This window comes from Streptomyces sp. PKA51, assembly GCF_057552455.1.
Genome location: NZ_BAAJPZ010000004.1, coordinates 170,243 through 226,960, shown reverse-complemented (window position 1 = coordinate 226,960; position 56,718 = coordinate 170,243). Strand labels below are relative to the sequence as shown.

Sequence of the window (56,718 nt, the reverse complement as noted above, 5' to 3'; positions counted from 1 at the left end):
GGGCGTACGGGGGCCCGGTTCGGGTGCGGTGGCGGGCCGTCGGTGAAGGGCGTGGCGCCCGAAGTGTCGTGGGACTGCGCCCACGGTAGCGCGCGGTTGACAGCCCGAAGCGCTGAGTGCCTCTGTGAGCCTCTCGGAGCCCGGGGTCCCATATAGGGAGTCGGCTGATGCCGGTTCAGGGCGGCACATGGGGACTCAGGCACCGCCAAACCCCCATTCATGTCAGCGCCCCCGGTACACTGGTAAGTAATCCCGCCGGATCGCGGGGGGTCGCCGACACACACCGACAACACCGAACGACGCAGCCTCTCCTGTCTGCCCCGGAAGTGCCCATGCAGCAGGGATGGCCTGTGCTGTGCCAGAAAGGGCGCTTCGTGGCCGATTCCGGCAACTCCAACGAGAACACCACCCCCTCCGAGGCAGTGGGCGCCACCGGCGCCGCCGGCGGTGAGAAGTCGTACGACGCCAGTGCGATCACCGTCCTGGAGGGCCTGGACGCGGTCCGCAAGCGGCCCGGCATGTACATCGGCTCGACCGGTGAGCGCGGCCTGCACCACCTGGTGTACGAGGTCGTCGACAACTCCGTCGACGAGGCCCTGGCCGGTCACGCGGACACCATCGACGTGACGATCCTGTCCGACGGCGGCGTCCGCGTCGTCGACAACGGCCGTGGCATCCCGGTCGGCATCGTGCCCTCCGAGGGCAAGCCCGCCGTCGAGGTCGTCCTGACCGTCCTGCACGCGGGCGGCAAGTTCGGCGGCGGCGGCTACGCCGTCTCCGGCGGTCTGCACGGCGTCGGCGTCTCCGTCGTCAACGCCCTGTCCACGCGCGTCGCGGTCGAGGTCAAGACCGACGGCTTCCGCTGGACCCAGGACTACAAGCTCGGCGTCCCGACCGCCCCGCTGCAGAAGAACGAGCCGACCGACGAGACCGGCACCTCCGTCACCTTCTGGGCCGACGGCGACATCTTCGAGACCACCGAGTACTCCTTCGAGACGCTCTCGCGGCGCTTCCAGGAGATGGCCTTCCTCAACAAGGGCCTGACCATCTCGCTGACCGACGAGCGCCCGGCCCACGTGGACGAGGAGGGCAAGCCGCTTGCCGTCCGCTACCACTACGAGGGCGGCATCTCCGACTTCGTGCGCTACCTCAACTCGCGCAAGGGCGAGGTCGTCCACCCGACGGTGATCGCCTTCGAGGCCGAGGACAAGGAGCGGATGCTCTCCCTCGAGGTCTCGATGCAGTGGAACACCCAGTACACCGAGGGTGTCTACAGCTTCGCGAACACCATCCACACCCACGAGGGCGGCACCCATGAGGAGGGCTTCCGCGCGGCGCTGACCGGTCTGATCAACCGCTACGCGCGCGACAAGAAGCTGCTGCGGGAGAAGGACGACAACCTCACGGGTGACGACATCCGCGAGGGCCTGACGGCGATCATCTCCGTCAAGCTGGGCGAGCCGCAGTTCGAGGGCCAGACCAAGACCAAGCTGGGCAACACCGAGGCCAAGACCTTTGTGCAGAAGGTCGTCCACGAGGAGCTCACGGACTGGCTGGACCGCAACCCCAACGAGGCCGCGGACATCATCCGCAAGTCCATCCAGGCCGCCACGGCCCGGGTCGCGGCCCGCAAGGCGCGCGACCTGACCCGCCGCAAGGGCCTGCTGGAGACGGCCTCGCTGCCCGGCAAGCTGTCGGACTGCCAGTCGAACGACCCGGCCAAGTGCGAGATCTTCATCGTCGAGGGCGACTCCGCCGGCGGCTCGGCCAAGTCCGGCCGCAACCCCGAGTACCAGGCGATCCTCCCGATCCGAGGCAAGATCCTCAACGTCGAGAAGGCCCGGATCGACAAGATCCTGCAGAACCAGGAGATCCAGGCGCTGATCTCGGCCTTCGGCACGGGTGTGCATGAGGACTTCGACATCGAGAAGCTCCGCTATCACAAGATCATCCTGATGGCGGACGCCGACGTCGACGGCCAGCACATCAACACCCTGCTGCTGACCTTCCTCTTCCGCTTCATGCGGCCGCTGGTCGAGGCCGGGCACGTCTACCTCTCGCGTCCCCCGCTCTACAAGATCAAGTGGGGCAAGGACGACGTCGAGTACGCCTACTCCGACCGCGAGCGCGACGCCCTGATCCAGCTCGGCCGGGAGAACGGCAAGCGGATCAAGGACGACTCCGTCCAGCGCTTCAAGGGTCTCGGTGAGATGAACGCCGAGGAGCTGCGCGTCACCACCATGGACGTCGACCACCGCGTGCTCGGCCAGGTCACCCTGGACGACGCCGCGCAGGCGGACGACCTGTTCTCGGTGCTCATGGGCGAGGACGTCGAGGCACGGCGCTCCTTCATCCAGCGCAACGCCAAGGACGTCCGCTTCCTCGACATCTGAGCCTGTCGGCCCACGACTAACTGCCGCAGCGCGAAAGGACTTTGAACAACCATGGCCGACGAGACTCCCGAGACCCCGACCGCCGCTCCCGTCCCCGAGGTCACTCCGGAGGGCGCGCCCGCGCCCCTGGAGGGCGTGGGGATGCGCGTCGAGCCCGTCGGGCTCGAGACGGAGATGCAGCGCTCGTACCTCGACTACGCGATGAGCGTCATCGTCTCGCGCGCGCTGCCCGACGTGCGGGACGGCCTCAAGCCGGTGCACCGCCGCGTGCTCTACGCGATGTACGACGGCGGCTACCGCCCCGAGAAGGGCTTCTACAAGTGCGCCCGCGTCGTCGGTGACGTGATGGGTACCTACCACCCGCACGGCGACGCCTCCATCTACGACGCCCTCGTCCGCCTCGCTCAGCCGTGGGCGATGCGGATGCCGCTGGTGGACTCCAACGGCAACTTCGGCTCGCCCGGCAACGACCCGGCCGCCGCCATGCGCTACACCGAGTGCAAGATGGCGCCGCTGTCGATGGAGATGGTCCGGGACATCGACGAGGACACCGTCGACTTCCAGGACAACTACGACGGCCGCAACCAGGAGCCGACGGTCCTGCCGTCGCGCATCCCCAACCTCCTGGTGAACGGTTCCGCCGGTATCGCGGTCGGCATGGCCACCAACATCCCGCCGCACAACCTGCGCGAGGTCGCCGAGGGTGCCCAGTGGTTCCTCGCCAACCCCGAGGCCTCCTCCGAGGAGCTGCTGGACGCGCTCATCGAGCGGATCAAGGGCCCCGACTTCCCGACCGGCGCCCTGGTGGTCGGCCGCAAGGGCATCGAGGAGGCCTACCGCACCGGCCGCGGCTCGATCACCATGCGCGCGGTCGTCGCGGTCGAGGAGATCCACAACCGCCAGTGCCTGGTGGTCACCGAGCTGCCCTACCAGGTCAACCCGGACAACCTCGCGCAGAAGATCGCCGACCTGGTGAAGGACGGCCGGATCGGCGGCATCGCCGACGTCCGCGACGAGACCTCCTCGCGCACCGGCCAGCGCCTGGTGATCGTCCTCAAGCGGGACGCGGTCGCCAAGGTCGTCCTCAACAACCTCTACAAGCACACCGACCTGCAGACCAACTTCGGCGCCAACATGCTGGCCCTGGTCGACGGCGTGCCGCGGACCCTGTCGCTGGACGCGTTCATCCGCAACTGGGTCACCCACCAGATCGAGGTCATCGTCCGGCGCACCCGCTTCCGGCTGCGCAAGGCCGAGGAGCGCGCCCACATCCTGCGCGGCCTGCTCAAGGCCCTGGACGCCATCGACGAGGTCATCGCGCTCATCCGGCGCAGCGACACCGTCGACGTCGCCCGCACGGGCCTGATGGACCTGCTGCGGATCGACGAGATCCAGGCCAACGCCATCCTCGAGATGCAGCTGCGCCGCCTGGCCGCCCTGGAGCGCCAGAAGATCACCGCCGAGCACGACGAGCTCCAGGCGAAGATCAACGAGTACAACGAGATCCTGGCCTCCCCCGAGCGCCAGCGCGGCATCATCAGCGACGAACTGACGGCCATCGTCGAGAAGTTCGGCGACGACCGGCGCAGCAAGCTCGTGCCCTTCGAAGGCGACATGTCCATCGAGGACCTGATCGCCGAGGAGGACATCGTCGTCACCATCACCCGCGGCGGCTACGTCAAGCGGACGAAGACCGACGACTACCGCTCGCAGAAGCGCGGCGGCAAGGGCGTGCGCGGCACGAAGCTGAAGGAAGACGACATCGTCGACCACTTCTTCGTCTCCACCACGCACCACTGGCTGCTGTTCTTCACCAACAAGGGCCGCGTCTACCGCGCCAAGGCCTACGAGCTGCCGGACGCCGGCCGGGACGCCCGCGGCCAGCACGTGGCGAACCTGCTGGCCTTCCAGCCGGACGAGCGCATCGCCCAGATCCTGGCCATCCGCGACTACGACGCCGCGCCGTACCTGGTGCTCGCCACGAAGTCCGGCCTGGTGAAGAAGACCTCGCTCAAGGACTACGACTCGCCCCGTTCCGGCGGTGTCATCGCCATCAACCTGCGCGAGACGGACAGCGGTGCGGAGGACGAGCTGATCGGCGCCGAGCTGGTCTCCTCGGACGACGACCTGCTGCTGATCAGCAAGAAGGCGCAGTCCATCCGGTTCACCGCTTCGGATGACGCCCTGCGGCCCATGGGCCGCGCCACCTCCGGCGTCAAGGGCATGAGCTTCCGCGAGGGCGACGAGCTGCTCTCGATGAGCGTGGTGCGCCCGGGCACGTTCGTCTTCACCGCGACCGACGGCGGTTACGCCAAGCGCTCCAGCGTCGACGAGTACCGCGTGCAGGGTCGCGGCGGCCTCGGCATCAAGGCCGCCAAGATCGTCGAGGACCGTGGTTCGCTGGTCGGAGCCCTGGTCGTCGAGGAGAACGACGAGATCCTCGCCATCACCCTCGGGGGCGGCGTGATCAGGACGCGGGTCAGCGAAGTCCGTGAAACCGGCCGTGACACCATGGGCGTCCAACTGATCAACCTGGGCAAGCGCGATGCCGTCGTGGGCATCGCCCGGAACGCCGAGGCCGGTCGTGAGGCTGAAGTGGTCGACGATGCGGCCGGAGCGGCCGAGATCGACGAGGCCGAGGTGGCCGAGGGCGCCGCGCCCCCGGTCGAGGACACCGAGGAGTAAGTCGTGAGTCGAGCCACGGGCGCCGCCACCAGCGGCGCGGGTACCGAGCGGCGGAGTTCCGCCCGGTCCGTCCCCGAGCAGGCGGAAGCCCGTGGCCCGGCCGACGACGGCGCCACCGCGCAGGGCGGTGACAACGAGGCCGCCGGGGCGGCGGGATCCGCGGCGGACGCCGCGAAGAAGGCCGGTTCCGCGGACGCCGGTGCGGATGCGGCCGGCGCGGCGGGGAAGGCTGCCGGCACGAAGGTGCCCGGCAAGGGCGCCGCCGGGGCGTCCGAGGGGGCCGACGAGGCCGACGAGGCCGCGGAGGCGACCCGGGCGACCAAGCTCACCAAGTCCTCCGGGGCGGCGAAGGCCGCCGCGTCCGGCGAGGGCTCCCGGGAGGACGACGCCAGGCCCGCAGGCAGGGGGAGGACCATGACGGACACCCGGGGCCCACAGCCCTACCACCCGCCGAAGGCGTACGAGCCTCCGGCCGAGGCGGCCGGGGCGGCTGCGGCCGACGGGCCCGGCGAGGGCGCCAAGGGCCGCAAGCCCGGCAAGGCGGCGAAGAACGAGAAGGCGCAGGAGGCCCGCAAGGCCCTGAACGCCGTCAAGAAGGCCGTGCAGGCTGCCGAGGCGGCCGAGGAGGGCGCCACCGCGGGCGCCATCCCCCGGCAGCAGTCCGCGGCCACGGCGGCCCGCCCGGCTCCGCGCACCCGCAAGGCGCGGCTGCGGGTGGCCAGGGTCGACCCCTGGTCGGTGATGAAGGTCAGCTTCCTGCTCTCGGTCGCGGTCGGCGTGTGCACGATCGTGGCGGCGGCGGTGCTGTGGGGCGTCATGGACGGCATGGGCGTCTTCTCGGCCGTCGGCGGCACGGTCAGCGACGCCACGGCCTCCGGCTCGGGCGAGGGCGGCGGCTTCGATCTGGAGTCGTTCCTGTCGCTGCCGCACGTGCTGCTCTTCACCACCGTCATCGCGATCATCGACGTCGTCCTGGCGACGGCGCTGGCCACGCTGGGCGCCTTCGTCTACAACCTCGCCGCGGGTTTCGTGGGCGGTGTGGAGCTGACGCTGGCCGAGGACGAATAGGCACTGCACACGACGGGGCCCGGGCGATTTTGGGACTGGGCCCCAAGTGCGCTAATCTTTCGGTGTCGCAAGGCGCGGGGCTATAGCTCAGACGGTTAGAGCGCTTCCCTGATAAGGAAGAGGCCACAGGTTCAAGTCCTGTTAGCCCCACAGGATCGATCGGCCCGGACGGAATTTCCGTCCGGGCCGATCGTCTTTGGGAGTTCGGCCGCGGTCGCCACCCTCGGGGGAGGGGACGCAGGTCACCGATCGGTATCGGCCGGTGTGTATCATCGGCCCCCAGAGGTCCCCTTACGTCGACGAAAGACGAGGTCGCGCGGTGAAGAAGCTGCTCCTGGTCGCACTGGCCGCCATCGGCGGGCTCCTCGTGTACCGGCAGATCCAGGCGGATCGTGCCGAGCAGGACCTGTGGACGGAGGCCACCGACTCCGTGCCCGCCGGCTCGAATGTGTGATCCACGACACGTGTGGAACCGGGCCCTGGCCGCAGCAGCGGTCGGGGCCCGGTTTTTTGCATCCGCAAATAAAATGATTGCGATGGTGAAGGCGCTCCCGGGCGGTCCGCGGACCGCCCCCGCCCTCAGCTGAGGTAGAGCGCCCACACGCCCGCGGCAAGGCACAACAGCGCCAGGACCAGCAGGGGTACGGCCACCTTCGCCGGCGGCCCCGTACGGCCCCGCGACGGCCCGTCACCGGCTGCCGCAGGTGCGGGCGGCGGCAGCGGGAGGGTGACCGGCGCCGGGGGCGTCCAGGCGCCGGTGGGCGGGTAGTTCGGCCGGGGCGGTACGGGCCCGGGGCGCTGCTCCGGTGCGGCCTCGGGCCCGCTCGGGCCGAAGCCCGGCGGCAGCGGCCCCAGCTGGTCGAAGATCTCGATGGGCTCCTCGTCCGCCGGCGGATCCCCCAGCAGCTCCACGGCCGCCGCCAGCGCTTTGCGCGCCCCCGTGGCCGTACGGAAGCGGGCGTACGGATCCGGGTGCAGCAGCCCCGCGACGACGTCCCACAGCGGCTCGGGGACCTCCCGCGGTGCGCCGGGGACGCCCTGCTCCGAGAAGCGCTCCACGAGCGCCTCGGCATCGGGTTTGCGGCCCGTGAGGAGATACAGGGCCACCAGGCCGACCGCGAAGAGGTCGGCGGGGAAGTCCGGTTCCTCGCCGAGCATTTGCTCCGGCGCGAAGTAACCCGGTGTTCCCATGACGAAGTTGGTCTCCGTCAGTCGCGGCTCGCCCTTGCGCATGGCGATGCCGAAATCCGAGAGCCGTAAATGCGGCCGGCCCGTTCCCGTCACCTCCAAAAGGAGATTGGCGGGCTTGATGTCGCGGTGCACCACGCCCTCGGTGTGCACGGCGGTCAGACCGGACAGCAGCTGGTCCAGCAGCACGCAGACGTAATGCGGCGGCAAGGGCCCGTAGTCGCCGATGAGATGGGCGAGCGAACCGCCGCCCACCAGCTCCATGGTGAACAGCACCTTGTCGTCGTCGGCGGCCCAGCTCATCGGTGCCAGCACATGGGGATGGTCGATGCGCAGCGCCTGCTCCCGGACGAACCTCAGCAGGGTGTGCGCATCGCTGTGCTGCAGCACCTTCGCGGCCACGTAGCGCCGTCGCCGGCGGTCCCAGGCCCGCCACACGGCTCCCGCGCCGCCCCGTCCGATGGGGTCCACCAGCACGTACCGACCAGCGAAGACCTCACCCATGTCGTTCGCGTCGCCCCCCGTCCGGCGCGGTCAGCTCTGGTGCGCCTCGTAGTGCGCGACCGCCTCGGCGGTCCGCCCGGCGCCGTAGACGCGCAGGAACTCGGCCAGTTCCGGATGGGTGGGGGCGAGGGCCTCGGCGGCGTCGATGATGTCCCCCGCACCCGCCACCGAGCGCAGCAGCGACTGGATCTCCCGCACGACCCGGCGCACGGTCGGCGCACCGCTGCTGGCCGTCGTCTGCGTGGAGTTGAGGACCGAGCCGCCCGAGCTGCGCTTGACCTCCTCCATCCGCTCGGCGGCCTCCGCGGCGCTCACGGTGCCGTCCGCGACCTGGCCGGAGAGCTCCTGCAGCGCCTGTACCCGCTGCACCACGGCCGGGTTGCCGATCTTCGCCCGCTGACCGCTCATCAGCTGGGAGAGCATGGGCGCCGAAAGCCCCAGAACGGACGCGAGACGTGCCTGGTTGAGCCCCAGATCGTCGATGAGCCGGCGAAAGAGCGCCCCCAACGGCTCCCCGTACCAGCTCCTCTGCAGCTCTCGTGCGCGGGCGGTGGCTTCCTGCTGTGCTGCGTCCATCTCGCTCTCCCCTTCGCTTCGCTGCAGCGAATCTTGCGGTGCATCCTACGGAGAGCGGTGGGTCGCGGCGATACCCGGTCGGGAAACACTGCCGGCACCGGGTAGTCTGTCCCCGACGGGGCCTTAGCTCAGTTGGTAGAGCGCTGTCTTTGCATGGCAGATGTCAGGGGTTCGACTCCCCTAGGCTCCACATGATCAGACCCCTCTGACCTGCGTAAACGCAGTCAGAGGGGTCTTTTGTCACCCGGCGCCGGGGCGGTTTTCGCCGTCAGGGCCGGTCGTCGTCGCCGTGCGGGGCGGCGTCGGTGTCGGCGCGGTCCTGTTTGGCCTGGACCTCCGGGTCGAGAGTGGCCGGGGAGCTGCCGTCGACCGAGGTGAGGGTGGCGCGGTCGGCCGGTTCGGTGGCCTCCGGGGGCTCCAGGAGCCAGTCGGGGTTGGACTGGCGGTCCCACCACTTCCACGCGGCCACGGCGCCGCCGACCAGGAGGCCGAGGACCAGCAGTCGCTTGGCGGCGCGGCCGGTGCGGCAGCGGCGGGAGTTGCGGCGGGTGATCTTCCGGACGTCGGATGCGGAGACCTGGCCGCGCAGTGCGGCGAGGGCGGCGGTGCCGCGGGAGAGCGCCTCGTCGCGGACGGGCTCGGCGAGGGCGCGGGCCTTGACCGCGGCCTGGTCGATCGCGGGGGGCAGGGCGCCCCGGGCGTGTTCGATGCGGGGTTGGAGATGGGTGTCGTACTGCGCCCGGGCCTGGTGTGCGGCCTCGGCGACCTTCGGTGCGAGGCGCGTCTTGGCCTCGTGCGCGTAGTGCACGGCCGTGTCCTTGGCCGTGCCGGCGTAGGGAGCCACCACCTCCGCGGCGTGGCGCACGCTGTCCTTCGCGGAATTCGTTGCGGCGCGCACGCTGTCCTTGCGGGTCACGGGAACCTCCTCCTCGGTGGCGTATGGTTTGTCGCCTTTCCACCCAGTGGAAAAATCATGCCTGCCGGCCGGCGGTCCGGCAGTGCGGGGCGCGCATCCGGGTCACGGTCCGTCCGTGGGGCACGCACCGTGCGAGGATCGGTAGCCGTCAGTGACCACTATGGAAGGTAGATCGTGGCCGAGCAGCTCTACGCCACCTTGAAGACCAACCAGGGCGACATCGAGATCCGGCTGCTGCCGAATCACGCCCCCAAGACCGTCCGGAACTTCGTCGAGCTCGCCAAGGGCGAGCGCGAGTGGGTGAACCCCGAGACGGGCGAGAAGACCACGGACAAGCTGTACGACGGCACGATCTTCCACCGTGTCATCGAGGGCTTCATGATCCAGGGCGGTGACCCGCTGGGCAACGGCACCGGCGGCCCGGGCTACAAGTTCGCGGACGAGTTCCACCCGGACCTCGCCTTCACCAAGCCCTACCTGCTGGCCATGGCCAACGCCGGTCCGGGCACCAACGGCTCGCAGTTCTTCATCACCGTCTCGCCGACCACCTGGCTGACCGGCAAGCACACCATCTTCGGCGAGGTCGCCAACGACGCCAGCAAGAAGGTCGTGGACGCCATCGCCGCGACGCAGACCAACCCGCGCACCGACCGTCCGGTCAACGACGTGACCATCGAGTCCGTCGTCATCGAGTCCCGCTGAGCGACCGCGCGCTTCGTGGGAACCTGGCGCCCCGCCCGTCCGTATGACGGGCGGGGCCGCGCGTTGTGAGGGGCGAGGGGAAGAAGATGAACGACCAGGCCGTCCGCTGCTACCGGCACCCGGACCGGGAGACCGGCGTCCACTGCGTGCGCTGCGAGCGCCCGATCTGCCCGGAGTGCATGGTCAGCGCCTCGGTGGGCTTCCAGTGCCCGCCGTGCGTGAGCGGCGGCGAGGGCACCGGGGCCGGGCCGCACGCCGGCGCGAGCGCGCCGCGCACGATCGCCGGCAGCGTGCAGGTGGCCGATCCGCGCCTGGTGACCAAGACGCTGATCGGGATCAACGTCGCCCTGTGGATCGCCGTCATGGCCACGGGGGAGCAGCTCGGCCGCTCGCTGGATCTGATCGGCAAGGCCTCCTACGACGGCGTGACGCCGGAGGGCGTCGCCGAGGGGCAGTGGTACCGGCTGCTGACGGCGATGTTCATGCACGACACGCCCGCGCCCACCCACATCCTCTTCAACATGATCTCGCTGTGGTTCCTCGGGCCGCCGCTGGAGGCCGCCCTGGGCCGGGTGCGCTACCTCGCGCTGTACCTGCTCTCCGGCCTCGGGGGCAGCGCGCTGACCTACCTGCTGGCCGCGCCCAACCAGCCCTCGCTGGGTGCCTCCGGGGCGATCTTCGGCCTGCTGGGCGCCACGGCCGTGCTGCTGCGCCGGCTGAAGTACGACATGCGCCCGGTGATGGCGCTGCTCGTGCTCAACCTGATCTTCACCTTCACCTGGGCCGACATCGCCTGGCAGGCCCACGTCGGCGGCCTGGTGGTGGGCACGGTCGTGGCGTACGCGATGGTGCACGCGCCGCGCGGCAGACGGGTGCTGGTGCAGCGCCTGGCGTGCGCGGCGGTGCTCGCCGTGATCGTCGCCCTGGTGGTCGTGCGGACGCTGCAGCTCACCTGACCGGCGCAGTGCACGGGGGCCGGGGCGGCTGCCTGCGGCCCTCACTCACACGTGTGGCCCAACGGGTTGTCCACAGCGCGCGCAGAATCTTGTGCACGGGGTGAAGGAACGGCCGTTCCCTCGCCCCGCACCCGGCGCACACCCGCTCCGATCTGCGTTTCTGCTGGAAGACGCCGGTGTGGACCATGGATACGCAGTGCTTGCGACCAGTCACACCGGCGTCAACCCGCAGGTGGTTATCCACAGATCTTCAGAGTTTTCCCCACTGTGGACGAGGGTGTGGATAACTCGCTGCCAGGCTCAGGGCAGAGCTACCACCGCGCTACTTCCACTGGGTGGAGACGACGAACCCCGCGGCGATGAAACCGAAGCCCACGACGATGTTCCAGTTGTGCAGCGACTCGATCGGCATGTCGCCGCTCGTCACGTAGAAGACGACGATCCACGCCAGCCCGATCAGGAACATCGCCAGCATCAACGGCGCCACCCAACGGCGCCCGGTGTTCAGCTTGATGCTCTGCTGCTGCTTCACCGGCGGCGGCGTGAAGTCGTCTTTCTTGCGGATCCGTGACTTCGGCACGAGGGAACTCTCCTGTCGATGCGCTGCGTGACCGCGCTGGGCTTGCATGGGGCCGGGCTTACGGGGGACGACCGCCGGGGCGGGAGCGACGGGGAGCGCTTCCTTCCCCGGGCGTCCGTTAGCGTAGTGCTTCCGCGGCGTCGGAGAGGATAAGGGTACGGTGAGTAATTCTGCGGACTCCACCAGCCGGCCTGCTCGGCGCTTCCGGCCGGTCCGGCTGCTGACCGGTGGCGTCTTCGCCCTCGCCGGCCTCATCTTCTGGATGAGCTTCAACACCGCACAGGGCACCAACATCCGCACCGACGCCTCCATGCTGCGTCTGTCCGACCTCATCCAGGAGCGCAGCCGCAAGAACGGCGAGTTGGAGGACAGCGCCGCGGCCGCCCGGGCGCAGGTCGACGCCCTCGCCCGGCGCGACAACGGCAACACCGCCGCCGAGGACAAGCGGCTCGACGCCCTGGAGAAGGCCGCCGGCACGCAGAAGATCAGCGGATCCGGCCTGACCGTCACCCTCACCGACGCCCCGCCCAACGCCACCGCCCGCATCCCCGGCGTCCCCCAGCCGCAGCCCAACGACCTCGTCATCCACCAGCAGGACCTGCAGGCCGTCGTCAACGCCCTGTGGCGGGGCGGCGCGCAGGGCATCGAGGTCATGGACCAGCGGCTGATCTCCACCAGCGCCGTGCGCTGCGTGGGCAACACCCTCATCCTGCAGGGCCGCGTCTACTCCCCGCCCTACAAGGTCACCGCCGTCGGCGACCGCGGCGCCCTGCGCAAGGCGCTGGACTCCTCCCCCGCGATCCAGAACTACCTGCAGTACGTGGCGGCCTACGGCCTCGGCTGGAAAGTCGACCAGCACGACGCGGTGACTCTTCCGGGGTACTCCGGCACAGTGGACCTCCACTACGCCAAGCCCGTGGGATGACGCCCCGCGGGAAGGGGGCCGACCGGTGGGCTTACGACTGCTCGTGCGGACGCTCAGCGAACTGTGCCTGACCGCCGGGGCGCTGATCGTGCTGTTCGTGGTCTACGTCCTGTACTGGACGGGGGTGCGGGCCGACGACGCCATGGAGCGTGAGATCGGCCGCCTGCAGCAGCAATGGGCCGCGGACCGCACCGCCGGTGCCCCGGCCGGGCAGGCGCCCGGCGGCGCACCACCGGCGGGCGGCGATCCGCAGGCGCCCGTGGCGCCGACCCCCGGCGCCGGCCCGGACCCGGGAGCCGCACCGCCCGCTCCCGGCTCCGGCGCACAGCACCGGGCCGCCCCGGCGCAGGGAGGTACGGGCGGTACGGGCCCGCGCCCCGGTGCGCCGTTCGCCGTGATGACCATCCCCCGCTTCGGTGCCGGCTGGGCCAAGCCCGTCCTGGAGGGCACCGGCACCGACCTGCTCAAACGGGGCCTGGGACACTACGCGGGCACCGCCGGCCCGGGCGGCGCGGGCAACTTCGCGGTCGCCGGCCACCGGCGCACGTACGGCGATCCGTTCAAGGACCTGCCCGCCCTGCGCCCGGGGGACGCGGTCGTGCTGACCGTGGGGGCCGTCCGCCACACCTACCGCGTCGACACCCGCCCCTATCGGACGCTGCCCACCGACACCGCAGTGATCGACCCCGTGCCCGCGGCGGCCGGCTACCGCGAGAGCGGGCGCTACCTGACGCTGACCACCTGCGACCCCGAATGGGGGCACAGCCACCGGCTGGTCGTCTGGGGCCATTTGGAGAGCACGGAGGGCCTTTCGCCGCCGGCGCAAGCCGAGCCCAAAGCTTTGCCCGGCTGACCCCGCCGCACGTGGGCCGCCCCGTACCCTGGTGGCTGCAAACGACCGACAACCTTCGGCGAGTGGGTAGAGCATGTACGGCTGGATCTGGCGTCATCTGCCGGGCAACGCATGGGTGAAGGCGCTGATCTCCCTGCTGCTCGTGCTGGGGATCGTCTACGCCCTCTTCCAGTACGTCTTCCCCTGGGCGGAACCGCTCCTGCCGTTCAACGATGTGACGGTCGACAACGGCATGCCGGCCGGTGCCCCCGTGACCGCCGGCCACGGAATGGCGGTGACCCGGTGAGCGCACGCATCCTCGTCGTGGACAACTACGACAGCTTCGTCTTCAACCTCGTGCAGTACCTCTACCAGCTCGGCGCCGAGTGCGAGGTGCGGCGCAACGACGAGGTGGAGCCCGCCCACGCCCAGGACGGCTTCGACGGCGTCCTGCTCTCGCCCGGCCCCGGCGCCCCCGAACAGGCCGGCGTGTGCATCGACATGGTGCGCCACTGCGCGAACACCGGCGTGCCCGTCTTCGGCGTCTGCCTGGGCATGCAGTCGATGGCGGTCGCCTACGGCGGCGTCGTCGACCGCGCCCCCGAGCTGCTGCACGGCAAGACCTCGCTCGTCACGCACGAGGGCAAGGGCGTCTTCCAGGGCCTTCCCTCGCCCTTCACGGCCACCCGCTACCACTCCCTGGCCGTCGACCGGCAGCAGTGGCCGGACGAGCTGGAGATCACCGCCTGGACCGCCCCCTCCGACGCGGCCCCGGGGGGCATCGCGATGGGCCTGCGCCACCGCGACCTGCCGGTCGAGGGCGTGCAGTTCCACCCCGAGTCGGTGCTCACCGAGTGGGGCCACCGGATGCTGGCCAACTGGCTCGCCGCCTGCGGCGACACGGGGGCGGTGGAACGTTCCGCCGGTCTGGCCCCGGTGGTGGGCAAGGCCGGGGCGTGACGGCCACGCGGCCCGAGCAGGACCCCCTGCTGCTGCCGCGGCGCACCACGTACGGGACCGGAACCGCGTCGTACGGCTCCGGGGCCGGCACCGGGAGCGGGTACACCCCCGGCAGCGTCTCGCAGCCGCTGCCGCCCGAGGACGCCCCCACCATGACGCTGCGCCGCGTCGAGCCGGCGCCGCCCGTCGCGACCGGGGGGCGTGCGGCGCGGCGCAAGGCCGCCCGGCGCGCCGTGCGCGCCCGCCGCGACAGCGTGGGCGTGATCGTGAGCCGTCTGATGGGCGAGCTGTTCATCACCGTCGGCGTGGTGATGCTGCTGTTCGTCGCCTACCAGCTGTGGTGGACGAACGTCAGGGCCCAGCAGCAGGCCGGCGGCGCCGCCAGGGACCTGCGGCACAGCTGGGAGCAGGGCGGGGGGAACCGGGCCGCCGGGGAGTTCTCCCCCGGGCAGGGATTCGCGATCATCTACATCCCCAAGCTCGACGTGAAGGCGCCCATCGCCCAGGGCGTCGGCAAGCACCAGGTGCTGGACCGCGGCATGGTCGGCCACTACGCCGAGGGCGCCCTGAAGACGGCCATGCCCTGGGACAAGGACGGCAACTTCGCGCTGGCCGGGCACCGCAACACGCACGGCGAGCCGTTCCGCTACGTCAACCGGCTGCAGCCCGGTGACAAGATCGTTGTGGAGACGCGGGACACCTTCTACACCTACGAGATGACCAGCCGACTGGACCAGACGTCCCCGGCGAACACGCGGGTCATCGCCCCCGTCCCGGCCGGCTCCGGCTTCACCGGCCCCGGCCGCTACATCACGCTGACCACCTGCACCCCGGAGTTCACCAGTACGTACCGCTTGATCGTGTGGGGCAAGATGGTCGAGGAGCGGCCGCGGAGCAAGGGCAAGCCGGACGCGCTCGTCAACTGAGACACGCAGAACGGGGTACGAACGTCCGTGGCAGGCACCGACCGCACCAGGAGGCGGATCGCCGCCGTCGTCAGCGTCCTGGGCGAGGCTCTGATCACCGCCGGTGTGATCATGGCACTGTTCGTCGTCTACTCCCTGTGGTGGACCAACGTCCTCGCCGACCGCGAGGCCCGGCGCCAGGGCGACCACGTGCGCGACAACTGGGCCAAGGCCCCGGCCGCCACCGGCCCCGGCGCGCTCGACACCAAGGACGGCATCGGCTTCCTGCACGTGCCGGCCATGCGCAACGGCGAGGTGCTGGTCAAGCCCGGCACCGGCAGCGGCGTCCTCAACGAGGGCGTCGCCGGCTACTACCGCGACCCGGTGAAGGCGGCCATGCCCTGGGACAAGCAGGGCAACTTCACCCTCGCCGCCCACCGCGACGGCCACGGCGCGAAGTTCCACAACATCGACAAGATCAAAACCGGTGACCCGGTCGTCTTCGAGACCCGCGACGTCTGGTACGTCTACAAGGTCTACGCGGAGCTGAAGGAGACCTCCCGCTACAACGTCGCCGTCCTCGACCCCGTCCCCAAGGAGTCGGGCCGCACGCAGCCGGGCCGCTACCTGACCCTGACGACCTGCACGCCGGTGTACACCTCCGACTACCGCTACATCGTCTGGGCCGAGCTGGAGCGCACGCAGAAGGTCGACGCCAAGCGCACCCCGCCGAAGGAGCTGGCGGGCTGATCCCGCCGCGCATGCGAAAGCCCCGGCATCCCTCACGGGATGCCGGGGCTTTCGCATGGGTCAGTGCTTGCGGCCCCAGCCGCCGAACAGACCGCCGATGTCCTGGTTGCCGCCCGTCTGGCCCTGGGTACTGCCCCCGGTGCCGTCCGGGACGCCCTGCTGGGTCGTCAGGGCGACCGGCGTGTCCTTGGGCACCTGCTGGCCGATCGGCGGGTTCGTGCCCAGGACGATCGCGTTGTCGTCCTGCGGGCCCGCGATCGGGCCGACCTTCAGACCGGCGTCGGTCAGCGCCTTCTTGGCGTCCTTGAGCTTTTGACCCGCCAGGTTGGGGACGGGGACATTGGCCTTGCCGCCCTTGGAGACGAACAGGTTCACCGTCGAGCCCGGCTGGGCCGAGGTGTTGCCGTCCGGGCTCTGCCGGGTGACCGTGCCCGCCGGCTTGTCGGAGTCCTCGTCGGTGCGCTGCACCTGGAAGCCGAGGTCCGTCAGCTGCTTCTGGGCCTGGTCGAAGGGCTGGCCGACCACCGAGGGCACCGTCTTGCTCGACGCCTTGGTGGCGACCGTCAGGACGATCTCGGAGCCCTTGTCGGCCGGCGTGCCGCCCTTGGGGTCCTGCTTGATCACGATGCCGGGAGTGCGGTCGGACTCCTCCTGCTTCTGCGTGACCGTGAAGCCCTTGGCCTCCAGCTCCGCCTTGGCCGCGTCGAACTGCGAGCCGAGGACGTCCGGGACCTGGACCTTCGCCTTCCCCTTGGAGACGACGACCTTGACCTCGCTGTCCCGCGCGACCTTGGTGCCGCCCTTGGGGTCCTGGTCGCAGATCTTGCCCTTGTCCTGGTCGCAGTTCTTCTGCTCGCCCTCGACGACCTTGAAGCCGCCGTTCTCGCCGGAGCGCTGCGCCTCGGCCAGCGTCTGCCCGGTCAGGCTCGGCACGGTGACCCGGTCGTTGTTGCCGCTGCCGCTGAAGAGCGACTTGCCGATGAAGATCGCACCGACCAGCACCAGGACGCCCGCGACGACCAGCAGGATCGTCGACAGGTTGTTCTTCCGGCCGCCGCCGTTGCCGCGGCGCCCGCTGCGCGAGCCCTCGTCGTAGCCGCCGTACCCGCCGCCGTAGCCACCGCCCTCGGGGACGGGCGGCATCATCGACGTCTGGCCCATGCCCTGCTCGTGGGAGCGCAGCATGGTGGTCGGCTGGTCCTCGCCGTAGCCGCCGGGGCCCATGGCGCCCAGCCCGGCCGCGGCGGCCACGGGCCGGCCGTCCAGGGCCGCCTCGATGTCGGCGCGCATCTCGTCGGCCGACTGGTAGCGGTAGTCGGGGTCCTTGGTCAGCGCCTTGAGGACGATGGCGTCGATCTCGGGCGCGATCTCGGGGTCGTGCGTGCTCGGCGGGTTCGGCTCCTCGCGCACGTGCTGGTAGGCGACGGCCACCGGGGAGTCGCCGACGAACGGCGGGCGCACCGTGAGCAGCTCGTAGAGCAGGCAGCCGGTGGAGTACAGGTCGGAGCGCGCGTCGACCTGCTCGCCCTTGGCCTGCTCCGGCGAGAGGTACTGCGCGGTGCCGATCACGGCCGCGGTCTGCGTCATCGTCATGCCGGCGTCGCCCATCGCGCGGGCGATGCCGAAGTCCATGACCTTGACCTGGCCCGTGCGCGTCAGCATGACGTTCGCGGGCTTGATGTCGCGGTGCACGATGCCGGCCCGGTGCGAGTACTCCAGGGCCTGCAGGACGCCGATGGTCATCTCCAGCGACCGCTCGGGCAGCAGCTTGCGGCCCGAGTGCAGCAGCTCGCGCAGCGTCGACCCGTCGACGTACTCCATGACGATGTACGGGATGGAGACGCCGTCGACGTAGTCCTCGCCGGTGTCGTAGACGGCGACGATCGACGGGTGGTTGAGCGAGGCCGCCGACTGCGCCTCGCGACGGAACCGGGCCTGGAAGGACGGGTCGCGGGCGAGGTCCGCCCGCAGCGTCTTCACGGCGACGGTGCGACCGAGCCGGGTGTCGTGGGCGAGGTAGACCTCGGCCATGCCACCGCGGCCGAGCACCGAGCCCAGCTCGTACCGGCCGCCGAGGCGACGCGGCTCTTCCATAGCTCCAGCCCTTCCGTTCTCCTGACCGCACCTTCGTTACGTCCGGCTGTGTGCTGTCCGGCCTACCGTACCCGGCGTCCGGGGCGCCTCCCGGGCGCCACCGTCACCTGATATAGGACCGGTACAGACGGAGGGGGGAAGCGGCCGCGAGGGAGTGAGCCGGATCACTTCTCCGTCGCGAGCACCGCCTGCATCACGCTCTTGGCGATGGGCGCCGCGAGCGCGCCACCGGCGATGTCGTCGCGCGCGGTCTCCTCGTCGCCCTCGATGACCACGGCGACCGCCACCGGCGAACCGTTGTCCGTCTTGGCGTACGAGATGAACCACGCGTACGGGTTGCCGCTGTTGTCCACGCCGTGCTGGGCCGTACCGGTCTTGCCGCCGACCTTCACGCCGCCGATCTGGGCGGACTTGCCGGTGCCCTGCTCGACCACGGTCTCCATGATGCTCTGCAGCTTGCGCGCGGTGTCCGCGGAGATGGGCTGACTCATCTCCTTGGGCTGGTGGTGCTCGATGACGTTGAGGTTCGGGGCGCGCAGCTTGTCGACCATGTACGGCTCCATGAGCTTGCCGTTGTTGGCGACCGCGGCGGCGATCATGGCCATCTGCAGCGGGGTGGCGCGGTTGGACGCCTGACCGATGCCGGCCATGGCGTTCTGCGGGCGGTTGTCCTTGGGGTAGACGCTCGGCACGGCGCGGACGGGGGTGTCCACCGGCTTGTTGAAGCCGAACTTGTTCGCCTGGTCGATCATCTTCTTGTTGCCCAGGTCGGCGCTGACCTTGCCGAAGACGCTGTTGCAGGACCACTGCAGGGCCACGCGCAGCGAGGCGTCCTTGCAGGGGATGTTGCCCTCGTTCTTCAGGTCGATCCGGGTGTCCGGCAGCGTCCACGGCAGCGGCGAGTCCGTCTTGGCGTCCACGTCCGTGTACAGGCCGTTCTCCAGCGCCGCGGCGGCCGTGACGACCTTGAACGTCGAGCCCGGCGGGTAGGTCTGGCGCAGCGCCCGGTTCAGCATGGGCTGGTTCTTGTCGTCCTGCAGGGCCTGCCATGCCTTGGAGTCCTGCGCGCCGGCGATCTTCGACGGGTCGTACGACGGCGTGGAGGCCAGCGCGAGGATCTTGCCGGTGCGCGGGTCGAGGGCGGCGACCGCGCCCTTCTTGTTGCCCAGGCCCTTGAAGGCGGCCTCCTGGGCCTTGCCGTTGAGGGTGGTGATCACGTCACCGCCCTTCTTGCCCTTTCCGGTGATCATGTCGACCGTGCGGTTGAAGAACAGCCGGTCGTCGTCGCCCGTCAGAACCGGGTCCTCGAGCTTCTCGATCTGGTTGGCACCGAAGACCTGGGAGCTGAAGCCCGTGACCGGGGCCCACATCTCGCCGTTCTGGTAGGTACGCTTGTACTTGAAGTCGATGCCGCCGGTCTGCTCGGAGCCGGTGATGGCGTTGCCGTCGACGATGATGTTGCCGCGCGGCTGGCTGTAGCGGGCGATGGTCACCCGCCGGTTGTGCTTGTTGGTCTTGAGCTCGTCCGCCTGGACGAACTGGATCCAGTTGTCCCGGATCATCAGGGCGAGGACGAGGAGACCGCAGAAGATGGCGATCCGGCGCACGGGCTTGTTCACGGGCGGACCACCTGGGTCATCTCGGCGTCGGGGGACGGGGCGGGGGCCGGCGCGGGCCGGCGGGCCGTGTCACTGATCTTGATCAGGACGGCGATCAGCGCCCAGTTGGCGATCACCGAGGAACCGCCCTGGGCCATGAACGGCATCGTCATACCGGTCAGCGGGATCAGGCCCATGACGCCGCCCGCGACCACGAAGACCTGGATGGCGAAGGCGCCGGACAGGCCGGTGGCGAGCAGCTTGCCGAAGGGGTCGCGGGCGGCCAGCGCGGTGCGCACGCCGCGCTCCACGATCAGCCCGTAGACCAGCAGTATGGCCATCACACCGGCCAGACCGAGCTCCTCGCCGACGGTGGCGAGGATGAAGTCGGAGTTGGCCGCGAAGCCGATCAGGTCCGAGTGGCCCTGGCCCCAGCCCGTACCGAAGACGCCGCCGGAACCGAAGGCCATCAGCGCCTGCGCGATCTGGTCGGAGCTGCCGTCCTTGAACGCGTCGAAGGGGTGCAGCCAGGCGTCCACACGCTGCTGCACGTGGTGCTCGAAGGTGGAGACCGCGACCGCGCCGACGGCCGACATCAGCAGACCGAAGACGATCCAGCTGGTGCGCTCGGTCGCGACGTAGAGCATCACGACGAACATGCCGAAGAACAGCAGCGAGGTGCCGAGGTCCGTCTCGAAGACCAGGATCAGGATCGAGAACGCCCACACCGCCAGGATCGGGCCGAGGTCACGGCCGCGCGGCAGGTACAGCCCCATGAAGCGGCGGCTGGCCAGGGCCAGCGCGTCCCGCTTGACCATCAGGTAGCCGGCGAAGAAGACCGCCAGCACGATCTTGGCGAACTCACCCGGCTGGATCGAGCCCAGACCCGGGATGGTGATCCAGATGCGCGCGCCGAACTTCGCCGGGAAGAACACCGGGGCGATCAAGAGGATCAGCGCCGCCACCATCGAGATGTAGGTGTAGCGCTGCAGGATGCGGTGGTCCTTCAGGACCATCAGGACGACCACGAACAGCGCGATGCCCAGCGCCGAGAACAGCAGCTGGTTGGTGGCGCTGGCGTGGAAGAACTTGCGGGCCTGCAGCCGCGGCGACTGGTCCAGGCGCCAGATGATCACCAGGCCGATGCCGTTGAGGAACGTGGCCATCGGCAGCAGGATCGGGTCCGCGTACTTGGCGAACCGGCGCACCACCAGGTGGCCCACACCGGCCAGCAGACCGAGGCCGATGCCGTAGCCGAGCATGCCGGTGGGCATCTCGCCGTCCATGGCGAGGCCCACGTTGGCGTAGGCGAAGCACGGGATGAGCACGGCGAAGGCCAGCAGCGCGAGCTCGGTGTTGCGCCTGCTGGGCGGGCCCGCGGTGCTGATCGTCGTCGTGTTGGTGGTGTTCGGCATCGGTGAAATCGCTGACATGCGTGTGGCCCCCTACGGCTTCACTGCTGGGCGCTGCTGCACTGCGGGACCAACTTCTGCTCTTCCTCGCTCAGGGTGGGGCCCGGGCTGGGGGCCGGGGTGGCCTGTGCGGCTTCCTTCTCCTTGGCGGGATCCTTCGCGGCCCCACCGGTGCGATCGGCGTTCTGCTTCTCGCTCTCGCGCTGCTGCTGTTGCTCGGCCTTGCGGCGCTCGCCCTCCTTCTTGCAGGCGCCGGCGAGCGTGCCGAGCTCCTTGGCCTTCTGCAGGGCCTGGTCGCGGCTGCCGACCGCGATCGTGTCCACCACGCGGCTGCGCTGGTCGACCGGGAGGTACTTGAGTTCGATCTCGGGGTGGTCCTCGTACAGGCGGCTCAGGCTGAGCCAGGCCAGGTCCTGGTTGATGCCCCGGTAGACGGCCACGTGGTCGTTGTCCTTGGCGCCCACGTAGTACTGCGTCTGCGTCCAGGTGTAGCCCCCGTACAGACCGCCGCCCACCACGCCCAGGGCCAGGGCGAGGATCAGCGAGCGCTTCAGCCACCGGCCCTTGCGGCGGGGCTTGACGAAGTCCTCGTCCGTGAACGGGCCGAAGCCCTCCGGACCGTCGGTGGCCCCCATCGCGTACATGTCGCCGCTGCCGGGCGGCCCGAAGCCGCCGGGCGCGCCGCCGCCGTCCTGCGGCGGCACGGGACGGTGCGCGCGGGCGTGCTCGGCGGCACGGCCGGCCGGGGTGCCCATGGCGTCGCCGCCCAGCTGCACCTGGTGCTCGGCGACCGCGCCGACGATCACCGGGGTGTCGCTGTACTGGCCGGCCAGGGAGTCCCCGCCGTCGACGTCGAGGACGTCGGCGACGATGCAGGTGATGTTGTCGGGGCCGCCGCCGCGCAGGGCGAGCTGGATCAGCTCCTGGACCGTCTCGTGCGGGCCCTGGTAGCTGGCGAGCGTCTCCTCCATCGTCTGGTGGCTGACGACGCCGGACAGGCCGTCCGAGCAGATCAGGTAGCGGTCGCCGGCGCGCACCTCGCGGATCGACAGGTCCGGCTCGACGTGGTCGCCGCTGCCCAGCGCGCGCATCAGCAGGGAGCGCTGCGGGTGGGTGGTGGCCTCCTCCTCCGTGATGCGGCCCTCGTCCACCAGACGCTGCACCCAGGTGTGGTCCTGGGTGATCTGGGTGAGGACCCCGTCGCGCAGGAGGTACGCCCGGGAGTCGCCGACGTGCACCAGGCCCAGGCGCTGACCGGTCCACAGCAGCGCGGTCAGGGTGGTGCCCATGCCCTCCAGCTGCGGGTCCTCCTCGACCATGACGCGCAGCTGGTCGTTGGCGCGCTGCACGGCGGTGCCGAGCGAGGTGAGGATGTCGGAACCGGGGACGTCGTCGTCGAGGGTGACCAGGGTGGAGATCACCTCGGAGGAGGCGACCTCGCCGGCCGCCTGGCCGCCCATGCCGTCGGCGATGGCGAGCAGCCGGGGGCCGGCGTAACCGGAGTCCTCGTTGCCCTCCCGGATCATGCCCTTGTGCGATCCGGCGGCGAAACGCAGTGACAGACTCATGCGCACCTCGCCCGTCGGCTCCGGGTACAGCCCCTTCCCAGCCACGCTGCCCACCCTCCGGTCGTCATGGTCCTACTACTTCCGCAGCTCGATGACGGTCTTGCCGATACGGATCGGCGCGCCGAGCGGAATCGGGGTCGGAGTGGTCAGCCGGGTCCGGTCGAGGTAGGTGCCGTTGGTCGACCCCAGGTCCTCGACGATCCACTGGCCGTCGCGGTCGGGGTAGATCCGGGCGTGCCGGCTGGAGGCGTAGTCGTCGTCCAGCACGATCGTGGAGTCGTGGGCACGGCCGAGGGAGATCGTCTGGCCCTGCAGGGCCACGGTGGTGCCGGTCAGGGAGCCTTCCGAGACGACCAGCTTGGTGGGCGCCCCGCGCCGCGAGCGGTCCGCCCGGCGGCCACCGCCGCCGGACTGCTGCTGGCGCTGCTGCGGCGGCGCGGTCTGCGCCGCACGCGCGGCGCGGGCGCCGTCACCGCGGCGGGACCCGCGCTGGGTCACGCGGGTGCCGAACAGGTCGCTGCGAATGACCTGGACGGCCACGATGACGAACAGCCACAGTACGGCGAGGAAACCCAACCGCATGACCGTGAGGGTCAGCTCTGACATTGCCCCCGCTTCACCCTTCGGCTTGCCGGTAAACGATGGTGGTACTGCCCACGACGATCCGTGAGCCGTCGCGGAGCGTAGCGCGCGTGGTGTGCTGTCCGTCCACCACGATGCCGTTCGTCGACCCCAGGTCCTGGATCGTCGCGGGGGTGCCGACCCGGATTTCGCAGTGCCGGCGGGAGACGCCGGGGTCGTCGATGCGTACGTCCGCTTCCGTGCTGCGCCCCAGCACGAGGGTGGGCCGCGAGATCTGGTGGCGGGTGCCGTTGATCTCGATCCAGCGGCGCGTCTGACCGCCCGCCCCGGTGCTCGGGCCCGGCCCGGTGCGCGGCAGCGGACGCACGCCCGGCGGCGGCGAGGCGGGCATGGGCGGCGCCCCGGCCGGCTGCGGCGGGTAGCCGCCGCCCGCGGCCCGGCCCGCCGGCGGCCTGCCGTGCGGCTCCTGCGACTCGCTGGCGGCCAGCGTGCGGCTGCGCACCCGGTACAGCCCGGTGTCGAGGTCGTCGGCCTTCTCCAGGTGGACCTTGATCGGTCCCATGAAGGTGTACCGCTGCTGCTTGGCGTAGTCGTGGACCATGCCGGACAGCTCGTCGCCGAGCTGCCCCGAGTACGGGCTGAGCCGCTCGAAGTCGGGGGCGCTCAGCTCCACGATGAAGTCGTTCGGGACGACGGTGCGGTCACGGTTCCAGATGGTGGCGTTGTTGTCGCACTCCCGCTGGAGTGCCCCCGCGATCTCGACCGGCTGCACCTCGGACTTGAACACCTTGGCGAAGGTGCCGTTGACGAGACCCTCGAGTCGCTGCTCGAAGCGCTTCAGTACTCCCACGGGGCACCTCCTTCCCTCAGTGACGTCTGTGATGCTCGGTGTCGTTCCTGTACTGCTTACTGATCGTATCCACGCGCCGGGAAAACAGGTGGTTCCCCTTCGGCGCCAGGAGTGACGAGTGTCGCCCCGGCCGCCCCCGCGCTGCGCGCCCACGCGGATCCGCTACGCGGATCGTAGAGGCGGCCCGAGCCCAGTGTCGCGCAACCGGAGCCCTCCCCGTGGTCCCGCACGGGGGCGGCCGGGGGCAACGGGTGTGAAGGCGCCCTCGGAACCGTGCTAATGTTCTCGATGTCGGAAGGCGAACGGACGAAAGCCCGGGCCGAAAAGCCCAGGATCTCGACCTGATAGTCTGAGGACACACCCAATGCGCGGGTGGCGGAATAGGCAGACGCGCTGGATTCAGGTTCCAGTGCCCGAAAGGGCGTGGGGGTTCAACTCCCCCCTCGCGCACCAGTCGGAGAGGCCCCCTCCGAGTGACGATGGTCACTCGGAGGGGGCCTCTCCGCATGTCCGGTCCGCATGTCCGATCCCTATGTCCGGGAAGTGGGCATGCCAAAGGCGTCTCGCGGGCGCCCAGTGATCTTGAACTCACTCGGCGGCCGGCCCGCGGCCACCCACCGCGGCGGGCGGTTCCAGACCGGTCCGGGACGCCAGGAGCCTCAGCGTCCGCAGGACCAGCTCCCGGGCCTCGCCGCGGGTACGGCCGTGATGACCGCTTCCCTCGTGGTGGTCGAGCAGCACGGGAGCGTCGGCGCCGGTGGCCTGCTGGAGGGCCGCACAGAGCTTCCAGGCGTGCCACGGAGGCACCCGTTCGTCATTGCCCCCGCTGATCATCAGAACGGCCGGATACCGGCTTCCCGCGCGCACTTGGTGGTACGGGGAGTACGCGAGGAGATCGGCCAGCGCCGCGGGGTCCCGGGGATCGCCGTACTCCTGCAGCCACTGCTCCCCGAGGCCCCCTGTGGTGTAGCGCGCCAGGTCGGTGAGCGGGGCGGCGCACACCGCGGCCGTGAACAGGTCCGGACGGCGCGTGAGGGCGGCCGCGACCACCAGGCCGCCGTTGCTGGCGCCGACGACCGCCATCCGGCCGGGAGCGGTCTCCTCCTCGGCCAGGAGGTGCCCGGCTGCGGCACAGAGGTCGGCGACGGTCATCCGCTTGCCCCGGCCACGTCCCGCCGCGGCCCAGTGCGGGCCGAGTTCACCGCCGCCCCGGGCGTGCACCCACACGACCCGTCCTCCCGCCCGTAGCCAGGTCGCGGTCAGCGGGTCCCATGTGGGTTCGAGGGGGATGCCGAACCCGCCGTAGACGGTGACGAGCGCGGGGGCCGGCCCCCGCGCTCCGGGGGCGGGGTCGCAGATGGTGACGGGCACGTCACTGCCGTCCTCGCCGCGGGCGGTCGTCGTGCGCAGGGCCGCACGCTCCTCGCCGGGGGCTGCGGCCGGACGGCCCGGTGCGATGCGCAGGGGCCAGGGGCCGTGGTGCGGATCGTCGGCGAGCAGCCAGCACGCCTCCTGCGCCGCCGGCCCGAGTTGGATCCGCGCGGGCCAGTCGAGGGCGGTCTCGACGGACCCCGGGTCGTCGACCGGGCGGACTTCGAGTCGGCGCGTGGTCCCGGTGCGCCACAGGACGGCCAGGCGGGTGCCGCCGGCCGCGGACAGGACGCGCAGGGTCCGCACCCCCGTGCTCCCCGCTCCGGCCGGTGCCGGGACGAGGCTGCGGGCCTCTGCGGAGGTGCCGTTGCGGGCGAGGTCGGCGAGGTCGAGCCGTTCGACACCGCCTGCTGCCACGTAGAGGCTGTCGTCTGCGAGTTCGACGGCGGATGCGCCGTCGCCCACGGGCAGGGCCGACCAGTCGGGTTCGGCTTCCCCGTGCCAGCGGGTCACCCACCACTGCGTCGCGTTCGCCCTTGTCCGCGTGCGCAGAGCCAGGGCGCCGCCGGGACCGGTGCGCAGGACGAGCCGCGCCGGTGCGGTGACGGGCAGGCGCACGGAGTGCGTCGCGCCGCTGGGGAGATGCCGCGCCAGGAGGGTGTGGGTGGTGCGGCTGCCGGCCGTGTAGAGGAGCCAGTCGTCGAGGAAGCCGATGCCCGGGTAGGGCGCGGCGTCGGTCACCTGCTCGGGTTCGCCCGTCCCCCGGGTACGGATCAGGGTCAGTCCGCGGTGTTCCCTGCCCCCGTGGTGCAGCTGCACGACGAGCCGGTCGGCATCGGGGGTGGGCAGCCAGGACGAGATGCGGGTGCTGCTGCCGAAGTCCCGCAGGGCGAGCAGCTCGGCGGGAGCTGCGTCGGGCCTCTGCGCGGTGATGACGTCCCCGTCGGCTCGTTTGCGGTGCCGGAAGACCGTTCCTGCCGCCTCGACGGGCGGGCCGGCGAGCCGACCGTCCGCAGCCCGGTCGACCTCGTCGAGGAGGGCTTCCCATGCGCAGTCGCCCGGTCCGGCCGGAAGGTGGTGCTCCAGCATCTGCCGTTGCCGCTCCAGCCAGCGCCGTGTCGCGTGGGCGCCGGGCTCTTCGAGCCATCGGTACGGATCGGGTGGCGGAACGGTCTCAGGGGACATGCGGGGTCTCCACGGTGGGTGCTGATCGTTCGGGTACCGGGTGCGGTGGTACGCCGATGCTCCGGCCCATGACGGGTGCGGCCAGGGCCAGGAGGAACACGACGACCGCGGCACCGACGACCGTCGGGGTCACTCCCCAGGCGTGGGCGCTCAGCCCCGCCAGCGCGGGTCCCAGCGGCGCCATCGTCTGGGCGAGGAAGCCGACGGCGCTGTGCACCCGCCCCTGCAGTTCCCGCGGTGTGATGCGCATCTGCGCGGAGGAGACGACCACGGCCACGACAGGACCGGTGGCCGAGGCCAGGGCCAGGAACGCCCCCGCGAACCAGCTGCTGCGGAAGGTGGCGAACAGCAGCAGCGCGAGGGCGATGACGGCGGTGGAGACAGCGGTTCCCGAGGACGGGGAGAGTCGTTTCGCGGCCGGTACGGCGGCGACGGACCCCACGAGGCCGCCCACGCCCAGGGCCGCGGTCTGCGCGCCGATGCCGAGGGTGCCGCCGCCGTCCTCGTCCGCGGCGGCGACGACCACCACGAGCAGTCCGTTGAACACCAGGTTGACGATCGTCGAGTTGACGGCTGCATAGCGCAGGAAAGGGCTGTGCCACAGGAAGCGCAGGCCGTCCACTGCCGCGCGCAGCCCCGGCCTGGCCGGCGGATGGGTGCGCAGGTCCGTCCGTACGGCCGCGAGGCATGCCGCGGCCACCAGGTAGGTGGCGGCATCCGCGGCGAAGACCCAGAAGGCGTCGACTGCCAGCATGAGCCCGCCGGCCAGCGGTCCCGCGACCAGGGCCACGAAGGCACGCGACTGCGTCAGGGCGAGGGCGTGGGGCAGGCGTTCGCTCGGCACCAGATCGCGGACGGCGGCGTTCTCGGCCGGGGCCAGGGTGCTGCCGACGGCTCCGAGGAGCGCGGCGACGGTCAGGAGGGCCGGCAGCGGCGTCCGGTGGTACCAGGTGAGCACGGCCAGGGAGGTCAGCACGGCCGCACCGAGCAGGTCGCCGAGGAGCATGACGCGGCGCCGGTCGCACCAGTCGGCGATCAGCCCGGCGGGCAGCCGGGCGACGAGGATTCCCAGCGACAAGGCGGTGCCGGTCAGGCCCGCTTGGCGCACGTCATGCGTGGTGTTCAGCGCAACGACGGGAAGGGCGATCACGGAGGCGGCCGTCCCGGCCGATGACGCGGCTTCGCCGGCGAACACCAGCCAGAAGGAGCGCCCCAGGGGGGGTCTCACGAAGCCGCCCCGGCGAACTGCCGGTCCGCTCGGCGCAGCGGGTGCGCGGCCACGAGCGCGGGAACGGCCGTGAGCAGGACCGTCGCGCATCCGACTCCGGCGGCCCACGGCCAGTTGACCGCCGGCAGCACGCCCTGCCCCAGGCGGCTGGACAGGGGGGCCAGGCACACCAGGACGACCACGGTCGCGAGCACCGCGCCCACGGCGGCCGCGGTGAGGGTCTCCAGCGCGACCAGACGGGTCAGTTGGAAGCGGCTCAGGCCGATGGCGCGCAGGTGGGCGCGCTCCGCCACGCGGTCGCGCTGGGCCAGCGCACAGGTGTTGGCCGCCGACATCAGTGCGTATCCGGTGACGACGGCAACCATCAGGTAGGTGGCGAGCGAGTCGGCGGCACTGCGCGGTGCGAGCCCGGCGAGGTACTCCGAGCGGGAACGCACCTGTTGGCCGGGAGCTGCCGGCCAGGCGTCACTGCGCCCGGTGAGCAGGTAGCGGTCGGCTGCCGTGTCGCGGGCCTGCGCCGGCACGCTGGAACGCGGGAGCAGCAGCGCGGGGAAGGCGAGGTCGCGTTCGTAGACGGCGGTCAGCCGCAGGCTCCGGCTGCGTCCGTCCGCCAGGGTGAGCTCGACCCGGTCACCGAGGTGCCAGCCGCGGGAGTCCGCGAGGGTGATGCCGGCGGCGAACGTCCCCTCCGAGAGCGAGTCGAGCGAACCCCTGCCGACCCCGAGGTCCAGGGCCTCGCCCAGGGCGGCGCCGTCGACCCCCCAGGCCCGCTGCGACTTGGCGGCCTTGCCCGGCCGTGCCACGGTGACCTGCGTGCCGAGCACGGCGGTGGCGTGCACACCGGGTGCGGAGGCGGGAGTGGCCGGCAGGCGCGTCCCCTCCTTCGCCGAGACGACGGCGGTGGCGCGCAGGGCGTGGGAAGCCTGGTCCGAGACCGCCGCGGCGATGTTCGCGTCCGTGCCGAGGAGGCAGGTCGAGAAACCGACGGCCAGCAGGACCGGGACGGCGATGGCGGTGGTGCGGGCGGGAGCGCTGCGCAGCCCGGAGGCCGCCACTTTGCCGAGCCGCCGGTCGGCCAGCCGGAGCAGCGCGGTGAAGGGCAGGCTCAGGACGGGGACGGTCCACGGGGCGAGAACGGCGAGGGACGGGATCAGCAGGAGCGTCAGCCCGGTGGTCATGGCGGCCCGCTGCATGGGCGGTCCACCACCCACCAGGATCATGATGAGCAGCGGCAGGCACGTCGTGAGCACCATGGCGAGACCGAGCACGAGCCGGACGCGGCTGCGGCGCAGCGCGCCGGATGCGCCACGGCTGCGCAGGGCGGCCGTGGGGCTCACCCGGCCTGCCGCGTGAATGCTGCCGAGGCCCGCGACCACCGCCACGCAGCACAGCGCCGCGCACACGGTGGCGAGCGTGAGCAGTGTCGTCGCCGCGTCCGGCAGCGGCACCGTGGCCGGCATCAGGTCGCGATCGGCGAGGAACCGGCGTGCCCCCCAGGCCAGGGGCACCGCACCGGCCACGGACCCCAGCAGTCCGGATGCGGCCGCCAGCCACAGCACGTCCGTGGTCACCAGCATCCTGACTCGGCCCACCGTGGTGCCGAGAGCACGCAGGACGGCGAACTGGTGCAGTCGTTGGCCGGTCCACAAGGAGACGGTGGTGCCGAGGACCATCACGGCGGAGATCGTCACCAGCGAAACCAGCAGGCTCAGCAGGCTCTCCACGTCCTGCCGGCTCTGCCCGCCCGATGCCCAGGCGGCGGTGGGCGACCGCTCGACCGCCATGAGCAGCAGTCCGCACGCGCCCGCCACGGCGGCCGTGACCGTACAGGCGAGAGCCGCGCCCAGCACCCTGGCGGGCCGGACCCGGACTTCGGCGAAGAACAAGCGGCGTGATTTCACGGATACGTACACCCAGACGTGTCGGCATAGTGTGGACCCGGAGGGTGTGTGGGCGGCTTCCGCCGCCGCCCACACACCCTCCGTCTCAAGAGCCGGACATCAGCAGTCCCAGATGCTGTAGGTGCTGATGGGGGCGTCCACGATGGTCTCTTCGTCGAGCTCTTGGAGAGCGAGAACGTTGGACATGCGAGTCACCTCCTTCCGGTCGCTTGTGCGGGTGGGGTTGGTCAGCAGTCCCAGATGCTCATGGTGCTGACGGGGGCGTCGACGACGATCTCTTCGTCGAGCTCCTGCAGGGCGAGAACGTTGGACATGCGAGTCACCTCCTTCCGGTCGCTTGTGCGGGTGGGGTTGGTCAGCAGTCCCAGATGCTCATGGTGCTGACCGGGGCGTCGACGACGATCTCTTCGTCGAGCTCCTGCAGGGCCAGGACGTTGGACATGTGAATCACCTCCTTTGCCTCCCTCTCGGGGTCATGGCCGGTTCAGCAGTTGCCGATGCTGAAGCTGCTGAAGGGGGCATCGACGATCACTTCCTCGTCGAGCTCCTGGAGCGCCAGGACGTTGGACATGCGGGTCACCTCCTTTGCAGGAGAGTTGTCGCCGAACGGCCGGGATGTCCGGCCGGTGATCACGGGATGTCCGCGTGCGCACCCGGCAAGAGCCGTCGTTCGGGTCCTGTTGCGGCCGCCAGGGCCAGCAGTACGCCGGCGGATCCGGTGGCCAAGTCCGTGGAGAGCCGCATCAGTTGATCGCCGCTCATCACCTGCGCGTCGCCGACGGGCGTTGCGTACAGCGCAAGAGCGCGCACGTGTGCGTCGACGTCGGGGCGCCGGCCGGGCTCGCGGTCACTGAGGTGGCTCAGGAGGTAGAGCAGCCCGGCGCGCCCGTGGAACAGGCCGCCCTGGGCGACGGCCTGCACCGCCGCGGCGCGTGCCGCCCCGTCGAGAACCCGTTGGAGCTCCGCGCTTCCGCCCGGTGCCCCGGGAAGGCTGAGGGCGGCGAGCGCCACCCCGGCGGTCCCTTCGGCCAGGTACGGCAGCAGGCGGTTCGAGGAGTGCATCTGCAGCATGCCGTCGGCCATGCGGCCGTGCCGCAGGTCCTGCCGGATGCACCGCTCGGCGGCCTCCTGCCATGCGGGGTCTCCCGTGAGGCCGGCACAGCGGGAGAGGAGCACGGCCGGGCCGGACCAGCCGCGCATGAGGCCGGGGAGGTCGAGGAGGCCGGGTTCGCCCACGCGCTCGGCCACGGTCCGGGCGAGCTGCAGGGCCTCGTCCTTCAGCCCCGCCGACAGGAACAGGTGGGCGATGCCGGTCCGGCCGCTCAGCAGGCCGGGCGAGTCCGGCGGGGAGGCGTCCAGGATGCGGTCGACCACGTCGGCGGCCTCGGGATGGCCCAGGAGGTGCAGCACCCAGGCCGCACCCGCGAGCCCGTCGTACAGGCCGAGGGGGACGTCCTTCGGGGCCCGGCGGACGGCCTGCACCAGCCAGTCGACGTGGACCTGCGGAATCGGTGCGCCCACCGCTTGCAGGGCCAGCAGGACGCCGGGTGCGCCGTTGGCCAGACCGAGCGGCCCACCCGGGGCGTACAGCGAGATGTCACCGGGGTAGAGGCGGTCGTCGCGCTCGGGCGTCGCGGCCTCGGTGATCCCGCGCACCAAGGTGTCGGGCTCGAGCGGCGCGAGGGGGCGCGGGGCGTGGAAACCGGGTGGCAGGGCGGGCGCCAGCGCCAGGCGTTCGACGATCTCGTCGAAGTAGGCGGAGGGCAGGGACGGGTAGGTCTGCCGGGCCATGGCGAGAAGGTGCGCCACGATCTCCGGGGTCCGGCTGATCAGCCCGGTCATCGAGGTGAGCGGGGCCAGCTGACAGCAACCGAGGGCGAACAGGTCCGCGTCCCGGGGGCTCGTGATGGACGTGTGCATGAAACCCGGAGCGCCGAGTGCTGCCGTGCGGGGGGTGTCCACCGGGCCGGCCAGCTCGAAGTCGATCAGGGCGACCGCACCGTCCGGCCGGATCATCACGTTGTGGGGGTGCAGGTCGCCGAAGGCGATGCCCTCCGCGTGGAGATCCGACACATGGGCGGCGAGGAGCCGGGTGACGCGCAGGACCTCGTCGGCGAATGCGCGACGGGAGGCCTCGTCGGGCCGGTGACGAATCGCCGGCGCGTTCTTGCCCACCCAGGCGCTGAACGTCTCGCCCTGGACGTATTCCATCGCCAGGTAGTGGTGCTCCCATTCGGTGAAGAGACCGAACACCTCGGGGACGAACGGCAGGTGCGCGAGCCGGGTGAGGACCTCGTGTTCCCGGTGGAGCCGCTCGACGGCATCGACTCCGTGCTTGTCGAGGCCGGCTCCGGGACGGGCCTCCTTCAGCACCACCTGCCGCCCGTCCGGACCCTCGGCGACGTACACACCCCCCGCGTTGGAGAAGTGCAGGGCCTTGGTCACGCGATAGCCGCCCAGGAGGCCGTCGGTGGTGTCCGTCTGCTGATCGCGCAGAAAATCCGGCACCTCGACCCACTCAGGGACGGTGAACACCGGTCGCCGCATGTCCGGGACGAGTGCGCCGTCCGGGTTCCGCAGTGCGGGCACCCGTGTCCCGTTCTTCAGCTCGCACCACAGTGCGGTGAACGCGCCGTAGCGGACGGAAGCCGGACCCTTTCGCCACCGCAGATCGGAAAGGACGTACGGGCCGGCTTTTCCGGACAGGGCCTGGTCCAGCGCATCGAGCGCGGTGCGAAGCTCCTGCTCGCTGCGCGGATACACGGTCACGGCCTTGCCGCTGGACGCACGGCTCGCATACTTGGTGTTCAGCTTGAGCGTCACCGCGCGGCTGCGCAGGAATTTCCACGGAAGGCGTAAGCTTCGGCACACCGCCCAGACGGCCTCGACCGTTTCTTCGAGAGTTTCCGGTGCGGCCGTCACATGAATTTTCCAGCCCTGGTCCGGAAGTTTTCCGGCATCATCCGGGTGCAACCCGATCCATACGTTCTGCCGGCGCCTGTGCCATCCGCCCGGCAGGTCGCGTGTCACCAGCCCGAGCAGTGAATCCTCGTCCTGACACCGCTCCAATGGTTCGTACCAGAGCGGGTCGGCGAGCATGAACGCCTCGTACCGCGAATCCATCCCCCGTGTCCCCCTGCTTTCTTTTGCACCTCGGAATCCGGCACGTCGGCGCGCTGCGGAGCTCGGCCGGTCATGCCGAGTCGATCGCTCGAAAAAGGATGCGCGCTGGGTGCTGCGACGCAGCCACCCCTGATCACAACGGCCGGATTCCGGCGTCCCCGTTATTCCCCCCAAAGCTGTGTTCGTTCCACATCTTTCAGGGAATGTTCATCCGATTGCAACATGCATCTGATGCATGGCCGAAACCACGCGTCACCACGGGGAGCTTTTCGCCACTGGAATCGGCCGGTCGGATGCCGGACGGGTGCGGGCGTGCCGCGTCTGAACAGGCGTGATGCGCCGGCGAAGGCCGACACGCGCTGCTTCCGGTCATTGCTGCAAGATCATGTCTGGCTCATTCTGCCCCGGTACAGCCCTGATGACCGCCTCTTCCGGCCCTGTCCGCGATGTCACCGAGCCCGGCGGGCCCGCGCCGGACGGGCGGTACCTTCGGGGCACTGTCGTCGACGGGGGAGGAGGCGCCGTGATGGCGCGACTGCCGTTTGTGCCGGGGTTCGCGGAGCCGGTGGGGCGGGGCGCCGCTCGGGCCGGGGGCAAGGCGGTGGGGAAGGCGCTGCGGGCGAAGGTGCCGCGCGCCGCGCACGCCGAGTTCCGGGTGGGGGCCGGGCGGCCGGGGGCCGTGGAGAGCGTGGAGGCGGCCAACGCCGGGCGGCTGGCGGAGCTCGTGCCGATCAGGGTGGGGCGCATGGTGGCCTCGCCGTTCGCCTTCCTGCGCGGTTCGGCCGGGCTGATGGGGTACGACCTGGTGGACACCCCGGTCACGGGGCTGGGCGCCCAGGTGTGCGGGGACGCCCATGCCGCCAACTTCGGGCTGTACGGGGACGCGCGCGGCGGGCTGGTCATCGACCTCAACGACTTCGACGAGACGCTGTACGGGCCCTGGGAGTGGGACGTCAAGCGGCTGGCGGCCTCGCTGGTGCTGGCCGGGCGCGAGGCCGGGGCCGGGGAGGAGAAGTGCCGGGAGTCCGCGCGGGACGCGATGGGCGCCTACCGGCGCACCATGCGGCTGCTGGCCCGGATGCCCGCCAGCGAGGCGTGGAACGCCATCGCCGACGAGGAGCTCGTCTCGCACGCCGACGCCCACCAGCTGACCGGGACGCTGGAGCGGGTCGCGGAGAAGGCGCGGCGCAACAACAGCGCCCGCTTCGCCGCGAAGGCGACGGAGAAGGACGGCTCGGGCGGGCGGCGGTTCGTGGACGCGCCGCCGGTGCTGCGCCGGGTGCCGGACGGGGAGGCGGCCGAGGTCGCCGCGGCGCTCGCCCCGTACCTGGGCACCCTGCCCGCCGAGATGCTGCCGCTGCTGGCCCGCTACGAGGTGCAGGACGTGGCGTTCCGGATCGTGGGCACCGGCAGCGTGGGCCTGCGCTCGTACGTCGTACTGCTGCTCGACCACCGGGGCGAACCGCTGGTGCTGCAGGTGAAGGAGGCCCGGCCCTCCGCGCTGCTGCCGCACGTGGAGAAGGCGGGCTTCGCGCCTGCGCCGGTCGCGCACGAGGGACGGCGCGTGGTGCTGGGGCAGAAGTCGATGCAGGTGGTCAGCGACGTGCTGCTGGGCTGGACGACGGTGGCCGGACGGCCGTACCAGGTACGGCAGTTCCGCAACCGCAAAGGCAGCGTGGACCCCGTGCTCCTGGCCGCCGACGAGCTCGACGACTACGCGCGGATGACCGGGGCCCTGCTCGCCCGGGCGCACGCGCACAGCCTCGATCCACTGGTCGTGGCCGGCTACTGCGGCAAGGGTGAGGAGATCGACGAGGCGATGGCGGACTTCGCCGTGACCTACGCCGACCGCACGGAAGCGGATCACGCAGAGCTGGCGGCCGCGGTGCGCAGCGGGCGGGTGGCGGCCGAGACCGGGATCTGACACCCCCCGGACCTCGTACCCTGGGCGGGTGACGAATCCGGAAGCCGATATTTCCGAGGAGCCCGGCGTCGAGCGTCTCGCCCGGGCGGTGGAGACGGCCGAGCAGGCACTGATCGAGTTCGAGATCGCGGTGGAGACCTTCCGGGTCGAGGTGGAGAACTTCTCCCGCCTGCACCACCAGCGGCTCGGCCCGATGTACGCCCGCCTGGACGAGCTGGAGGCACGCATTGCCGAGGCCGTCGCGGCGCGTACCGGCGCGCCCGAGGACGTGCGGCGGGCGCGCGAGGCACGCGCCATGGTGCAGCCGATGCCCGGGGTCGAGGAGCTGTTCGGCGGCTGGATGGACGGCGAGGGGCTCTCGCCCGAGGCCCAGGCCATGCTCACCGGCCAGCAGGTCAGGCCGCCGCAGCGGGTGCGACCGAGCGAGGAGGCGCGCAAGATCTTCCGTGACCTCGTCCGCAAGGCGCACCCCGACCTCGCCCGCGAGGACGGCGAACGCCGGCGCCGCGAGGAATTCATGGTCCGGGTGAACGCCGCCTACGCCGGCGGCGACGAGGCGCAGCTGCTGCAGCTGGCCGAGGAATGGGCGGCCGGCCCACTGCCGGCGCAGCGCCGGCCGAACCGCAGCGAGGAGCTGTACGCGCGGCTGGAGTGGCTGGCCGACCGCAAGGAGATGCTCTCCGCCCTGGCCGCGGAACTGGAGGAATCCGCCATCGGCTCGATGCTGCGGATGGCCCCCGACGACCCGGACGGGCTGCTGGTGCAGATCGCCGACGGGCTGGTGGCGCAGATCGCCGAACGCGAAGCCCACCTGGCCTCGCTCGTCGCCTAGCGTCCGGTAGCGTCGGAGGCATGGTTTTCGGTTCCGGAGTTCCCACGGTCGCCGTCGACGCCCTGACGTCCGACGCTTTCCTGCTGGACGTGCGCGAGATCGACGAGTGGCAGGCAGGGCACGCCGAGGGGGCGCTGCACATCCCCATGAGCGACTTCGTGGCGCGCTTCGGCGAGCTGACCGAGAAGGCGCCCGAGGGCGGCCGCATCAACGTCATCTGCCGCTCGGGCGGTCGCTCCGCGCAGGTCACCGCCTACCTGGTGCAGCAGGGAATGGACGCGGCGAACGTCGAGGGCGGCATGCAGGTGTGGGAGGCCGCCGGCCGCCCGGTGGTGGCCACCGGCGGTGCGCCCGGCGTGGTGATCTGACGGGGGCGCCGCTCCGGCTGCCGCCGCGGGGGCGTGCCTGGGGGTGGCGCGTTCGACTGCGGGCTGTCGGTGGCTGATCGCGCAGTTCCCCGCGCCCCTACGGGGCGCCCGTCAGGGGCGCGGGGAACTGCGCGACAAGCCACCACGTGCCCGCAGGCAAGGTGCCGTCGCGCTCACGCGGCGGCAGCCGCAAAGGTCCTAGTTCGGTGGGTGGGCGGCCAGGAGGTCGCCCAGGGCCTCCTCGTGGGCGGCGGCCGGGCCCAGCGCGAGTTCGAGCTGCTTGGCCCAGGCGTGGTAGCGGTGCAGGGCGTAGTCGGTGTCCGCGCCGAAGCCGCCGTGCAGGTGCTGGGCGGTCTGCACCACGCGGCGCACGCCCTCCGCCGCCCAGATCTTGGCGACGGCCACGTCGGCCGCGGCCGGCAGCGGGCCGGGGGCGCCGGATTCCAGGCGCCAGGCGGCCTGCCAGAGCGTGGCCTCCATGGCGCGCAGGTCGATGTAGCGGTCGGCGCACTGGACGGCCACGGCCTGGAAGGTGGCCAGCGGGTGGCCGAACTGCTCGCGCTTGCTCGTGTAGTCGCTCGTCATCCGGGCGGCCGCCTCGCCGAGGCCGAGGGCCAGGGCGCAGGTGCCGCAGGTCAGCGTGGTGCGCAGCAGCTCCCAGGCGCCATCGGCGGTGATCAGCTCGGTGTGCTCGGCGCGGACGGAGTCCAGCGTGAGCTGGGCGTGGCGCTCGCCGTTCGTGGAGACCTGCTCGGCGAGGGTGATGCCGCTGCGGCCGGGCGGGAGCAGCGCCAGGACGGTCCGCCCGTCGGGTGTGTGGGCCGGCAGCAGGACGCGGTCGGCGGTGGCGGCCCACGGTACGGCGGTGTGGGCGCCGTCCAGGAGCCAGTGGCCGGTATGCGGGGTGGCCGTGGCGGACAGTGCGGGGGCGTCGTGGCCGGTGCGGCCGTTGGCGCCCACGGTGACGACGAGCTCGCCCCGGGCGAGGGGCGCGAGCAGCTGCCGGGTCTGCGGTGCGGCGCACGCCCGCAGCACCAGGGCCGCCGCGGCGGTCTCCAGCAGCGGTACGCGGGCCAGCACCCGGCCGGCCTCGCGCAGCACCAGGCACAGGGCGAGGGGGCCGAGGCCGGAGCCGCCGTGCTCCTGCGGCACGACGAGGCCCAGCAGGTCGGCGCGGGCCAGGCGCTGCCACAGCGGGCGGTCGAAGTCCTCGGCGACCGCGCCGGGGGTCAGAGCCGGGCTGGGCACGGCGTCGGGGGCGACGCCCGAGAAGACGGCCCGTGCGGCCTCGGCGGCCGCCTGCTGTTCCTCGGTGAAGGTGAAGTCCACTGTGCCGCCCCTTCGTCAGCCGTCCACGTCATCTGACGGTCCGTCAAGATAGGCGCTGCTCCCGCAATTGGGAACGGGTACGGAGCGGGGACGGAACGGCAAGGCGCGGCTGCCGGCGCACGAGCACGTGCCGATCGGCTTCAGCGGTCGAAGTCCAGCTCGACCTCCTCCGTGGCCGGGTGGGACTGGCAGGCCAGGACGTACCCGGCGTCCAACTCGTCCTGCTCCAAGGCGAAATTGCGGTCCATCCGCACCTCGCCGGAGACCAGGAACGCCCGGCACGTGCCGCACACGCCACCCTTGCAGGCGTAGGGGGCGTCGGCGCGGTTGCGCAGCACGGTCTCCAGCAGCGACTCCCCCTCGCGCACCGGCCACCTGCCGCTGCGGCCGTCGAGCTTGGCGGTCACCGTGCTGTGCGCCGGCGTCCCCGCCGGTGCGCCGGTCGGCGCGGGGGCGGCGGAGACCTCCTCGACGTGGAAGATCTCCTGGTGGACGCGCTCGCGGGGAACGCCCAGGGCCTTCAGCGCGCCGCGGGCGCCCTGCACCAGCCCGTGCGGGCCGCACAGGAACCAGCCGTCGACGTCCGGCACGGGCAGCAGGGCCGGCAGCAGCCGGGTCAGCCGCTCCTCGTCCAGCCGGCCGGAGGCGGGGCCGGCCTGCTGCTCCTCGCGGGAGAGGGTCTGCACGAGCTGGAAGCGGTCGGGGAAGCGGTCCTTGAGGTCGGCCACCTCGTCCAGGAACATCGTCGAGGCCGTCGTCCGGTCGCTGCGTATCAGGCAGAACCGGGCGGCCGGCTCGCTCTCCAGCAGTGTGGAGACGATGGAGAGCACCGGGGTGATGCCGCTGCCGCCGACGATCGCCGCGAAGTGGCCCGGGCGCGGGGCGAGCACGAAGCGGCCGGCAGGCACCATCACCTCGACGGTGTCCCCGGGAGCGAGCTCCTTGAGGGCGTACGTGGAGAAGGCGCCCCCCTCCACCAGCCGCACCCCGATCCGCAGCGACCGCGGCCCCTCGGGGCCCGGCGCCCGGCCGCACAGGGAGTAGGTGCGGCGTATCTCGGCGCCGTCGGCCGTCCGGCGCAGCGCCAGGTGCTGGCCGGGCGTGTACCGGAAGATCTCGCGCAGGGCGGCCGGCACCGCAAGGGTGACGGCGACCGAGTCGTCGGTGAGCGGTTCGACGGCCGTGACCCGCAGGGAGTGGAACGCGCCGTGGTGGGCCGCTGCCATCACAACTCCTTGAAGTGGTCGAACGGTTCGCGGCAGGACTCGCAGCGGCGCAGGGCCTTGCAGGCGGTGGACGAGAACCGGCTGAGCAGCGTGGTGTCGGTGGAGCCGCAGTGGGGGCAGCGGATGGCCAGGTCGACCATGACCGGCCCGCCCGCCGCCGTGGGCCGGGGCGGGGCTATGCCGAACTCGGCGAGCTTGCGCCGCCCTTCGGGCGTGATGTCGTCGGTCGACCAGGCCGGCGAGAGGACGGTGCGGACCGTCACCTCCTGCTGGCCGTGGGCGCGCAGCACCTGCCGGACGTCCTCGGACATGGCCTCGATGGCGGGACAGCCGGTGTAGGTGGGGGTCAGCTCCACCTCGACCCGGCCCGGGCCGGTGACGTGCACCTCCCGCAGCACGCCCAGCTCGGCCAGGCTGAGCACGGGCAGCTCGGGGTCGGGGACGGCCCCGGCCAGGGCGCGCAGCTCCTCTTCCAGCGGCGTGGGCTCCAGGGGGGTGCGCGGGCTCACCATGATGCCCCCGGGTGGCTGCGGTGCAGGTGCTGCATCTCGGCGAGCATCCGCCCGAACGGCTCGGTGTGGATGCCCTGCCGGCCGCCGCCGGCCGTCCAGCTGCCGGTCTGCGGGCCCGCGGGGACGGTGAGCGTGGCCCGCTCGACCACGTCGGCGACGGCCTTCGTCCAGCCCTCGCGCAGCTCCGTCCCGTCCACCTCCAGGCCCTCGACGGGCTCGAACAGCTCGCCGGTGTAGCGCCACAGGCCGTCCAGGGCGTCCTGCATCCGGGTGTGGCTCTCCTCGGTGCCGTCGCCGAGCCGCAGCGTCCAGTGCTCGGCGTGGTCGCGGTGGTAGGCGACCTCCTTGACCGCCTTGGCGGCCAGGCCGGCCAGCGGCCCGTCCCCGGCGGCCAGTTGCCCGAACAACAGGTGCTGGTGGACGGAGAAGAACAGCTGCCGGGCCATCGTGCGGGCGAAGTCGCCGTTGGGCTGCTCGACGAGCTGGACGTTGCGGAAGGCGCGCTCCTCGCGGCGGAAGGCCAGCTCGTCCTCGTCGCCGACGAGGGAGAGCAGGGTGCGGGCCTGGCCGAGCAGGTCGAGGGCGATGTTGGCGAGGGCGACCTCCTCCTCCAGCACGGGGGCGTGCCCGGCCCACTCGCCGAGCCGGTGGGAGAGGACCAAGGCGTCGTCGCCGAGGGCGAGCGCCGCGGGAAGGGCGGGTGCCACGGTCACAGGTGCCGCACCCCCTCGGGGATCTCGTAGAAGGTCGGGTGGCGGTAGGGCTTGTCGGCGGCGGGCTCGAAGAAGGGATCCTTCTCGTCCGGCGACGAGGCGGTGATCGCGGCGGAGGGCACCACCCAGATCGAGACGCCCTCGGAGCGCCGCGTGTACAGGTCGCGGGCGTTGCGCAGGGCCATTTCCGCGTCCGGCGCGTGCAGGCTGCCGGCGTGCGTATGGGACAGGCCCCTCCTGCTGCGCACGAACACTTCCCACAGGGGCCAGTCGGTGCCGGTCATGCCGTCGCCTTCCCGTGCTTGGCCGCGTACGCCGCGGCTGCCTCGCGCACCCAGGCGCCGTTCTCGTGTGCTGTGCGGCGCTGGGTGATGCGCTGGTCGTTGCAGGGGCCGTTGCCCCGGAGCACTTCCTGGAACTCGGTCCAGTCGATGGGCCCGAAGTCGTAGTGGCCGCGCTCCTCGTTCCACCGCAGGTCGGGATCGGGCAGGGTGAGCCCGAGGGACTCGGCCTGGGGGACGCAGATGTCCACGAAGCGCTGGCGCAGCTCGTCGTTGGAGTGCCGCTTGATCTTCCACGCCATGGACTGCGCGGAGTGCGCCGAGGCGTCGTCGGGCGGGCCGAACATCATCAGGGAGGGCCACCACCAGCGGTTCACGGCGTCCTGGGCCATCTCGTGCTGGGCCGGCGTGCCGCGGCTGAGGGTGAGCAGCAGCTCGTACCCCTGGCGCTGGTGGAAGGACTCCTCCTTGCAGATGCGGACCATGGCGCGGGCGTACGGCCCGTAGGAACAGCGGCACAGCGGCACCTGGTTGGTGATGGCCGCGCCGTCCACCAGCCAGCCGATCGCGCCGACGTCGGCCCAGGTCAGGGTGGGGTAGTTGAAGATCGAGGAGTAGCGCTGGCGGCCGGCGTGCAGCTTGTCGAGCAGCTCCTCGCGGCTGGTGCCCAGCGTCTCGGCCGCGCTGTACAGATACAGCCCGTGGCCCGCCTCGTCCTGGACCTTGGCCATGAGGATCGCCTTGCGCCGCAGGGAGGGCGCCCGCGTGATCCAGTTGGCCTCCGGCTGCATGCCGATGATCTCTGAGTGGGCGTGCTGGGCGATCTGCCGGACGAGCGTCGCGCGGTAGGCGTCGGGCATCCAGTCGCGCGGCTCGATGCGCTCGTCCGCGGCGACCGCGGCGTCGAACACCGCCTCCAGGGTCTGTGCCTCCGGCGCCGTCGTGGTCATGCCCGTGCCCCCTCGCCTCGCGAACTCTCCCTACCGACCGATCGTTCGGTTCAATGGTGGGCCCGGCCCCGGGGCCTGTCAACCCTGTGGATAACCCGGCGGACGGTCCGCGGGCGGGGATGCGCGCGGCCTTCCCGGGCCCTCCGGGCGCTGGGCCTGCCGGGCCCGCGTCGGTACGGTTCGGGTCGTACACCGCACGGAAGCAGTACGAGAGCAGTACGAGAACAGAGGGAATCGGGGCGGGCATGGAGACGCACGAGGCGGGCGCGCGAGCCGGCGGGGCGGCCGGACGGGCGGGACCCCACCCGCCCGCCGCCGGCGTGAGGAGCCTGTCCCTGCCCGCCTGCCTGGTCGTCACGGCCGGCGCCGCCCTGATCGCGCTGGCCGCGACCATGCACCTGCTGATGGTGTTCCTGCACGTCGCGCCGCAGAACACCGTCAGCAGGCAGCACGCGCAGGCAATAGACGACTACGTCCTTCCCGAGTTCGAGCAGAACTGGAAGTTCTTCGCCCCCAACCCCCTGCAGCAGAACATCGCCGTCCAGGCCCGGGCCGAACTGCGCGGCCCCGACGGCCGCACCACCGTCACCCCCTGGACGAACCTGTCGGCCCTCGACGGCGCCGGCATCCTGCACAACCCCCTGCCCAGCCACACGCGCCAGAACGAACTGCGCCGCGCCTGGGACTTCTACGCCGCCACCCACGACGTCCAGGAACGCCCCCAGGGCCTGCGCGGACGGCTCTCCGAGAGCTACCTCCGGCGCATCGTCGTCTCCCGCCTCGGCGCGCGGCGCGAGGGCCGTCCCGTCGACCGCGTCCAGGTCAGGACCGTCACCACGCCCATCGACCCGCCGCCCTGGAGCCAGGAGAAGGCCGACACCGCACCCGTCCAGCGGGTGCTCGCCTGGTGGCCGGTGACCGGCGACGACCTCGCGGAGGCCCGGACCCGATGAACGCCTCGACCACCACCGCCCTCCGGCGCGGCATCGACCGCGTCACCGGCTCCTCCCTCGGGCCGTACCAGAGCGCCCTCCTGCGGATCGGCCTGTCCTTCGTGTGGGTCGGCTACCTGCTGCGCGAATGGCCCCACCGCCACGAGCTGTACGGCCCGAACGCCCCCTGGGGCTGGTCGCTGGCCCGCGAGCTGACCGCCGACAACCACGCCTTCACCGTGCTCATGTGGTCCGACGGCCGCTGGTGGTTCGAGGCCGTCTACGCGCTGGCCGTCGTCTCGGGCGTGCTGCTCCTGCTGGGCTGGCGCACGCGCACGATGTCCGTGCTGTTCATGCTCGGGGTGCTCGCCCTGCAGAACCGCAGCGTCTTCGTCGGCGACGGCGGCGACAACGTCGTCCACCTGATGTCCATGTACATGGTCTTCACCTGCTGCGGCCGGGTCTGGTCGCTCGACGCCCGCCGCGCGGCGCGCCGGGCCCGCGAGGGCGCCGGCCCCGGGCGGGACACGACGGGCGTCGTGCTGTGGGGCGTGTGCGGAACGGCCCTCGCCGCCGCCCAGGTCCTCGCCGACCCCGCACTGTCGTGGACGCAGCACGGCCCCCTCCCGGGCATCGGCTGGGCCGCGGCCCTGTGGGGCCTGTGGTGCGCGCACGGCCTGTGGTGGGTGGTCTGCCGCCACGCGCCCGGCGAGCCGCGGACCGTGATGGACGTGCTGTGTCATCTGGCGCACAACGCCGCCCTGCTGGTGATCATGGCCGAGGTGTGCCTGATCTACGCCACGGCCGGCTGGTACAAGATCCAGGGCTCGCGCTGGCAGGACGGCACCGCGCTGTACTACCCGATGCACATCGACTACTTCTCCCCCTGGCCCGCGCTCTCGCACGCCCTGGCGTCCGACGGCACGATGGTGATGCTGCTCAGCTACGGCACGGTGTTCGCCCAGGCGGCCTTCCCCTTCACCCTGCTGAACCGGCGGGTGAAGAACGTGCTGCTGCCGGTGATGATGGCCGAGCACGTGGGCATCGCCGTGCTCATGGGACTGCCGTTCTTCTCCCTGGCGATGATCGTCACCGACGCGGTGTTCCTGCCGACGTCCTTCCTGCGTCGGATCGGGACGGCAACCGGACGGCTGGCAGGACGGCTGACGGCGCGGCTGCCCGGCCGGGCGGTCCCGTCGGCCGGCACCACCGGCGGCCCCGAGGGCCCCGGCGAGGCCGCCGGGGACCGTCCCAAGGCGTCGACTCCCGTCGGCGGACCCTAGGCTGAGCCCATGACCAGGCACGACGACTCCGAAACCACGGCGGCGCCGGAGCGGTGGGCCGCCCTGGCGCCCGACGCCGTGCTCCTCGACGGCTTCCACGCCCTCAAGCACGCCCTGCGCTTCGGAGCGCCGGTGAGCATGGCCCTGACCAGCGACCGGGCGGCCGCACTGGAACTGGCCGAGGACCTGGCCGACGACCTGACGGACCGGCTCGCGGACCTCCTGGTGGAGGTGCCCGCGCAGACCCTGCGCAGCCTGCTGCCCAGGGTCCACCCGACGGGAGTGGCCGCCCTGGCCGGCCGCCCCGACCGCGACGCCCACCTGCAGGCGCTGGCCCGGCGGCCCCGAAAGGCGCCCGTCGTCGTCCTCGACAACCCCCGCAACCTCGGCAACGTCGGCGCGGTGGTGCGCCTCGCGGCCGGGTTCGGGGCCACCGGCGTCATCACCACCGGCACCATCGACCCCTGGCACCCCAACGCGGTGCGCTCCGGGGCCGGGCTGCACTACGCGACGGCCGTCGAGCGGCTGCCGGCGCAGGAGCTGCCGGACGGTCCGCTGTACGTCCTGGACCCGGAGGGCGAGGACATCCGTGCCGTCGCCGTGCCCGACGACGCGCTGCTCGTCTTCGGCTCGGAACGGCACGGGGTCTCGGCGGAGCTGCGGGGCAGGGCGGACCGCCTGGTCGCCCTGCCGATGCGGCCGCAGGTGTCGAGCTACAACCTCGCCACGAGTGTGGCGATGGCCTTGTTCCACTGGGGTTCGGGGGGACGGGCTTCCTAGGGCCTGTCCGGCCGATCGCGCAGTTCCCCGCGCCCCTTACGAGGCGCTAGGCCTGGCGGCGGACCTCCACCACGCGGAAGCGGGGGGCCACGAACGCGCTGTCGCACAGCACCGCGTTGGCCGCCGGGTTGCCGCCGGAGCCGTGGAAGTCGGAGAAGGCCGCGGTCTGGTTCACGTACACACCGCCCGTGAGGTTCAAGGAGAGCTGGGCGCACTCCTCCAGGCAGGCCTCCTCCACCAGACGCTCGACCTCCGGCGACGTGGTGTACGCGCCGACGGTCATGGCGCCCTTCTCCCGCACCGTGCGGCGCAGCAGCTCGACGGCGGCCTCCGCGGAGTCGACCGCCACCGCGAAGGACACGGGGCCGAAGCACTCGGAGAAGTACGCCGCTTCGGCATCCGGCTTGGCGCCGTCCAGCTTGACCACGACCGGGGTGCGCACGGTGGCCCCGGGGAAGTCGGGGTTGGTCAGCGTGCGCGAGGCCAGGGCGACCTCGCCCAGCTGCGCGGCCGCGTCGATGCGGGCCTTGACCTGGTCGTTGACGATCGCGCCGAGCAGGGCGTTGGCCCGGGCGTCGTCGCCCAGCAGCTTCTCCACGGCCATGGCGAGGTCGGCGACCACCTCGTCGTACGACTTGTGGCCGGCATCGGTGGCGATGCCCTCGCGCGGGACGAGCAGGTTCTGCGGGGTGGTGCACATCTGGCCGCTGTACAGGGACAGGGAGAAGGCCAGGTTGGAGAGCATGCCCTTGTAGTCGTCGGTGGAGTGGACGACGATCGTGTTCACGCCGGCCTTCTCGGTGAAGACCTGCGCCTGGCGGGCGTTGGTCTCCAGCCAGTCGCCGAAGGCGGTCGAGCCGGTGTAGTCGATGATGCGGATCTCGGGCCGCACCGCCAGGGACTTGGCGATGCCCTCGCCGTCCCGCTCGGCGGCCAGCGCGACGAGGTCGGGGGAGAAGCCGGCCTCGCGCAGCACCTCGCGCGCGATGCCCACGGTCAGCGCGAGCGGCAGCACGGCCCGCGGGTGCGGCTTGACCAGCACGGCGTTGCCGGTGGCGAGGGACGCGAACAGGCCCGGGAAGCCGTTCCACGTGGGGAAGGTGTTGCAGCCGATGACCAGCGCGATGCCCCGGGGCACGGGGGTGAAGCGCTTGTCCAGCTTCAGGGGGTCGCGCTTGCCCTGCGGCTTGACCCACTCCGCGCTCTCGGGCGCGGCCGCGGTCTGCTCGGCCAGGGCATAGACCACGGCCTCCAAGCCGCGGTCCTGGGCGTGCGGGCCGCCGGCCTGGAACGCCATCATGAACGCCTGGCCGCTGGTGTGCATCACGGCGTGCGCGAACTCGTGCGTACGGGCGTTGATGCGGGCCAGGATCTCGGCGCTCACCGCCGCCCGGGCCAGCGGCCCGGCCTCGCGCCAGGCCGGCATGGCCGCGCGCATGGCGGGCAGCAGGACGTCGGTGTCCACGTGCGGGTACTCGATGGAGAGGTCGATGCCGTACGGCGAGACCTCGGAGCCGGCCCAGCCGTCGGTGCCGGGCTGGTCGAGCTCGAAGCGCCGGCCGCGCAGCGCGTCGAAGGCCGCCTGACCGGCGGCGGCGTCGAGGCTGCCGGGCACGCCCTCGGGGCCGTAGGCCTTGGGGTGCTCGGGGAAGGGGGACCAGTAGGCGCGCGTGCGGATGGCCTCCAGCGCCTGGTCGAGCGTCGGGCGGTGCTTCTCGATCAGCTGAGCGGTGGTGAGTCCGGCGGTCACGTCTGACCAACTCCTCGTCGAGCGGGGCTCCGATACGGGGGACCAGATGCACCCCCGGTGGATACAGTAACCGAACGATCGGTCGGGACAAGGGGGCCCGGCGAACCTGTGGACAACGCATCGGGGAGGATCACTGCCATGACCGCAATCGACCCGGCCCGTGCCGTCGCCGTCGTCGGCACCGGCACCATGGGCCAGGGCATCGCCCAGGTCGCCCTGACCGCGGGGCACCCCGTACGGCTGTACGACGCCGCGCCCGGCCGCGCGGAGGAGGCGGCGGGGGCGATCGCCGCCCGGCTCGGCCGCCTGGTGGACAAGGGCAGGCTCGACACCGCCGTACGCGACGCGGCCCTCGCCCGGCTGCGGCCCGCCGCGCAGCTCGCCGAACTCGCCGGCTCCGCGCTGGTCATCGAGGCGATTGTGGAGCAACTCGGCGTCAAGCAAAAGCTGTTCGAGGAGCTGGAACAGGTCGTTGCGCCGGACTGCCTGCTGGCCACCAACACCTCCTCCCTGGCCGTCACCGCCGTCGCCGCGGCCCTGCGCCACCCCGGGCGCTTCCTCGGCCTGCACTTCTTCAACCCCGCGCCGCTGATGCCGCTGGTGGAGGTGGTCCGCGGCTTCGCCACCGACGCGGCGGCCGCCGAGCGGGCGCGGGCGACCATGACGGCCTGGGGGAAGACGCCGGTGGCCTGCGCGGACACCCCCGGCTTCATCGTCAACCGCCTCGCCCGGCCCTTCTACGCGGAGGCGCTGCGGGTGTACGAGGAAGGGGCGGCCGACCCCGCGACGATCGACGCCGTCCTGCGGGAGAGCGGTGGCTTCCGCATGGGTCCCTTCGAGCTCACCGACCTCATCGGCCAGGATGTGAACAACTCGGTCACTCATTCGGTGTACGAGGCGTTCTTCCACAGTCCGAAGTTCACGCCGTCGCTGGCGCAGGGCCGGCTGGTGCAGGCGGGGCTGCTGGGCCGGAAGACCGGCCGCGGGTGGTTCACGTACGGCGAAGGGGCCGAGAAGCCCGAGCCCGGCACGGCCGAGCCGTGCGCGGCCCCCGCCGAGGTGGGGTACCGCCACCGCCTCACCGGACCCGCCGCGGTCCTGCCGCAGATGATCGAGGAAGCGGGCATCAAGATCACCCGTGACGGCGGACAGGACACCCACGACGGCGGCATCGTCCTGCCCGGCGGAACCGAGCTGTGCCTCACGGACGGCCGGGGGCCCACCAACGCCGCGCACCTCGGTCCCCGCATCGACTTCGACCTGGCCCTGGACTACCGCACCTGCACCCGCGTGGCCCTGGCGCCCTCCCGAACCGCCCCGGAGGCCGACGTCCGGGCGGCCGTCGGCCTCTTCCAGGCCCTCGGCAAGAAGGTCAGCGTGATCGGCGACCTCCCCGGAATGATCGTCGCCCGTACGGTCGCCCTCCTCGCCGATTTCGCCGAGGACGCCGCCGGCCGGGGCGTGGCGAGCGCCGAGGACATCGACACCGCCATGCGCCTGGGCGTGAACTACCCCGCCGGCCCGCTGGAGTGGGGGCGGTCGCTCGACACCGCCTGGCTGCGGCAGTTCTTGCTGAACATGGACCACGAGTACCCCGGCGGACGCTACAGCGCCTGCCAGTCCCTGCGCCGCCGTGCGGCCGTCGAAGAGAGCCTGCTGTAATCATGACCATGGCCAAGCGCGACACCTACACGCCCGAATCGCTGCTCGCGGTCGCCGTCAAGGTGTTCAACGAGCGGGGCTACGACGGCACGTCCATGGAGCACCTCTCCAAGGCGGCCGGGATCTCCAAGTCCTCGATCTACCACCACGTCAAGAGCAAGGAAGAGCTCCTGCGCCTGGCGATAAGCCGGGCGCTGGACGGGCTGTTCGCCGTGCTGGACGAGCCCGGGGCGAGCACCGGGCGGGCCGTGGACCAGCTGGAGCACGTCACCCGGCGCACGGTCGAGGTGCTCATCACCGAGCTGCCGTACGTGACGCTGCTGCTGCGGGTGCGCGGCAACACCGGCACCGAGCGCTGGGCCATGGAGCGCCGCCGCGAGTTCGACCACCGGGTGGCCGCTCTGGTGAAGGAGGCCGCCGCCGAGGGCGACCTGCGCCAGGACGTGGACGCGCGGCTGGCGACCCGGCTGCTCTTCGGAATGATCAACTCGGTCGTCGAGTGGTACCGGCCGGAGCGCGGCGGCGCCGCCACGGCCGACGAGGTCACCGCCGCCGTGATCCACACGGCCTTCGACGGCCTGCGCACGGACCGCTGAGGCGCTCGGCCGCCCCGCACGGGCCCGGCCCCCGGGCCGGCCCGTTTCAGTGCGCGTCCTGCGAGGGGTGGACGTCGTCCATGTCCGTCTCCTCGAACACCAGCAGCGTCCGGGTGCTCAGCACTTCCTCGATCGCCTGGATCCGGGTCAGGACCAGCTCCCGCAGGGCCCGGTTGTCGCGCGTGTGCACCAGCAGCAGGACATCGAAGTCCCCGCTGACCAGGGCGATGTGCGCGGCACCGGGCAGCTCGCGCAGCTTGTCGCGCACCGTGCGCCAGGAGTTCTGGACGATCTTCAGCGTGATGTACGCGGACGCGCCGTGCCCCGCCCGCTCCTGGTCTATTCGCGCCCCGAAGCCCCGGATGACGCCGTCGTCGATGAGCCGGTTGATGCGCGCGTAGGCGTTGGCCCGCGAGACGTGCACCCGCTCGGCCACCGAGCGTATCGAGGCCCGGCCGTCGGCCTGGAGCATGCGCAGGATCGACCGGTCGATCTCGTCGAGCGGACGGGCCGGTGGTCTGCCCCCCGACGTGGCCATCTGTTCGTCCCGCATACCGCCATGCCTCCCCTTCATGGACGCGCTGTCCATATCTCAGGCTGTGGAGAACCGTTTGTCCACAGGCTCGGGCCGCCTGTAGCCAAAAAGTGTCGACGACCGAACAATCGGTAGGGAGAGCGCACGACGCTTTCCGGTCAGGCTCGTCCCAAGAGGAGGTGCTCGCCATGACGGTTCTGGAGCAGCCGGGTCCCTACCGGCCCACGCCGCCCCCCGCCTGGCAACCCCGTACCGACCCGGCGCCGCTGCTGCCCGACGCGGAGCCGTTCCGGGTGCTGGGCACCCCCGCGGCCGACGGGCTCGACCCGGCCCTGATGCGCCGGCTGTACGGGCAGCTGGTGCGCGGCCGGCGGTACAACACCCAGGCCACCGCGCTCACCCGGCAGGGGCGGCTCGCCGTCTACCCCTCCTCCACCGGCCAGGAGGCCTGCCAGGTCGCCGCCGCGCTCGCCCTCGAAGAGCGCGACTGGCTCTTCCCCAGCTACCGCGACACCCTCGCCGCCGTCGCCCGCGGCATGGACCCGGTGCAGGTCCTGACCCTCCTGCGCGGCGACTGGCACACCGGCTACGACCCCCGCGAGCACCGCGTCGCCCCCCTGAGCACCCCGCTGGCCACCCAGCTCCCGCACGCCGTCGGCCTCGCCCACGCCGCCCGCCTCAAGGGGGACGACGTCGTCGCCCTCGCCCTGGTCGGCGACGGCGGCACCAGCGAGGGCGACTTCCACGAGGCGCTCAACTTCGCGGCCGTCTGGCAGGCACCCGTCGTCTTCCTCGTGCAGAACAACGGCTTCGCCATCTCCGTGCCGCTCGCCAAGCAGACCGCCGCGCCCTCCCTCGCCCACAAGGCCGTCGGCTACGGCATGCCCGGCAGGCTCGTCGACGGCAACGACGCCCCCGCCGTCCACCAGGTCCTCACCGAAGCCGTGCGCCGGGCCCGCGCCGGCGGCGGCCCCACCCTCGTCGAGGCCGTCACCTACCGCATCGAGGCGCACACCAACGCCGACGACGCCACCCGCTACCGCGGTGACACCGAGGTCGAGACGTGGCGCGCCCACGACCCCCTCGCCCTGCTCGAACGCGAGCTGACCGCCCGCGGGCTGCTCGACGACGCCGGCATACGCGCCGAGGCGGAGGCCGCCGAGCGGCTCGCCGCCGACCTGCGCGAGCGGATGAACCAGGACCCCGCCCTGGACCCGATGGAGATGTTCACGCACGTTTACGCCGAGCAGACTGCCCAACTGCGCGAGCAGGCAGCACAATTGCGTGCTGAGCTGACCGCCGCGGGGGAGCTGCCGGGGCCCGGTGAGGCCCCCCAGGAAGGAAGGCCGCGATGACCACCGCGCCCGCCGCAACCGGCCGCAAGCCGGCCACCATGGCCCAGGCCCTGGGCCGCGCGCTGCACGACGCCATGGCCGACGACCCCACCGTCCACGTCCTCGGCGAGGACGTGGGCACCCTCGGCGGCGTCTTTAGGATCACCGACGGCCTGGCCAAGGAGTTCGGCGAGGACCGCTGCACCGACACGCCCCTGGCCGAGGCCGGCATCCTCGGCACGGCCGTCGGCATGGCGATGTACGGGCTGCGGCCGGTGGTCGAGATGCAGTTCGACGCCTTCGCCTACCCCGCCTTCGAGCAGCTCGTCAGCCACGTCTCCCGCATGCGCAACCGCACCCGCGGCGCCCTGCCCATGCCCATCACCGTGCGCGTGCCCTACGGCGGCGGCATCGGCGGCGTCGAGCACCACAGCGACTCCTCCGAGGCCTACTACCTGGCCACACCCGGCCTGCACGTCGTCACCCCCGGCACCGTCGCCGACGCCTACGGGCTGCTGCGCGCCGCGATCGCCTCCGACGACCCCGTCGTCTTCCTGGAGCCCAAGCGGTTGTACTGGGGCAAGGACGACTGGGACCCCGAGCACCCCGAGCCGGTGCCCGGCATCGGACGCGCGGTCGTGCGCCGCCCCGGCACCTCCGCCACCCTCGTCACCTACGGCCCCTCCCTGCCCGTGTGCATGGAGGCCGCCCGCGCGGCCGCCGCGGAGGGCTGGGACCTGGAGGTCGTCGACCTCCGCTCGCTCGTCCCCTTCGACGAGGAGACCGTGTGCGCCTCCGTGCGCCGCACCGGGCGCGCGCTGATCGTCCACGAGGCCGCGGGATTCGGCGGCCCCGGCGCGGAAATAGCGGCAAGGATCACCGAGCGCTGCTTCCACCACCTGGAGGCACCGGTGCTGCGCGTGACGGGCTTCGACGTGCCGTACCCGCCGCCCATGCTCGAAAAGCACCACCTGCCGGACGTGGACCGGGTGCTGGACGCCGTGGCACGGCTGCAGTGGGAATCCGAATGGACCTCCGACGACTATGAGAGTGGTGCGCGCTGATGGCGGTCGTGCGCGAATTCACGCTGCCCGACCTGGGTGAAGGACTCACCGAGGCACAGGTCGTCCGCTGGCTCGTCGCCGTCGGCGACGTGGTCGCCGTCGACCAGCCCGTGGTCGAGGTCGAGACGGCGAAGGCCATGGTGGAGGTGCCCTGCCCCTACGGAGGCGTGGTCACCGCCCGCTTCGGCGACGAGGGCACCGAACTGCCCGTCGGCGCACCGCTGCTGACCGTCGCCGTCGGCGAGACGGCCACCGCGCCGGGCGCCGGCGCCGCCGAGGAGGGCTCCGGCAACGTCCTGGTCGGCTACGGCACCCAGGCCCCGGCCGCCGGCCGGCGGCGCCGGGTACGGCCGCAGGCCCGGCCGGCCGCCTCGGCCCCCGCCCCCGCCCCTGCTCCTGCCCCCGATCCCGAGCCGGAGACCGCCGGCGAGGGCCGGGCCGTGGCGGTCATCTCCCCGCTCGTGCGCCGGCTCGCCCGCGAACGCGGCGTGGACCTCGGCCGGCTCCACGGCTCCGGACCCGACGGGCTCATCCTGCGCTCGGACGTCGAACAGGCCGCCGCGGCCGGACACGGCGAGCACCCGCAGCACACCGAGCCCGGCGGGCACGTCGTCCGCGCCGTCCCCGCCGCAGCCGGCCCCCCGGCCGCCCGGCCCGCCGCCCGCAGCGGCCGCCGCACCACCGCCGGCCGCAAGAACAACGACGGCCTGCGCGTACCCCTGCGCGGCGCACGGGGCGTCGTCGCCGAGAAGCTCAGCCGCAGCCGACGGGAAATCCCCGACGCCACCTGCTGGGTCGACGCGGACGCCACCGAGCTGCTGGCCGCCCGCCACGCCATGAACGCCTCCGGCGGCGCCAAGGTCTCCCTCCTCGCCCTGCTCGCCCGCATCTGCACGGCAGCACTCGCCAAGTACCCCGAGCTGAATGCCACCGTCGACTCCGAGGCCCACGAGATCGTGCGGCTCCCCGACGTCCACCTCGGCTTCGCCGCCCAGACCGACCGGGGCCTGGTCGTCCCCGTCGTCCGCGACGCCCACGCGCGCAACGCCGTCGAACTCTCCGTCGAAATGGCACGCCTGACCGAGGCCGCGCGGGCCGGGAAGATCAGCCCCGCCGAGCTCACCGGCGGCACATTCACCCTCAACAACTACGGGGTGTTCGGCGTCGACGGCTCCACGCCCATCATCAACCACCCCGAAGCGGCCATGCTCGGAGTCGGCCGAATAGCGCCCAAGCCCTGGGTCCACGAAGGCGAGTTGGCCGTACGCCAAGTGGTCCAGCTGTCCTTCACCTTCGACCACCGCGTGTGCGACGGAGGCACGGCAGGCGGCTTCCTGCGGTACGTCGCCGACTGCGTCGAACAGCCGGCGGTGCTGCTGCGCACCGTCTGAGGCCGATACTCGGAAGGTGACCGAATACGACGCGGTGGTACTGGCCGGGGGAGCCGCCCGGCGCCTGGGCGGAGCCGACAAGCCCGCCGTCCGGGTCGGCGGGCGCCGGCTCCTCGACCGGGTCCTCGCCGCCTGCCCCGACGCCGGGCGGACGGTGGTCGTCGGACCACGGCGCCCCACCGTCCGGCCCGTGACCTGGACCCGCGAGGAACCACCCGGCGGCGGCCCCCTCGCCGGCCTCGCCGCCGGCCTGCGCTGCGTACGGGCCGAGGCCGAGCGGGTGCTCGTGCTCTCCGCCGACCTGCCCTTCCTCGCCCCCGGCACCGTGCACGGCCTCCTCGGCGCCCTCGACCCCGCCGAAGCCGCGCTGCTCGTCGACGGCGAAGGCCGCGACCAGCCACTCGTCGCCGCGTACCGCACCGAGGCACTGCGGCGCGAGATCGGCCTCCTCGCAGCCGAACACGGCACGCTCAGCGGGCTGCCCGTACGGCTGCTCGCCGGCGAACTGACCACACAGCGCGTGCCGGTCACCGAGGGCGGCCACGGGGCCGCCGCCGCAGCCCTCGACTGCGACACCTGGGAGGACATCAGCCGGGCCCGCGCACACATCAGGGACGATGGGACCGTGCTCGAAGAATGGATCTCCGCCGTCAAGGCCGAACTCGGCATCGACCTCGACGTCGACGTAACCGGCCTCCTCGACCTCGCACGCGACGCCGCCCACGGCGTGGCCCGGCCCGCCGCGCCCCTGACGACCTTCCTCATCGGCTACGCCGCCGCCCAGCGGGGCGGCGGGCCCGAAGCGGTCGCCGAAGCGGCCCGTGCGGCGGGAGAACTGGCGCGGCGGTGGGCGGCGGAGGCCGCCGGGGAGCAGGCATGATCAACGGCGACGGTCGGGAGCGCGGGGACGGCGACGCGCGGGCCGCGCGGGCCGCGCGGGCCGCTTCCGCGGACGACGACGAGGCGGGGCTGGACCGGGCGACGGCGGAAGCGTTGGCGTTGCTGGCGGAGGAGCGGCGGGGGGCGCCTGGGCCGCCGCGGCGGTATCGGGTGCGGCCGGCGGGGCGGTTCGACTTCGACTTTGCGGCGGATCCGTTCGGGGCGGTTTCTTCCCCCACCCCGCCCTCCCCCAGCTACCGCTGGGGGGACCCCCATCCCGAACCCGGAGCTGCGCCCCAGGGCCCGCTGGACGGGAACGGGGCTGCGCCCCAGGACCCCCTGGACGAGACCGGGGCTGCGCCCCAGGACGCCCGAGCTGGAACGGGGGCTGCGGCCCAGGAGTCCCTGGACGGGATCGGGGCTGCGCCCCAGGGGTCCCGGGCTGGAACCGGGACTGCGGCCCGGACCCCCTTGAGTGGGGCTGGGGCTGCCGTCGGCGGCGGTGACGCCGGCATCGTGGGCGCGGACGGCGCTGACGAGCGCGTCGGCGCGAGCCGCGAGCGGTGCGGTGCGGACGCCGCCGCACTGGGGCAGGCCGATGCGGCTGCCGCCGTCCCGGACGGCCCGGCCTCCGGTACGGGGCCCGGCTCGGCCTCCGGCATGGGGTCCGGCTCGGCCTCCGGTACGGGGGCCGCCGCCTCCGGCCGCGTCGGTGCCGTGTCTCCCGCCTCCGGCCGCGACGGCGTCGGGTCGGCTGTCTCCGGCCCCGACGGTGCCGGGTCCGTCGCCTCCGGCTGCGACGGCGCGGTGCCTCCCGCCTCCGAGCCGGACGGGACCCGATGGTTCGCCTCCGAGCCCGACGGCGCCCTGCCGACCGCTCCCGATCCCGCCGGTGCCGGGTCGGCCGCCTCCGAGCCGGACGGCGCCGTGCCGACCGGTCCCGAGTCGAACGGCGCTGTGCCTCCCGCCTCCGGCCCCGCCCCCGCCGCGTCGGCCGCCTCCGGCCGCGACGGCACTGGGCCGACCGCCCCCGACCCCGCCGACGACCTGTCTCCCGCCCCCGACCCCGCCGACGCCGGGTCGACCGCCCCCGGGCGTTCCCGCCCCTCCTCCTCCCGCCCCTCCCATGCCTCCCCTGGGCGCCTTCGGGCCTCCTCCGTCATCCCCTGGGCCCTCGCTCGGGACGTTGCCGGTGGGGCTGTTGGGGCCCTTGGGGTGCGGGAGGTGGCTGTTGGGGAGGCGTTGGGGCAGACGCTCGCCGATGGGCTCACGGCGCTGGTCGATCTGCCGTCGTTCGATACCTCCGCCATGGACGGGTGGGCCGTTGCCGGGCCCGGGCCGTGGCGGGTCGGTGGGGACGAGGGGATTCTCGCCGGGCGGGGGAGCGTTGCGCCGTTGGCCGACGGGCATGCCGTGCGCATCGCCACCGGGGCGCGTGTGCCGCCCGGGGCGACGGCCGTGTTGCGCAGTGAGCACGGCGTCGTGGGGCCGCACGGGGAGTTGCAGGCGCAGCGGCGGGTGACGCACGGTCAGGATGTGCGGCCGCGGGGGCAGGAGTGCCAGAAGGGCGACGAGTTGTTGCCGGCCGGTACGTTCGTCTCGCCCGCCGTGCTGGGGCTGGCCGCGGCGTGCGGGTACGACCGGGTGCGGGTCGTGCCGCGGCCGCGGGTGGAGGTGCTGGTCCTCGGGGACGAGCTGCTGCGCGAGGGGTTGCCGCACGACGGCCGGATCCGGGACGCGCTGGGGCCCATGCTGGGCCCGTGGCTGGAGGCGCTGGGTGCCGAGGTGGTGGCCACACGGCGGCTGGGCGACGAGGCGTCGGCGCTCGGCGGCGCGCTGGAGGCGTCGGACGCGGATCTGGTGCTGACGACGGGCGGCACGGCCGCCGGTCCGGTCGACCATGTGCACCCCACGCTGCGCCGGCTGGGCGCGGAGTTGCTGGTGGACGGGGTGGCCGTGCGTCCCGGTCATCCGATGCTGCTCGCACGCCTGGGCGACGGCCGGCACCTGGTGGGCCTGCCGGGCAATCCGCTGGCCGCCGTGGCCGGGCTGTTCACGCTGGCCGCGCCGTTGTTGCGGGCGCTCGCCGGTCGTCCGGCGGCGCAGCGGTCGTGGGCGCAGGTGGCCGAGGTGGTGCCGGGGCACGCGAGCAGTACGCGCCTGGTGCCCGTGGTGCGCCGGCCGGACGGGTGGCTGCTGCCGTTGCGCTTCCACGGTCCGGCGATGCTGCGCGGCCTGGCCGGTGCGGACGCGCTCGCCGTCGTACCGCCGGGCGGGCTGGCCGCCGGTGACGCGGCGGAGGTGCTGGTGCTGCCGTGCCCGGGTGGTGCACCGTGATCCTGCCGGAGCGGGACGCCGCGTCGCGGGGCGAGGCGCCGGTGGCGGACGTCCGGGTGGTGCTGCCGCGTTACACGGTGGCCCCGATACGTCAGGTGGGCCGCCGGCTGCTGATCGCGCTGCTGGTGATGGTGGCCACGGTCGCCATCGTCTACGCGGACCGGCAGGGTTACCACGACAACGCCGACGGCACGGTCGACTTCCTCGACTCCGTCTACTACTCGACCGTCACCCTGTCGACGACGGGGTACGGCGACATCGTCCCGTACAGCGGCAGCGCACGGTTGAGCAATGTGCTGCTGGTGACGCCCCTGCGCGTCCTGTTCCTGATCATTCTGGTCGGCACCACGCTCGAAGTGCTCACGGAGCGCACCCGTGAGCAGTGGCGCCTGGCCCGCTGGAGGTCCGCTTTGCGCGAGCACACCGTCGTCGTCGGCTTCGGCACCAAGGGCCGGTCGGCCGTGCAGACCCTGGTGGCCACCGGGCAGCCGCGCGAGAAGGAGCGGATCGTGGTCGTCGACCCGAATCCCAAGGTCGTCGAGTCGGCGACGGCGCTGGGCTACGCGGGGGTGGTCGGTGACGCGACCCGCAGCGACGTCCTGCTGCGCGCCGAGGTGCACAAGGCCCGCCGGGTGATCGTGGCGACGCAGCGGGACGACACGGCCGTCCTGGTCACGCTGACCGCCCGGCAGCTCAACCGCGGTCTGAAGATCGTGGCCGCCGTGCGGGAGGAGGAGAACGCGCCGCTGCTGCGCCAGTCGGGCGCCGACGCGGTGATCACGAGTGCGAGCGCGGCGGGCCGGTTGCTGGGCCTGTCGGTGCTCAGTCCGAGCGCCGGCACGGTGATGGAGGACCTCATCCAGCAGGGCAGCGGCCTCGACCTCGTCGAGCGCCCGGTGGTCAAGGCGGAGGTGGGCCGAGGGGTGCGCGAGACGGACGACCTGGTCGTCTCCGTGCTGCGCGGGCACCGGCTGCTGGGCTACGACGACCCGCAGGTCGGCCCGCTGCAGGCGACGGACCGCCTCATCACGATCGTCCGCGCCCGGCCGCCCGCCGCCGCGGAGTAGCCGCGGAATAGCCGCGGTACGGCGCTCGTCGGCGAGTAGCCTCGCGCCATGCATGCGATCACGATTCCCGTGCCCGGCGGCCCCGAGGCCCTGGTCTGGTCCGAGGTCCCCGATCCCGTAC

General features: G+C 72.2%; 52 protein-coding genes and 3 tRNA genes (1 of these 55 running past the window's edge). 30 read left to right on the top strand and 25 right to left on the bottom strand.

The window, feature by feature from the left end; translation table 11 throughout:
* The first annotated feature begins 350 nt into the window (after positions 1-350).
* From gyrB to AC27L3_RS08260, 5 genes are all read left to right on the top strand, one after another.
* Positions 351-2,393, top strand: coding sequence for a DNA topoisomerase (ATP-hydrolyzing) subunit B (gene gyrB / locus AC27L3_RS08280; protein ID WP_487233345.1), 2,043 nt, complete (start codon positions 351-353; stop codon positions 2,391-2,393).
* A gap of 51 nt (positions 2,394-2,444) precedes the next feature.
* Positions 2,445-5,078 (top strand): DNA gyrase subunit A, encoded by a 2,634-nt coding sequence (gyrA, locus tag AC27L3_RS08275; protein WP_487233344.1) that lies wholly within the window; start codon positions 2,445-2,447, stop codon positions 5,076-5,078.
* Between the two features lie 3 nt (positions 5,079-5,081).
* Positions 5,082-6,146: a DUF3566 domain-containing protein gene (locus AC27L3_RS08270; RefSeq protein ID WP_487233343.1), complete on the top strand. Its 1,065-nt coding sequence runs from the start codon at positions 5,082-5,084 to the stop codon at positions 6,144-6,146.
* A 76-nt stretch (positions 6,147-6,222) separates the two neighbouring features.
* A tRNA-Ile gene (locus tag AC27L3_RS08265) sits at positions 6,223-6,296 on the top strand.
* 169 nt (positions 6,297-6,465) lie between these two features.
* Complete coding sequence (locus AC27L3_RS08260) at positions 6,466-6,600, top strand: DLW-39 family protein (protein ID WP_344432996.1); 135 nt, start codon at positions 6,466-6,468, stop codon at positions 6,598-6,600.
* Positions 6,601-6,725: 125 nt separating this feature from the next.
* Here AC27L3_RS08260 and AC27L3_RS08255 read toward each other — a convergent pair whose 3' ends face one another.
* Entirely contained in the window at positions 6,726-7,838 is a 1,113-nt protein-coding gene (locus AC27L3_RS08255; RefSeq protein ID WP_487233342.1) for a serine/threonine-protein kinase, read from the bottom strand.
* Positions 7,839-7,868: 30 nt separating this feature from the next.
* Complete coding sequence (locus AC27L3_RS08250; RefSeq protein WP_487233341.1) at positions 7,869-8,414, bottom strand: helix-turn-helix domain-containing protein; 546 nt, start codon at positions 8,412-8,414, stop codon at positions 7,869-7,871.
* 117 nt (positions 8,415-8,531) lie between these two features.
* On the opposite strand from AC27L3_RS08250, the gene AC27L3_RS08245 reads away from it, so the two are divergent.
* A tRNA-Ala gene (locus tag AC27L3_RS08245) sits at positions 8,532-8,604 on the top strand.
* A 78-nt stretch (positions 8,605-8,682) separates the two neighbouring features.
* On the opposite strand, the gene AC27L3_RS08240 is transcribed toward AC27L3_RS08245, so the two are convergent.
* Positions 8,683-9,330, bottom strand: a complete 648-nt coding sequence (locus AC27L3_RS08240; protein ID WP_487233340.1) for a DUF5324 family protein — start codon at positions 9,328-9,330, stop codon at positions 8,683-8,685.
* Positions 9,331-9,504: 174 nt separating this feature from the next.
* Here AC27L3_RS08240 and AC27L3_RS08235 point away from each other — a divergent pair, with 174 nt between their 5' ends.
* Entirely contained in the window at positions 9,505-10,032 is a 528-nt protein-coding gene (locus AC27L3_RS08235; protein WP_487233339.1) for a peptidylprolyl isomerase, read from the top strand.
* A gap of 86 nt (positions 10,033-10,118) precedes the next feature.
* Positions 10,119-10,988, top strand: a complete 870-nt coding sequence (locus AC27L3_RS08230) for a rhomboid family intramembrane serine protease (protein ID WP_487233338.1) — start codon at positions 10,119-10,121, stop codon at positions 10,986-10,988.
* Between the two features lie 322 nt (positions 10,989-11,310).
* Here AC27L3_RS08230 and crgA read toward each other — a convergent pair whose 3' ends face one another.
* Entirely contained in the window at positions 11,311-11,568 is a 258-nt protein-coding gene (crgA, locus tag AC27L3_RS08225; RefSeq protein WP_487233337.1) for a cell division protein CrgA, read from the bottom strand.
* 160 nt (positions 11,569-11,728) lie between these two features.
* Here crgA and AC27L3_RS08220 point away from each other — a divergent pair, with 160 nt between their 5' ends.
* The 6 genes from AC27L3_RS08220 to AC27L3_RS08195 all read left to right on the top strand — a co-directional run bounded on the left by AC27L3_RS08220 (position 11,729) and on the right by AC27L3_RS08195 (position 15,940).
* Positions 11,729-12,493 carry a DUF881 domain-containing protein gene (locus tag AC27L3_RS08220; RefSeq protein WP_487233336.1) on the top strand — a complete coding sequence of 255 codons (765 nt, stop codon included), beginning with the start codon at positions 11,729-11,731 and terminating at the stop codon, positions 12,491-12,493.
* Positions 12,494-12,518: 25 nt separating this feature from the next.
* Complete coding sequence (locus AC27L3_RS08215) at positions 12,519-13,346, top strand: class E sortase (protein ID WP_487233335.1); 828 nt, start codon at positions 12,519-12,521, stop codon at positions 13,344-13,346.
* 73 nt (positions 13,347-13,419) lie between these two features.
* Positions 13,420-13,632 (top strand): hypothetical protein, encoded by a 213-nt coding sequence (locus AC27L3_RS08210; RefSeq protein ID WP_487233334.1) that lies wholly within the window; start codon positions 13,420-13,422, stop codon positions 13,630-13,632.
* Positions 13,629-14,285, top strand: a complete 657-nt coding sequence (locus tag AC27L3_RS08205; protein WP_487233333.1) for an aminodeoxychorismate/anthranilate synthase component II — start codon at positions 13,629-13,631, stop codon at positions 14,283-14,285. The genes AC27L3_RS08210 and AC27L3_RS08205 overlap by 4 nt, the downstream gene beginning before the upstream one ends.
* Positions 14,282-15,211, top strand: a complete 930-nt coding sequence (locus tag AC27L3_RS08200) for a class E sortase (protein WP_487233332.1) — start codon at positions 14,282-14,284, stop codon at positions 15,209-15,211. The genes AC27L3_RS08205 and AC27L3_RS08200 overlap by 4 nt, the downstream gene beginning before the upstream one ends.
* Positions 15,212-15,238: 27 nt before the next feature.
* Complete coding sequence (locus AC27L3_RS08195; protein ID WP_487233331.1) at positions 15,239-15,940, top strand: class E sortase; 702 nt, start codon at positions 15,239-15,241, stop codon at positions 15,938-15,940.
* Between the two features lie 60 nt (positions 15,941-16,000).
* On the opposite strand, the gene pknB is transcribed toward AC27L3_RS08195, so the two are convergent.
* From pknB to AC27L3_RS08165, 6 genes are all read right to left on the bottom strand, one after another.
* The gene (pknB, locus tag AC27L3_RS08190; RefSeq protein ID WP_487233330.1) at positions 16,001-18,034 is read right to left on the bottom strand and encodes a Stk1 family PASTA domain-containing Ser/Thr kinase; all 2,034 of its coding nucleotides are present in this window, start codon (positions 18,032-18,034) and stop codon (positions 16,001-16,003) included.
* Between the two features lie 164 nt (positions 18,035-18,198).
* Positions 18,199-19,653, bottom strand: a complete 1,455-nt coding sequence (locus tag AC27L3_RS08185; RefSeq protein WP_487233329.1) for a peptidoglycan D,D-transpeptidase FtsI family protein — start codon at positions 19,651-19,653, stop codon at positions 18,199-18,201.
* On the bottom strand, positions 19,650-21,047 hold the full coding sequence (locus tag AC27L3_RS08180) for an FtsW/RodA/SpoVE family cell cycle protein (RefSeq protein WP_487233509.1): 1,398 nt from the start codon (positions 21,045-21,047) through the stop codon (positions 19,650-19,652). Before AC27L3_RS08180 ends, AC27L3_RS08185 begins: the two co-directional genes overlap by 4 nt.
* A 38-nt stretch (positions 21,048-21,085) precedes the next feature.
* The gene (locus AC27L3_RS08175; RefSeq protein ID WP_487233328.1) at positions 21,086-22,666 is read right to left on the bottom strand and encodes a PP2C family protein-serine/threonine phosphatase; all 1,581 of its coding nucleotides are present in this window, start codon (positions 22,664-22,666) and stop codon (positions 21,086-21,088) included.
* A gap of 21 nt (positions 22,667-22,687) precedes the next feature.
* Entirely contained in the window at positions 22,688-23,218 is a 531-nt protein-coding gene (locus AC27L3_RS08170) for an FHA domain-containing protein FhaB/FipA (RefSeq protein ID WP_365964949.1), read from the bottom strand.
* Positions 23,219-23,228: 10 nt separating this feature from the next.
* Positions 23,229-24,044, bottom strand: coding sequence for an FHA domain-containing protein (locus tag AC27L3_RS08165; protein WP_487233327.1), 816 nt, complete (start codon positions 24,042-24,044; stop codon positions 23,229-23,231).
* Positions 24,045-24,410: 366 nt separating this feature from the next.
* On the opposite strand from AC27L3_RS08165, the gene AC27L3_RS08160 reads away from it, so the two are divergent.
* Positions 24,411-24,497: transfer RNA gene (locus tag AC27L3_RS08160), tRNA-Leu, on the top strand.
* Positions 24,498-24,632: 135 nt separating this feature from the next.
* On the opposite strand, the gene AC27L3_RS08155 is transcribed toward AC27L3_RS08160, so the two are convergent.
* The 7 genes from AC27L3_RS08155 to lanKC all read right to left on the bottom strand — a co-directional run bounded on the left by AC27L3_RS08155 (position 24,633) and on the right by lanKC (position 32,828).
* Positions 24,633-26,600, bottom strand: coding sequence for a prolyl oligopeptidase family serine peptidase (locus AC27L3_RS08155; RefSeq protein ID WP_487233326.1), 1,968 nt, complete (start codon positions 26,598-26,600; stop codon positions 24,633-24,635).
* Complete coding sequence (locus AC27L3_RS08150) at positions 26,590-27,828, bottom strand: MFS transporter (protein WP_487233325.1); 1,239 nt, start codon at positions 27,826-27,828, stop codon at positions 26,590-26,592. Before AC27L3_RS08150 ends, AC27L3_RS08155 begins: the two co-directional genes overlap by 11 nt.
* Positions 27,825-29,714, bottom strand: coding sequence for an FtsX-like permease family protein (locus AC27L3_RS08145; RefSeq protein ID WP_487233324.1), 1,890 nt, complete (start codon positions 29,712-29,714; stop codon positions 27,825-27,827). The genes AC27L3_RS08150 and AC27L3_RS08145 overlap by 4 nt, the downstream gene beginning before the upstream one ends.
* A 114-nt stretch (positions 29,715-29,828) precedes the next feature.
* The gene (locus tag AC27L3_RS08140; RefSeq protein ID WP_487233323.1) at positions 29,829-29,924 is read right to left on the bottom strand and encodes a class III lanthipeptide; all 96 of its coding nucleotides are present in this window, start codon (positions 29,922-29,924) and stop codon (positions 29,829-29,831) included.
* Positions 29,925-29,956: 32 nt separating this feature from the next.
* Positions 29,957-30,043 carry a class III lanthipeptide gene (locus AC27L3_RS08135; RefSeq protein WP_487233508.1) on the bottom strand — a complete coding sequence of 29 codons (87 nt, stop codon included), beginning with the start codon at positions 30,041-30,043 and terminating at the stop codon, positions 29,957-29,959.
* A 41-nt stretch (positions 30,044-30,084) separates the two neighbouring features.
* Positions 30,085-30,171: a class III lanthipeptide gene (locus tag AC27L3_RS08130; protein WP_487233508.1), complete on the bottom strand. Its 87-nt coding sequence runs from the start codon at positions 30,169-30,171 to the stop codon at positions 30,085-30,087.
* Positions 30,172-30,359: 188 nt separating this feature from the next.
* A complete protein-coding gene (gene lanKC / locus AC27L3_RS08125; RefSeq protein WP_487233507.1) occupies positions 30,360-32,828 on the bottom strand; it encodes a class III lanthionine synthetase LanKC in 2,469 nt (822 codons plus the stop codon).
* Between the two features lie 550 nt (positions 32,829-33,378).
* On the opposite strand from lanKC, the gene AC27L3_RS08120 reads away from it, so the two are divergent.
* Genes AC27L3_RS08120 through AC27L3_RS08110 form a run of 3 tightly spaced genes read left to right on the top strand, consistent with a single transcriptional unit; the run spans position 33,379 to position 35,976 of the window.
* Positions 33,379-34,776: a DUF2252 domain-containing protein gene (locus tag AC27L3_RS08120; RefSeq protein ID WP_487233322.1), complete on the top strand. Its 1,398-nt coding sequence runs from the start codon at positions 33,379-33,381 to the stop codon at positions 34,774-34,776.
* A 28-nt stretch (positions 34,777-34,804) separates the two neighbouring features.
* Positions 34,805-35,608, top strand: coding sequence for a hypothetical protein (locus tag AC27L3_RS08115; protein ID WP_487233321.1), 804 nt, complete (start codon positions 34,805-34,807; stop codon positions 35,606-35,608).
* 20 nt (positions 35,609-35,628) lie between these two features.
* Positions 35,629-35,976 (top strand): rhodanese-like domain-containing protein, encoded by a 348-nt coding sequence (locus AC27L3_RS08110; RefSeq protein WP_487233320.1) that lies wholly within the window; start codon positions 35,629-35,631, stop codon positions 35,974-35,976.
* A 198-nt stretch (positions 35,977-36,174) separates the two neighbouring features.
* On the opposite strand, the gene AC27L3_RS08105 is transcribed toward AC27L3_RS08110, so the two are convergent.
* The 6 genes from AC27L3_RS08105 to paaA all read right to left on the bottom strand — a co-directional run bounded on the left by AC27L3_RS08105 (position 36,175) and on the right by paaA (position 40,987).
* On the bottom strand, positions 36,175-37,305 hold the full coding sequence (locus AC27L3_RS08105; RefSeq protein WP_487233319.1) for an acyl-CoA dehydrogenase family protein: 1,131 nt from the start codon (positions 37,303-37,305) through the stop codon (positions 36,175-36,177).
* Positions 37,306-37,445: 140 nt separating this feature from the next.
* Entirely contained in the window at positions 37,446-38,531 is a 1,086-nt protein-coding gene (locus tag AC27L3_RS08100) for a 2Fe-2S iron-sulfur cluster-binding protein (protein ID WP_487233318.1), read from the bottom strand.
* Positions 38,531-39,043 carry a 1,2-phenylacetyl-CoA epoxidase subunit PaaD gene (paaD, locus tag AC27L3_RS08095; protein ID WP_487233317.1) on the bottom strand — a complete coding sequence of 171 codons (513 nt, stop codon included), beginning with the start codon at positions 39,041-39,043 and terminating at the stop codon, positions 38,531-38,533. Before paaD ends, AC27L3_RS08100 begins: the two co-directional genes overlap by 1 nt.
* On the bottom strand, positions 39,037-39,756 hold the full coding sequence (gene paaC, locus AC27L3_RS08090; protein WP_487233316.1) for a 1,2-phenylacetyl-CoA epoxidase subunit PaaC: 720 nt from the start codon (positions 39,754-39,756) through the stop codon (positions 39,037-39,039). Before paaC ends, paaD begins: the two co-directional genes overlap by 7 nt.
* Positions 39,753-40,040, bottom strand: a complete 288-nt coding sequence (paaB, locus tag AC27L3_RS08085) for a 1,2-phenylacetyl-CoA epoxidase subunit PaaB (RefSeq protein ID WP_336410259.1) — start codon at positions 40,038-40,040, stop codon at positions 39,753-39,755. The genes paaC and paaB overlap by 4 nt, the downstream gene beginning before the upstream one ends.
* The gene (gene paaA / locus AC27L3_RS08080; protein ID WP_487233315.1) at positions 40,037-40,987 is read right to left on the bottom strand and encodes a 1,2-phenylacetyl-CoA epoxidase subunit PaaA; all 951 of its coding nucleotides are present in this window, start codon (positions 40,985-40,987) and stop codon (positions 40,037-40,039) included. Before paaA ends, paaB begins: the two co-directional genes overlap by 4 nt.
* Before the next feature lie 245 nt (positions 40,988-41,232).
* Here paaA and AC27L3_RS08075 point away from each other — a divergent pair, with 245 nt between their 5' ends.
* Genes AC27L3_RS08075 through AC27L3_RS08065 form a run of 3 tightly spaced genes read left to right on the top strand, consistent with a single transcriptional unit; the run spans position 41,233 to position 43,982 of the window.
* Positions 41,233-41,940 (top strand): DUF5819 family protein, encoded by a 708-nt coding sequence (locus tag AC27L3_RS08075; protein ID WP_487233314.1) that lies wholly within the window; start codon positions 41,233-41,235, stop codon positions 41,938-41,940.
* Complete coding sequence (locus AC27L3_RS08070) at positions 41,937-43,202, top strand: HTTM domain-containing protein (protein WP_487233313.1); 1,266 nt, start codon at positions 41,937-41,939, stop codon at positions 43,200-43,202. The genes AC27L3_RS08075 and AC27L3_RS08070 overlap by 4 nt, the downstream gene beginning before the upstream one ends.
* Before the next feature lie 9 nt (positions 43,203-43,211).
* On the top strand, positions 43,212-43,982 hold the full coding sequence (locus AC27L3_RS08065; RefSeq protein WP_487233312.1) for a TrmH family RNA methyltransferase: 771 nt from the start codon (positions 43,212-43,214) through the stop codon (positions 43,980-43,982).
* 46 nt (positions 43,983-44,028) lie between these two features.
* On the opposite strand, the gene paaN is transcribed toward AC27L3_RS08065, so the two are convergent.
* A complete protein-coding gene (paaN, locus tag AC27L3_RS08060; RefSeq protein ID WP_487233311.1) occupies positions 44,029-45,732 on the bottom strand; it encodes a phenylacetic acid degradation protein PaaN in 1,704 nt (567 codons plus the stop codon).
* Between the two features lie 138 nt (positions 45,733-45,870).
* Here paaN and AC27L3_RS08055 point away from each other — a divergent pair, with 138 nt between their 5' ends.
* Positions 45,871-47,394, top strand: coding sequence for a 3-hydroxyacyl-CoA dehydrogenase (locus AC27L3_RS08055; RefSeq protein WP_487233310.1), 1,524 nt, complete (start codon positions 45,871-45,873; stop codon positions 47,392-47,394).
* Positions 47,395-47,396: 2 nt separating this feature from the next.
* Positions 47,397-47,990 carry a TetR/AcrR family transcriptional regulator gene (locus tag AC27L3_RS08050; RefSeq protein ID WP_487233309.1) on the top strand — a complete coding sequence of 198 codons (594 nt, stop codon included), beginning with the start codon at positions 47,397-47,399 and terminating at the stop codon, positions 47,988-47,990.
* A 46-nt stretch (positions 47,991-48,036) separates the two neighbouring features.
* On the opposite strand, the gene AC27L3_RS08045 is transcribed toward AC27L3_RS08050, so the two are convergent.
* A complete protein-coding gene (locus AC27L3_RS08045; RefSeq protein WP_344432960.1) occupies positions 48,037-48,543 on the bottom strand; it encodes an Lrp/AsnC family transcriptional regulator in 507 nt (168 codons plus the stop codon).
* A 170-nt stretch (positions 48,544-48,713) separates the two neighbouring features.
* Here AC27L3_RS08045 and pdhA point away from each other — a divergent pair, with 170 nt between their 5' ends.
* The 7 genes from pdhA to AC27L3_RS08010 form a co-directional block, all read left to right on the top strand.
* Positions 48,714-49,880 (top strand): pyruvate dehydrogenase (acetyl-transferring) E1 component subunit alpha, encoded by a 1,167-nt coding sequence (gene pdhA / locus AC27L3_RS08040; protein ID WP_487233308.1) that lies wholly within the window; start codon positions 48,714-48,716, stop codon positions 49,878-49,880.
* Positions 49,877-50,923, top strand: coding sequence for an alpha-ketoacid dehydrogenase subunit beta (locus AC27L3_RS08035; protein ID WP_487233307.1), 1,047 nt, complete (start codon positions 49,877-49,879; stop codon positions 50,921-50,923). Before pdhA ends, AC27L3_RS08035 begins: the two co-directional genes overlap by 4 nt.
* The gene (locus AC27L3_RS08030) at positions 50,923-52,314 is read left to right on the top strand and encodes a dihydrolipoamide acetyltransferase family protein (RefSeq protein WP_487233306.1); all 1,392 of its coding nucleotides are present in this window, start codon (positions 50,923-50,925) and stop codon (positions 52,312-52,314) included. The genes AC27L3_RS08035 and AC27L3_RS08030 overlap by 1 nt, the downstream gene beginning before the upstream one ends.
* Before the next feature lie 16 nt (positions 52,315-52,330).
* On the top strand, positions 52,331-53,194 hold the full coding sequence (locus AC27L3_RS08025) for an NTP transferase domain-containing protein (protein ID WP_487233305.1): 864 nt from the start codon (positions 52,331-52,333) through the stop codon (positions 53,192-53,194).
* 515 nt (positions 53,195-53,709) lie between these two features.
* The gene (locus AC27L3_RS08020) at positions 53,710-55,530 is read left to right on the top strand and encodes a molybdopterin molybdotransferase MoeA (protein ID WP_487233304.1); all 1,821 of its coding nucleotides are present in this window, start codon (positions 53,710-53,712) and stop codon (positions 55,528-55,530) included.
* On the top strand, positions 55,527-56,597 hold the full coding sequence (locus AC27L3_RS08015; RefSeq protein WP_487233303.1) for a potassium channel family protein: 1,071 nt from the start codon (positions 55,527-55,529) through the stop codon (positions 56,595-56,597). The genes AC27L3_RS08020 and AC27L3_RS08015 overlap by 4 nt, the downstream gene beginning before the upstream one ends.
* Positions 56,598-56,645: 48 nt before the next feature.
* On the top strand, positions 56,646-56,718 hold the start of the coding sequence (locus tag AC27L3_RS08010) for an NAD(P)H-quinone oxidoreductase (protein WP_487233302.1). 908 nt of this gene lie beyond the right edge of the window; only the first 73 of its 981 coding nucleotides appear in the window; the start codon lies at positions 56,646-56,648; its stop codon lies off the right edge, out of view.

Bases quoted from the DNA above. Each gene is read 5' to 3' on its own strand.
- gyrA (WP_487233344.1), top strand. From the start codon at position 2,445: ATGGCCGACGAGACTCCCGAGACCCCGACCGCCGCTCCCGTCCCCGAG.
- AC27L3_RS08255 (WP_487233342.1), bottom strand. From the start codon at position 7,838: ATGGGTGAGGTCTTCGCTGGTCGGTACGTGCTGGTGGACCCCATCGGA.
- AC27L3_RS08250 (WP_487233341.1), bottom strand. From the start codon at position 8,414: ATGGACGCAGCACAGCAGGAAGCCACCGCCCGCGCACGAGAGCTGCAG.
- AC27L3_RS08230 (WP_487233338.1), top strand. From the start codon at position 10,119: ATGAACGACCAGGCCGTCCGCTGCTACCGGCACCCGGACCGGGAGACC.
- AC27L3_RS08210 (WP_487233334.1), top strand. From the start codon at position 13,420: ATGTACGGCTGGATCTGGCGTCATCTGCCGGGCAACGCATGGGTGAAG.
- pknB (WP_487233330.1), bottom strand. From the start codon at position 18,034: ATGGAAGAGCCGCGTCGCCTCGGCGGCCGGTACGAGCTGGGCTCGGTG.
- AC27L3_RS08180 (WP_487233509.1), bottom strand. From the start codon at position 21,047: ATGCCGAACACCACCAACACGACGACGATCAGCACCGCGGGCCCGCCC.
- AC27L3_RS08170 (WP_365964949.1), bottom strand. From the start codon at position 23,218: ATGTCAGAGCTGACCCTCACGGTCATGCGGTTGGGTTTCCTCGCCGTA.
- AC27L3_RS08155 (WP_487233326.1), bottom strand. From the start codon at position 26,600: ATGTCCCCTGAGACCGTTCCGCCACCCGATCCGTACCGATGGCTCGAA.
- AC27L3_RS08135 (WP_487233508.1), bottom strand. From the start codon at position 30,043: ATGTCCAACGTTCTCGCCCTGCAGGAGCTCGACGAAGAGATCGTCGTC.
- AC27L3_RS08130 (WP_487233508.1), bottom strand. From the start codon at position 30,171: ATGTCCAACGTCCTGGCCCTGCAGGAGCTCGACGAAGAGATCGTCGTC.
- lanKC (WP_487233507.1), bottom strand. From the start codon at position 32,828: ATGCTCGCCGACCCGCTCTGGTACGAACCATTGGAGCGGTGTCAGGAC.
- AC27L3_RS08120 (WP_487233322.1), top strand. From the start codon at position 33,379: ATGGCGCGACTGCCGTTTGTGCCGGGGTTCGCGGAGCCGGTGGGGCGG.
- AC27L3_RS08110 (WP_487233320.1), top strand. From the start codon at position 35,629: ATGGTTTTCGGTTCCGGAGTTCCCACGGTCGCCGTCGACGCCCTGACG.
- AC27L3_RS08100 (WP_487233318.1), bottom strand. From the start codon at position 38,531: ATGGCAGCGGCCCACCACGGCGCGTTCCACTCCCTGCGGGTCACGGCC.
- paaD (WP_487233317.1), bottom strand. From the start codon at position 39,043: ATGGTGAGCCCGCGCACCCCCCTGGAGCCCACGCCGCTGGAAGAGGAG.
- paaB (WP_336410259.1), bottom strand. From the start codon at position 40,040: ATGACCGGCACCGACTGGCCCCTGTGGGAAGTGTTCGTGCGCAGCAGG.
- paaA (WP_487233315.1), bottom strand. From the start codon at position 40,987: ATGACCACGACGGCGCCGGAGGCACAGACCCTGGAGGCGGTGTTCGAC.
- AC27L3_RS08075 (WP_487233314.1), top strand. From the start codon at position 41,233: ATGGAGACGCACGAGGCGGGCGCGCGAGCCGGCGGGGCGGCCGGACGG.
- AC27L3_RS08070 (WP_487233313.1), top strand. From the start codon at position 41,937: ATGAACGCCTCGACCACCACCGCCCTCCGGCGCGGCATCGACCGCGTC.
- AC27L3_RS08065 (WP_487233312.1), top strand. From the start codon at position 43,212: ATGACCAGGCACGACGACTCCGAAACCACGGCGGCGCCGGAGCGGTGG.
- AC27L3_RS08055 (WP_487233310.1), top strand. From the start codon at position 45,871: ATGACCGCAATCGACCCGGCCCGTGCCGTCGCCGTCGTCGGCACCGGC.
- AC27L3_RS08050 (WP_487233309.1), top strand. From the start codon at position 47,397: ATGACCATGGCCAAGCGCGACACCTACACGCCCGAATCGCTGCTCGCG.
- AC27L3_RS08045 (WP_344432960.1), bottom strand. From the start codon at position 48,543: ATGCGGGACGAACAGATGGCCACGTCGGGGGGCAGACCACCGGCCCGT.
- pdhA (WP_487233308.1), top strand. From the start codon at position 48,714: ATGACGGTTCTGGAGCAGCCGGGTCCCTACCGGCCCACGCCGCCCCCC.
- AC27L3_RS08035 (WP_487233307.1), top strand. From the start codon at position 49,877: ATGACCACCGCGCCCGCCGCAACCGGCCGCAAGCCGGCCACCATGGCC.
- AC27L3_RS08030 (WP_487233306.1), top strand. From the start codon at position 50,923: ATGGCGGTCGTGCGCGAATTCACGCTGCCCGACCTGGGTGAAGGACTC.